General features: G+C 64.0%; 57 protein-coding genes (2 of these 57 running past the window's edge). 34 read left to right on the top strand and 23 right to left on the bottom strand.

Annotated features, from left to right (window positions below; all coding sequences use genetic code 11):
- The 7 genes from cydC to purT all read right to left on the bottom strand — a co-directional run.
- On the bottom strand, positions 1-1,611 hold the 5' portion of the coding sequence (gene cydC, locus WBR68_RS07315) for a thiol reductant ABC exporter subunit CydC (RefSeq protein WP_127186056.1). The gene continues 87 nt to the left of window position 1, outside the view; the window shows 1,611 of its 1,698 coding nt (coding positions 1-1,611); the start codon lies at positions 1,609-1,611; its stop codon lies off the left edge, out of view.
- A complete protein-coding gene (gene cydD / locus WBR68_RS07310) occupies positions 1,608-3,278 on the bottom strand; it encodes a thiol reductant ABC exporter subunit CydD (RefSeq protein WP_230693767.1) in 1,671 nt (556 codons plus the stop codon). Before cydD ends, cydC begins: the two co-directional genes overlap by 4 nt.
- A 77-nt stretch (positions 3,279-3,355) precedes the next feature.
- On the bottom strand, positions 3,356-3,481 hold the full coding sequence (gene cydX, locus WBR68_RS07305; protein WP_043546919.1) for a cytochrome bd-I oxidase subunit CydX: 126 nt from the start codon (positions 3,479-3,481) through the stop codon (positions 3,356-3,358).
- Between the two features lie 14 nt (positions 3,482-3,495).
- Positions 3,496-4,650, bottom strand: coding sequence for a cytochrome d ubiquinol oxidase subunit II (gene cydB, locus WBR68_RS07300; protein WP_050446234.1), 1,155 nt, complete (start codon positions 4,648-4,650; stop codon positions 3,496-3,498).
- A gap of 14 nt (positions 4,651-4,664) precedes the next feature.
- Positions 4,665-6,239, bottom strand: coding sequence for a cytochrome ubiquinol oxidase subunit I (locus WBR68_RS07295; protein WP_230693766.1), 1,575 nt, complete (start codon positions 6,237-6,239; stop codon positions 4,665-4,667).
- A 129-nt stretch (positions 6,240-6,368) separates the two neighbouring features.
- Positions 6,369-6,914 carry a GbsR/MarR family transcriptional regulator gene (locus WBR68_RS07290; RefSeq protein ID WP_050446232.1) on the bottom strand — a complete coding sequence of 182 codons (546 nt, stop codon included), beginning with the start codon at positions 6,912-6,914 and terminating at the stop codon, positions 6,369-6,371.
- A 197-nt stretch (positions 6,915-7,111) separates the two neighbouring features.
- Entirely contained in the window at positions 7,112-8,329 is a 1,218-nt protein-coding gene (gene purT, locus WBR68_RS07285) for a formate-dependent phosphoribosylglycinamide formyltransferase (RefSeq protein WP_050446231.1), read from the bottom strand.
- A 105-nt stretch (positions 8,330-8,434) separates the two neighbouring features.
- Here purT and WBR68_RS07280 point away from each other — a divergent pair, with 105 nt between their 5' ends.
- From WBR68_RS07280 to WBR68_RS07240, 9 genes are all read left to right on the top strand, one after another.
- Positions 8,435-9,424 (top strand): KpsF/GutQ family sugar-phosphate isomerase, encoded by a 990-nt coding sequence (locus WBR68_RS07280; RefSeq protein ID WP_050446230.1) that lies wholly within the window; start codon positions 8,435-8,437, stop codon positions 9,422-9,424.
- Entirely contained in the window at positions 9,421-10,029 is a 609-nt protein-coding gene (locus WBR68_RS07275; RefSeq protein WP_083447313.1) for a KdsC family phosphatase, read from the top strand. Before WBR68_RS07280 ends, WBR68_RS07275 begins: the two co-directional genes overlap by 4 nt.
- Positions 10,030-10,066: 37 nt before the next feature.
- Positions 10,067-10,699 carry an LPS export ABC transporter periplasmic protein LptC gene (lptC, locus tag WBR68_RS07270; RefSeq protein ID WP_050446228.1) on the top strand — a complete coding sequence of 211 codons (633 nt, stop codon included), beginning with the start codon at positions 10,067-10,069 and terminating at the stop codon, positions 10,697-10,699.
- Positions 10,696-11,316: a lipopolysaccharide transport periplasmic protein LptA gene (gene lptA, locus WBR68_RS07265; RefSeq protein WP_127186059.1), complete on the top strand. Its 621-nt coding sequence runs from the start codon at positions 10,696-10,698 to the stop codon at positions 11,314-11,316. The genes lptC and lptA overlap by 4 nt, the downstream gene beginning before the upstream one ends.
- Before the next feature lie 34 nt (positions 11,317-11,350).
- Positions 11,351-12,145 (top strand): LPS export ABC transporter ATP-binding protein, encoded by a 795-nt coding sequence (gene lptB / locus WBR68_RS07260; RefSeq protein ID WP_050446226.1) that lies wholly within the window; start codon positions 11,351-11,353, stop codon positions 12,143-12,145.
- Between the two features lie 224 nt (positions 12,146-12,369).
- Positions 12,370-12,708, top strand: a complete 339-nt coding sequence (gene hpf / locus WBR68_RS07255) for a ribosome hibernation-promoting factor, HPF/YfiA family (RefSeq protein ID WP_050446225.1) — start codon at positions 12,370-12,372, stop codon at positions 12,706-12,708.
- A 403-nt stretch (positions 12,709-13,111) separates the two neighbouring features.
- Positions 13,112-13,567 (top strand): PTS sugar transporter subunit IIA, encoded by a 456-nt coding sequence (locus tag WBR68_RS07250; RefSeq protein ID WP_050446224.1) that lies wholly within the window; start codon positions 13,112-13,114, stop codon positions 13,565-13,567.
- 19 nt (positions 13,568-13,586) lie between these two features.
- A complete protein-coding gene (hprK, locus tag WBR68_RS07245; RefSeq protein WP_006216298.1) occupies positions 13,587-14,513 on the top strand; it encodes an HPr(Ser) kinase/phosphatase in 927 nt (308 codons plus the stop codon).
- Positions 14,514-14,535: 22 nt separating this feature from the next.
- On the top strand, positions 14,536-15,975 hold the full coding sequence (locus tag WBR68_RS07240) for an aminotransferase-like domain-containing protein (protein ID WP_050446223.1): 1,440 nt from the start codon (positions 14,536-14,538) through the stop codon (positions 15,973-15,975).
- 6 nt (positions 15,976-15,981) lie between these two features.
- On the opposite strand, the gene WBR68_RS07235 is transcribed toward WBR68_RS07240, so the two are convergent.
- Both WBR68_RS07235 and WBR68_RS07230 read right to left on the bottom strand, forming a co-directional pair.
- On the bottom strand, positions 15,982-17,262 hold the full coding sequence (locus tag WBR68_RS07235) for a cytochrome c (protein WP_230693765.1): 1,281 nt from the start codon (positions 17,260-17,262) through the stop codon (positions 15,982-15,984).
- Positions 17,263-17,273: 11 nt separating this feature from the next.
- Entirely contained in the window at positions 17,274-18,023 is a 750-nt protein-coding gene (locus tag WBR68_RS07230; protein WP_230693764.1) for a c-type cytochrome, read from the bottom strand.
- Between the two features lie 183 nt (positions 18,024-18,206).
- Between WBR68_RS07230 and rapZ the strand changes: the two genes are divergently transcribed.
- A complete protein-coding gene (gene rapZ, locus WBR68_RS07225) occupies positions 18,207-19,079 on the top strand; it encodes an RNase adapter RapZ (RefSeq protein WP_050446258.1) in 873 nt (290 codons plus the stop codon).
- On the top strand, positions 19,076-20,038 hold the full coding sequence (locus tag WBR68_RS07220) for a septal ring lytic transglycosylase RlpA family protein (RefSeq protein WP_230693763.1): 963 nt from the start codon (positions 19,076-19,078) through the stop codon (positions 20,036-20,038). The genes rapZ and WBR68_RS07220 overlap by 4 nt, the downstream gene beginning before the upstream one ends.
- Positions 20,039-20,070: 32 nt before the next feature.
- Here WBR68_RS07220 and WBR68_RS07215 read toward each other — a convergent pair whose 3' ends face one another.
- Together WBR68_RS07215 and rsmI are read right to left on the bottom strand one after the other, a co-directional pair.
- Complete coding sequence (locus WBR68_RS07215; protein WP_127186063.1) at positions 20,071-20,655, bottom strand: methylated-DNA--[protein]-cysteine S-methyltransferase; 585 nt, start codon at positions 20,653-20,655, stop codon at positions 20,071-20,073.
- A gap of 3 nt (positions 20,656-20,658) precedes the next feature.
- Entirely contained in the window at positions 20,659-21,594 is a 936-nt protein-coding gene (rsmI, locus tag WBR68_RS07210; protein ID WP_127186064.1) for a 16S rRNA (cytidine(1402)-2'-O)-methyltransferase, read from the bottom strand.
- A gap of 66 nt (positions 21,595-21,660) precedes the next feature.
- On the opposite strand from rsmI, the gene WBR68_RS07205 reads away from it, so the two are divergent.
- From WBR68_RS07205 to WBR68_RS07190, 4 genes are all read left to right on the top strand, one after another.
- Positions 21,661-22,143: a YraN family protein gene (locus WBR68_RS07205; protein ID WP_050446218.1), complete on the top strand. Its 483-nt coding sequence runs from the start codon at positions 21,661-21,663 to the stop codon at positions 22,141-22,143.
- Positions 22,144-22,244: 101 nt separating this feature from the next.
- Positions 22,245-22,838: a phosphoheptose isomerase gene (locus WBR68_RS07200; RefSeq protein WP_013396736.1), complete on the top strand. Its 594-nt coding sequence runs from the start codon at positions 22,245-22,247 to the stop codon at positions 22,836-22,838.
- On the top strand, positions 22,835-23,575 hold the full coding sequence (locus WBR68_RS07195; RefSeq protein WP_050446217.1) for a BON domain-containing protein: 741 nt from the start codon (positions 22,835-22,837) through the stop codon (positions 23,573-23,575). Before WBR68_RS07200 ends, WBR68_RS07195 begins: the two co-directional genes overlap by 4 nt.
- Positions 23,572-24,066: a peroxiredoxin family protein gene (locus tag WBR68_RS07190; RefSeq protein WP_050446216.1), complete on the top strand. Its 495-nt coding sequence runs from the start codon at positions 23,572-23,574 to the stop codon at positions 24,064-24,066. The genes WBR68_RS07195 and WBR68_RS07190 overlap by 4 nt, the downstream gene beginning before the upstream one ends.
- 109 nt (positions 24,067-24,175) lie before the next feature.
- Here WBR68_RS07190 and WBR68_RS07185 read toward each other — a convergent pair whose 3' ends face one another.
- On the bottom strand, positions 24,176-24,964 hold the full coding sequence (locus WBR68_RS07185) for a MetQ/NlpA family ABC transporter substrate-binding protein (protein ID WP_050446215.1): 789 nt from the start codon (positions 24,962-24,964) through the stop codon (positions 24,176-24,178).
- Positions 24,965-25,228: 264 nt separating this feature from the next.
- Between WBR68_RS07185 and argB the strand changes: the two genes are divergently transcribed.
- From argB to WBR68_RS07160, 5 genes are all read left to right on the top strand, one after another.
- A complete protein-coding gene (gene argB / locus WBR68_RS07180) occupies positions 25,229-26,131 on the top strand; it encodes an acetylglutamate kinase (protein ID WP_006216311.1) in 903 nt (300 codons plus the stop codon).
- Positions 26,131-26,877: a pyrimidine 5'-nucleotidase gene (locus tag WBR68_RS07175; RefSeq protein ID WP_050446214.1), complete on the top strand. Its 747-nt coding sequence runs from the start codon at positions 26,131-26,133 to the stop codon at positions 26,875-26,877. The genes argB and WBR68_RS07175 overlap by 1 nt, the downstream gene beginning before the upstream one ends.
- A gap of 57 nt (positions 26,878-26,934) precedes the next feature.
- Positions 26,935-27,510 carry a nucleoid occlusion factor SlmA gene (gene slmA / locus WBR68_RS07170; protein WP_230693762.1) on the top strand — a complete coding sequence of 192 codons (576 nt, stop codon included), beginning with the start codon at positions 26,935-26,937 and terminating at the stop codon, positions 27,508-27,510.
- A 304-nt stretch (positions 27,511-27,814) separates the two neighbouring features.
- On the top strand, positions 27,815-29,308 hold the full coding sequence (locus WBR68_RS07165; RefSeq protein WP_050446213.1) for a DASS family sodium-coupled anion symporter: 1,494 nt from the start codon (positions 27,815-27,817) through the stop codon (positions 29,306-29,308).
- Positions 29,309-29,320: 12 nt separating this feature from the next.
- Positions 29,321-30,370, top strand: a complete 1,050-nt coding sequence (locus WBR68_RS07160) for an Ldh family oxidoreductase (RefSeq protein WP_050446212.1) — start codon at positions 29,321-29,323, stop codon at positions 30,368-30,370.
- 170 nt (positions 30,371-30,540) lie between these two features.
- Here WBR68_RS07160 and rodA read toward each other — a convergent pair whose 3' ends face one another.
- The 5 genes from rodA to WBR68_RS07135 form a co-directional block, all read right to left on the bottom strand.
- Positions 30,541-31,677 (bottom strand): rod shape-determining protein RodA, encoded by a 1,137-nt coding sequence (gene rodA, locus WBR68_RS07155; RefSeq protein WP_050446211.1) that lies wholly within the window; start codon positions 31,675-31,677, stop codon positions 30,541-30,543.
- Positions 31,674-33,602, bottom strand: coding sequence for a penicillin-binding protein 2 (gene mrdA / locus WBR68_RS07150; RefSeq protein ID WP_050446210.1), 1,929 nt, complete (start codon positions 33,600-33,602; stop codon positions 31,674-31,676). Before mrdA ends, rodA begins: the two co-directional genes overlap by 4 nt.
- A gap of 15 nt (positions 33,603-33,617) precedes the next feature.
- On the bottom strand, positions 33,618-34,178 hold the full coding sequence (gene mreD, locus WBR68_RS07145; RefSeq protein ID WP_050446209.1) for a rod shape-determining protein MreD: 561 nt from the start codon (positions 34,176-34,178) through the stop codon (positions 33,618-33,620).
- The gene (mreC, locus tag WBR68_RS07140; RefSeq protein ID WP_050446208.1) at positions 34,165-35,049 is read right to left on the bottom strand and encodes a rod shape-determining protein MreC; all 885 of its coding nucleotides are present in this window, start codon (positions 35,047-35,049) and stop codon (positions 34,165-34,167) included. The genes mreD and mreC overlap by 14 nt, the downstream gene beginning before the upstream one ends.
- An 84-nt stretch (positions 35,050-35,133) precedes the next feature.
- Positions 35,134-36,177, bottom strand: a complete 1,044-nt coding sequence (locus tag WBR68_RS07135; protein ID WP_006216320.1) for a rod shape-determining protein — start codon at positions 36,175-36,177, stop codon at positions 35,134-35,136.
- A 227-nt stretch (positions 36,178-36,404) separates the two neighbouring features.
- On the opposite strand from WBR68_RS07135, the gene gatC reads away from it, so the two are divergent.
- The 5 genes from gatC (at position 36,405) to WBR68_RS07110 (ending at position 40,620) form a co-directional block, all read left to right on the top strand.
- Positions 36,405-36,713 carry an Asp-tRNA(Asn)/Glu-tRNA(Gln) amidotransferase subunit GatC gene (gene gatC / locus WBR68_RS07130; RefSeq protein WP_050446207.1) on the top strand — a complete coding sequence of 103 codons (309 nt, stop codon included), beginning with the start codon at positions 36,405-36,407 and terminating at the stop codon, positions 36,711-36,713.
- A 3-nt stretch (positions 36,714-36,716) separates the two neighbouring features.
- Entirely contained in the window at positions 36,717-38,243 is a 1,527-nt protein-coding gene (gene gatA / locus WBR68_RS07125; RefSeq protein ID WP_230693761.1) for an Asp-tRNA(Asn)/Glu-tRNA(Gln) amidotransferase subunit GatA, read from the top strand.
- 113 nt (positions 38,244-38,356) lie between these two features.
- Positions 38,357-39,814, top strand: a complete 1,458-nt coding sequence (gene gatB, locus WBR68_RS07120; protein ID WP_050446205.1) for an Asp-tRNA(Asn)/Glu-tRNA(Gln) amidotransferase subunit GatB — start codon at positions 38,357-38,359, stop codon at positions 39,812-39,814.
- A 102-nt stretch (positions 39,815-39,916) separates the two neighbouring features.
- The gene (locus WBR68_RS07115; protein WP_050446204.1) at positions 39,917-40,165 is read left to right on the top strand and encodes a hypothetical protein; all 249 of its coding nucleotides are present in this window, start codon (positions 39,917-39,919) and stop codon (positions 40,163-40,165) included.
- Positions 40,162-40,620 carry a type II toxin-antitoxin system VapC family toxin gene (locus WBR68_RS07110; RefSeq protein ID WP_230693760.1) on the top strand — a complete coding sequence of 153 codons (459 nt, stop codon included), beginning with the start codon at positions 40,162-40,164 and terminating at the stop codon, positions 40,618-40,620. Before WBR68_RS07115 ends, WBR68_RS07110 begins: the two co-directional genes overlap by 4 nt.
- 62 nt (positions 40,621-40,682) lie before the next feature.
- Here WBR68_RS07110 and pyrE read toward each other — a convergent pair whose 3' ends face one another.
- The gene (pyrE, locus tag WBR68_RS07105) at positions 40,683-41,381 is read right to left on the bottom strand and encodes an orotate phosphoribosyltransferase (protein WP_050446202.1); all 699 of its coding nucleotides are present in this window, start codon (positions 41,379-41,381) and stop codon (positions 40,683-40,685) included.
- A 131-nt stretch (positions 41,382-41,512) separates the two neighbouring features.
- Here pyrE and WBR68_RS07100 point away from each other — a divergent pair, with 131 nt between their 5' ends.
- Complete coding sequence (locus tag WBR68_RS07100; protein WP_050446201.1) at positions 41,513-42,301, top strand: exodeoxyribonuclease III; 789 nt, start codon at positions 41,513-41,515, stop codon at positions 42,299-42,301.
- A 477-nt stretch (positions 42,302-42,778) separates the two neighbouring features.
- On the top strand, positions 42,779-44,125 hold the full coding sequence (gdhA, locus tag WBR68_RS07095) for an NADP-specific glutamate dehydrogenase (RefSeq protein ID WP_230693759.1): 1,347 nt from the start codon (positions 42,779-42,781) through the stop codon (positions 44,123-44,125).
- A 94-nt stretch (positions 44,126-44,219) separates the two neighbouring features.
- Here gdhA and WBR68_RS07090 read toward each other — a convergent pair whose 3' ends face one another.
- Positions 44,220-44,717: a copper chaperone PCu(A)C gene (locus WBR68_RS07090; protein WP_050446200.1), complete on the bottom strand. Its 498-nt coding sequence runs from the start codon at positions 44,715-44,717 to the stop codon at positions 44,220-44,222.
- A gap of 20 nt (positions 44,718-44,737) precedes the next feature.
- A complete protein-coding gene (locus tag WBR68_RS07085; protein ID WP_050446199.1) occupies positions 44,738-45,637 on the bottom strand; it encodes a LysR family transcriptional regulator ArgP in 900 nt (299 codons plus the stop codon).
- A gap of 168 nt (positions 45,638-45,805) precedes the next feature.
- Here WBR68_RS07085 and WBR68_RS07080 point away from each other — a divergent pair, with 168 nt between their 5' ends.
- Positions 45,806-46,432 carry a LysE/ArgO family amino acid transporter gene (locus tag WBR68_RS07080; RefSeq protein ID WP_127186074.1) on the top strand — a complete coding sequence of 209 codons (627 nt, stop codon included), beginning with the start codon at positions 45,806-45,808 and terminating at the stop codon, positions 46,430-46,432.
- 133 nt (positions 46,433-46,565) lie between these two features.
- On the opposite strand, the gene WBR68_RS07075 is transcribed toward WBR68_RS07080, so the two are convergent.
- The 3 genes from WBR68_RS07075 to WBR68_RS07065 form a co-directional block, all read right to left on the bottom strand.
- The gene (locus WBR68_RS07075; protein WP_006216338.1) at positions 46,566-46,991 is read right to left on the bottom strand and encodes an organic hydroperoxide resistance protein; all 426 of its coding nucleotides are present in this window, start codon (positions 46,989-46,991) and stop codon (positions 46,566-46,568) included.
- A 172-nt stretch (positions 46,992-47,163) separates the two neighbouring features.
- Positions 47,164-47,625, bottom strand: a complete 462-nt coding sequence (locus WBR68_RS07070) for a MarR family winged helix-turn-helix transcriptional regulator (RefSeq protein WP_050446197.1) — start codon at positions 47,623-47,625, stop codon at positions 47,164-47,166.
- A 68-nt stretch (positions 47,626-47,693) separates the two neighbouring features.
- Entirely contained in the window at positions 47,694-48,401 is a 708-nt protein-coding gene (locus WBR68_RS07065; RefSeq protein ID WP_050446196.1) for a Crp/Fnr family transcriptional regulator, read from the bottom strand.
- A gap of 168 nt (positions 48,402-48,569) precedes the next feature.
- Here WBR68_RS07065 and WBR68_RS07060 point away from each other — a divergent pair, with 168 nt between their 5' ends.
- From WBR68_RS07060 to WBR68_RS07035, 6 genes are all read left to right on the top strand, one after another.
- The gene (locus WBR68_RS07060; RefSeq protein ID WP_050446195.1) at positions 48,570-50,546 is read left to right on the top strand and encodes an AMP-dependent synthetase/ligase; all 1,977 of its coding nucleotides are present in this window, start codon (positions 48,570-48,572) and stop codon (positions 50,544-50,546) included.
- A gap of 5 nt (positions 50,547-50,551) precedes the next feature.
- On the top strand, positions 50,552-51,349 hold the full coding sequence (locus tag WBR68_RS07055; protein ID WP_050446194.1) for an ABC transporter ATP-binding protein: 798 nt from the start codon (positions 50,552-50,554) through the stop codon (positions 51,347-51,349).
- Between the two features lie 11 nt (positions 51,350-51,360).
- Positions 51,361-52,290, top strand: a complete 930-nt coding sequence (locus tag WBR68_RS07050; protein ID WP_050446193.1) for a branched-chain amino acid ABC transporter permease — start codon at positions 51,361-51,363, stop codon at positions 52,288-52,290.
- Between the two features lie 26 nt (positions 52,291-52,316).
- Positions 52,317-53,381, top strand: coding sequence for a branched-chain amino acid ABC transporter permease (locus WBR68_RS07045; RefSeq protein ID WP_050446192.1), 1,065 nt, complete (start codon positions 52,317-52,319; stop codon positions 53,379-53,381).
- Between the two features lie 244 nt (positions 53,382-53,625).
- A complete protein-coding gene (locus tag WBR68_RS07040) occupies positions 53,626-54,966 on the top strand; it encodes an ABC transporter substrate-binding protein (RefSeq protein ID WP_083447312.1) in 1,341 nt (446 codons plus the stop codon).
- Positions 54,967-55,026: 60 nt separating this feature from the next.
- Positions 55,027-55,354 carry the 5' end (the start) of an ABC transporter ATP-binding protein gene (locus WBR68_RS07035; RefSeq protein WP_127186076.1) on the top strand. 527 nt of this gene lie beyond the right edge of the window, so only the first 328 of its 855 coding nucleotides appear in the window; its start codon is at positions 55,027-55,029; the stop codon falls past the right edge of the window.

The following is a 55,354-nucleotide window of genomic DNA, read 5'->3' as shown; positions in this document are numbered from 1 at the left end:
CGCCGCGTGCGTGGCCAGCACCACGGTGCGTCCCTGCACCGCGCGCTCCAGGTCGCTCAAGAAGTCGGCCTCGGCAACGGCATCCAACCCGGCAGTCGGCTCGTCCAGCACGATAACGGCAGCTGGTGACAGCAATGCGCGCGCCAGGCACAGGCGGCGCGCCTGCCCCGCCGACAACTGCGACCCCGTTTCTCCTGCCCAGGTGTCCAGTCCTTCCGGCAACGCGCGCACGAAATCGCCCAGACGGGCGGCGTCCAACGCACGCCACAACGCCGCGTCGTCGGCTGTGGCGTCACCAATCAGCAAATTGGTGCGCAACGTGCCCAGAAACACGGGCGCATCCTGCGACAGCAAGGCAATACGCCGATGCCAGTCACCTTGCGTACAGGCGCGCGCATCGCAGCCGCCAAAGCGCACCTGCCCGGCGTGCGGGTCTTCCAAGCGCAGAATCAAGTGCAACAAGGTGGACTTGCCCGCCCCGCTGGCGCCCAGGATCGCCACGCGCTCGCCGAATTCCACCCGCAGGTCGATACCATCCAGCACCGTCGGGCTGGCCCCCGCCGACCGAGCGGGGTAGCGAAAGCTCACGCCGTCCAGCTCCAGCGCACCGCTGGCCGGCAAGGGGCGTGGCGCGGTCGGGTCGAGCATGTCGGGCTGCGCCTGCGTCACCTCGCGGATGCGTGCCGCCGCCGTCATGGCGGAACCCATGCGGGATGCGCCCCGCATGATCGGCCCCGCCACTTCAAAAATACCGATGACCGCCAGCAGCAGCCCCACCAGCACCGGCCCTTCGATGTCGCCCGCTTCGTGCGTGCCCAAACCGAACCACAGCAATGCCAGCACCGACACGCCCGCGGCCACCTGCAAGAACCACTGTCCCCTTGCGGCAACGCGCGCCTGGCTGCGGCGAGCCAGCGCGCTGGCCTCGCACAAACGTTCAAAATACTCGGCCGTCTGCGCTTGCGCGTGTAACGCCACCATGTCCGCGTGGCCGTCCACTGCATCCAGGGTTGCCGCGCGCAATCCCGCCGCGCTTTCCTGCGCAGCCGCGCCTGGCTTGCGCGCGGCGCGCAGCAGCCACAGGGGCACCAACACGCAGGCGGTCAGCAGTGCCAGCGCGAACGCCAGCGCGGCGGCAGGCACCCACATGCCCAACACCGCGGTCAGCACCGCACCGGCCAGCACCGCCGTTGCCAAAGGCGCCAGCACAAACAGGAACACCGTATCCAAGGCATCGACGTCGCCCGTCATGCGCGCGACCAGATCGCCGTTTCGATAGCGCGCCAGTTGGCGAGGCGTCAAACGGATCAAGGCGCCGAACACCGTGGCGCGCAAGTCCGCCAGCAGACGCAAGGTAGCGGAATGGCCCACCACGCGATCCGCGTAACGGGACACGATACGCAGGAAGGACAGCCCGCGCACCAGCGCGGACGGCGCAAACAGATTGAAGACACCGCCCGCGCCCGCCAGCGCGGCGCCGGTGAGGAACCAACCGGAAACACCCAGCAACCCAACACCCGCCGCCACCGTTGCCAGCGCGCAGAACAATGCGAGCAAAAGCCCGCTTTTACGGCGTGCATACAGAGGCAAGAGCAACAACAGGTTTTTCATACGTCTTCCACTTTTCCGTCCACCACCCGCCATACTCGACCCAGACGCGCCGCGACCGCGGCCGAATGCGTCGCCAGCAGCAAGGTGCGGCCCACGGAAAATGCGAGGATTTCATCCAGCAGCCGCGCCTGGGTCGCCTCGTCCAGATGCGCGGTGGGCTCGTCCAGCAGGATCAGGCCGGGGTCGCGCAGGAACAGGCGCGCCAGCGCTACGCGTTGCGCCTGCCCGCCCGACAAGCCCTGCCCCCGGCTACCCAGCAGCGTATCCAGGCCTTGCGGTAGCGCCGCCGCGAACTCCAGCACGCAGGCCCGTCGCGCGGCTTCCTGCACGTCGGCGTCGGATGCGTCAGCACAGCCCAACCTGATGTTGTCGGCGATGGAGCCCGCCAGCAGTTGCGGCGTCTGACCGATCAAGGCCACCCGGCTGCGCAACGCGGCTTCGTCCCAGTCCGTCAAGGGCTGGTCGTCGATACGGATATCGCCCTGGCTGGGGCGCAGGCGGGCAAGCGCTTCGATCAATGTGGACTTGCCGATACCGCTGGGGCCCATCAGCGCCACGTGCTCGCCGGGCGCCAACGTCAGCGCGGCATCGGACAACACGGCTTGCGCACGACCCGGGGCCAGCACGGTCAAGCCCGAGACCGCCAGACTCGCGCCCCCAGACGCTGCCACCATGCGGGCGGTATCCGGGTGCAAGGGAGTGGCGGCATCTTCTTGCGGCAAGCCATCGAACAACACGGCGATCTGCGTCACGGCGGCCAGCGCCGTGGCGCGGTCGTGATAGTGCGCCGCGAACTGGCGCAACGGCGCATAGACCTCCGGCGCCATCAACAGGCAGAACAGGCCCGCCTGCAAGGTCAGCGGCGACCAACGCACATCCAGGAAGCCAAGGTACGTCAGGCCGATGTAAACGGCCACTCCCGCCACGCCCAAGGCCGCAAAGAACTCCAGCACGGCTGACGACAGGAAGGCAATGCGCAGCACCGACATCGTGCGCTGACGCAACGCATCGCTGGCCGCCACAACAGACGCCGCTTCGGCGTCGGCACGGCCATAGAGCTTTAACGTGGACAAGCCACGCAGACGGTCCGCGAAGAAGCCAGACAGGCGAGCAAACGCACGTAGATGTCGGCGGCTGGCGCCTTGCGCGCCCCACCCGACCAGGGCCATGAAAAGGGGAATCAAGGGCGCCGTGATCAGCAGCACCAGCCCGGCGATGACATCCACCGGCAGCAGCAGTACCGAAAACGCCACCGGCAACATCGCGGCGGCCGCCATGGCGGGCAGGTACTTGGCAAAGAAGCCGTCCAGCGCTTCAACTTGATCCACCACCGCGCTGGCCAGTTCGCCAGACGCCTTGCCCCGGCTCCAGTACGGCCCCTTGGCGACCATGCGCGCGAACAACGACTGGCGCACATGGCGCTTGATGCGTTCGGCGGCGTCCGCACCCGCCCGCTCGCCCGCCCAGGTAATGGTGGCGCGCAGCAGCATCAAGGCGGCAATGCCCACAATGCTGGCCAGCAATTCCTGGCGCGGCACATCGCGCACGATTGCCGCATCCAGCACACTGGCCAATAACCACGCCTGAACCACCAGCAAGGCGCCGCTGACCAGCGGGGCGGCGCCCGCCAGCATCAAGGGAAGCCTGGCCGCCTTGGCAAGCGCCATCAACCACCGCGACTGCTCGCGCGGCGGTTTCTGCAAACTGGCCGAAGGATCGTGCTCTAGGCTGCTAGCGCCGCTGCTCACTCGTCGTCACGGCTGGCGCGCGGGTCATGGGTATGACCTTCGCGCAGCTCGAACCACATTGCATTCAGGATGGCGAAGGCACACGCCAAACCCAGACCGAGTATCCACGAGAAATACCACATGGATTGGACTCCTTTTAGTATGAGTTGGGCGTGTCGCCCACGGATTCATGGGTGACCTTGCCGCGCATCACGCGATACACCCAGGCGGTGTACAGCGTGACGATCGGCAGGAAGACGGCCACGGCGATCACCATGATCCACAGCGTCAGATGGCTGGACGATCCGTCCCAGATGGTCAGGCCGGCCTGCGGCTTGGTCGACGACGGCATGACGAACGGGAACAGCGCAAAGCCCACCGTCAGAATCACCCCCGTGATCGACAGCGCCGACGACAGAAAGGCCAGCATATTCGCGCGCACGGTCAAGAGCAGCACCACCAACAGCGCGCCGCCCACGCCCAGCGCGGGCGCGATCCACATCAAGGGCCAGGTGGTGTAGTTGGCCATCCAGGCGCCGGTCTGCACCGCCACGGTCTTGAGCATGGGGTCGGACGGCCCACCCGCGTTGACCGCGCTGGTAATGGTGTGCCCGCCAATGCCGCCGGCAACCCAGAAACCGCCGGCAACGAACAGCGCGGCAGTCAGCAAACCCGCCAGCCGGCCCCAGTTGCGCGCGCGGGACGACACGGGGTCGTCCGTGCGCCAGGCCAGCAGCACCGCGCCGTGCATGGCCAGCATCACCACGCTGAGCACGCCGGCCAGCAAAGCGAACGGTGCGAAGAGCTGATAGAAATGCCCTTCATAGATGGGCCGCAGCGTCACCGGGTCGAACGTGAACGGCACGCCCAGGATGATGTTGCCCATGGCGACGCCAAACACCAGCGAAGCCACCACGCCCGAAAAACACAACACGGCGTCCCAGCGGTTGCGCCAGCGCGTGCCTTCCATCTTGCTGCGGTACTTGAAGCCCACGGGACGCAGGATCAGCGCAATCAGCACCAGCATCATCGCCAGGTAGAAGCCGGAGAATGACGCGGCGTACAGCAAGGGCCAGGCGGCGAAGATGGCGCCGCCCGCCGTGATCAGCCAGACCTGGTTGCCTTCCCATACCGGGCCGACAACGTTGATGACGATGCGGCGTTCGGCGTCGGTCTTGGCCACGACGGGCAGCAAGGCGGCCACCCCCAGGTCAAAGCCGTCCATCACGGCGAAACCGATGAGCAAGGCGCCCAGCAGCACCCACCAGATCACCCGCAAGGTGCCATAGTCGAAAGGAATAAGGGTATCCATCTGCTTCTCTCCCCTTAGGCGCGCACGGCGGCGCGCACAGGATCGGCGGCGGCGTTGCCCGCCACCGGCCCATCGGATTTCGGACCCGCCTTGATGGCGTGCAACATGACCTTCACGCCGATGATCAGCAGAATGGTGTAGAGCACCAGGAAGATGGCCAGGCTGATTGCCAGGTCGGTGATGGTCAGGCCGGATGCCGCGTAATACGTCGGCAGCACCCCTTCGATCACCCAGGGTTGGCGGCCGTACTCGGCCACGAACCAGCCGCTTTCAATGGCGACCCAGGGCAGCGGCAGGCTCCACAGCGCCACCTTCAACAGGCCCGGACGGCTGTCCAGACGCCCGCGCGAGGCCAGCCAGAAGGCCACGCCGAAGAACAGGATCAGGTACATGCCCACCGCCACCATGATGCGGAACGCCCAGAATAGCGGCGCCACATTTGGCACGGTGTCGATCGCGGCCTGCTTGATGTCGGCCTCGGTGACCTTGCTCATGTCGTCCTGGTAGCGCTTGACCAGCAGCGCATAGCCCAGGTCAGGCCAGGTCTTGTCGAAGACCATGCGCGCGTCCACATCCTTGGGATTGGCGCGGATCTTCTGCAAGGCGTCATATGCCACCATGCCGTCACGGATACGGTTTTCGGCGCGCAGGATCAGGTCGTTGATACCCAAGAGCGGCGTGGTGAGCGACCGGGTGCCGATGATGCCCATGACGTACGGGATCTCGATGGCGAAGTCGTTCTTGCGCTCGGCCTGGTTGGGAATGGCGAACAGGTTGAAGGACGCGGGCGCGGGCTCGGTCTCCCACATGGACTCCATGGCCGCGATCTTCATCTTCTGATGCTCGGTGGTGAGGTAACCGCTTTCGTCACCCAGCACCACCACCGACAAGGCGCCGGCCAGACCGAAGCTGGCAGCCACCGCCATCGAGCGCTTGGCCAGGTCGGTATGGCGGCCCTTCAGCAGATACCAGGCGCTGATCGACATCACGAACATGGCGCCCGCGACGTAGCCGGCGCTGACCGTGTGCACGAACTTCGCCTGCGCCACCGGGTTAAAGATCACCGAAGCGAAGTCGGTCATCTCCATGCGCATGGTGTCGGGATTGAAGATGGCGCCCACCGGGTTCTGCATCCAGCCGTTGGCGATCAGGATCCACAAAGCCGAGAAGTTGGTGCCGAACGCCACCAGCCAGGTCACCACCAGGTGACTGACCTTCGACATGCGATTCCAGCCGAAGAAGAACAGGCCGACGAAGGTGGCTTCCAGGAAGAAGGCCATCAGCCCTTCCAGCGCAAGCGGCGCGCCGAAAATATCGCCAACGTAGTGACTGTAGTAGGACCAGTTCATGCCGAACTGGAATTCCATCACCACGCCGGTGGCCACACCCAGCGCGAAGTTGATGCCGAACAGCGTGCCCCAGAACATGGTCATCCGTTTCCAGATGGGGCGGCCGGTCATGACGTACACGCTTTCCATGATGGCCAGCATGAACGACAGGCCAAGCGTGAGAGGGACGAACAAGAAATGGTAAAGCGCGGTCGCGGCAAACTGGAATCGCGACAGGTTGACGACGTCGAGATCAATCATTGGGGCGCTCCCAAGCAGTCGAGACACCGCGGCAACCGGCATGGTTCCCAGGCCGACTCTGGCGCCATCTTAAGGGCGATGGATACAACTTCATAGCGGTTTCCTGAAAAATTCGGGGCGCATGGCAACTCAGTCCTTGCCCCGCAGTTTGCCGGCGAAGCCCAGCACCTTTTGCACTTGCGAACCCAGTCGCATGAGCTTTTGCAAGGTCTCCGGGGGCAGGCGTTGAACCTCATCGAACCATCCGGAAGACAGTTCAATAAGCTCCAGCATTTCGGTCATGCGTTGTTGCGCGTAAGCGTCATTGGGCCCTGAAGGCGATTCCAGCAGGGTGTCGCGCAGCAAGGTCAGGGTGGGATCGATTTCGCGTCGGCGCTTTTCTTCCATCAGGATGCGGAAGATTTCCCAGACGTCTTTGGGCGTCTCGAAGTAGTCGCGGCGGTCGCCCACTTGATGGACCAGTTTGACCAGGCGCCAAGACTGCAACTCTTTCAGCCCCAGGCTGACGTTAGAGCGCGAAAATCCCAGCGTCTCGGCGATTTCGTCCGCATTCAGCGGTTCTGGATGCAAAAACAACAGGGCGTAGATCTGGCCCACCGTGCGGTTCACGCCCCAACGGCTGCCCATTTCGCCGAAGTGCAGGATGAAACGCTCGTTTTGCGGGGTAAGGAACATGAAGTGATCGACGCCAGAGAAACTATATGGCGGCGTCACTGACAAATAACGTTACACCGCTTCCAGAAATTTCTGAAATTATCGAACAAACTGTTCATCAGCGCAAATAGTGTCGCAAACAGCAAACAGCCACCGGACCCGAAGGCACGGTGGCTGTAAACAGGGACAAAAGCCCCTGCGGGATTCAATTGGGCAGGTCAGCCCGCCTTGACGGCGACGGCGGCGGAAACGCGCTTGGCCTTGGCGCGGGCGGCGGCCACGTCTTCGGCCACGGCCAGGCCCACGCCCATGCGGCGCTTGACGAAGGATTCCGGCTTGCCGAACAGGCGGATGTCGGTGCCAGGTTCGGCCAGCGCTTCGGCCACGTTATGAAACGACACGGCGGCGGCGTCCACGCCGCCATAGATGACGCTGCTGGCGCCCGGCTGGCGCAGGCTGGTGTCGACCGGCAGGCCAAGCAAGGCCCGCGCGTGCAGTTCGAATTCGTTCTGGGCCTGGGTGATCATGGTGACCATGCCGGTGTCGTGCGGACGCGGGCTGACTTCCGAGAACCACACCTGGTCGCCTGCCACGAACAGTTCCACGCCAAAGATGCCCAGGCCGCCCAGGTCGGACGTGACGGCCAGGGCGATTTCCCGGGCGCGCGCCAACGCGGCGGGCGACATGGGGTGAGGCTGCCAGCTTTCCACGTAGTCGCCATCAACCTGCTTGTGGCCGATGGGTTCGCAATAACGGGTTTCAACCGTGCCGTCCGCACCCCGGGCGCGCACCGTCAGCAGCGTGATTTCGTAGTCGAAACGGATGAAGCCTTCAACGATGGCGCGGCCGCCGCCTACCCGCCCGCCTTCCTGGGCGTAGCGCCACGATTGCGCCACGTCATCGGCGCTTTTGATCACGGACTGGCCCTTGCCGGACGACGACATCACCGGCTTGATGACGCAGGGATAGCCGATGCCGCCGTCAATGGCGGCGCGCAATTCTTCTTCCGTGTCCACAAAATGATAGGGGGACGTGGGCAGTCCCAGCGTCTCGGCCGCCAGGCGCCGGATGCCCTCGCGGTTCATGGTCAATTGGGCGGCCCGGGCGGTCGGCGTCACGCGGGCCACGCCCGCCGCTTCCAGTTCCACCAGCAAACTGGTGGCAATGGCTTCGATTTCAGGGACAATAACGTGCGGTCGTTCCTGCTCGATGATCTTCTTCAGGGCGTCCGCGTCGGTCATGGAGACCACATGCGCGCGGTGCGCCACCTGATGGCCCGGCGCGTCGGCATAACGATCCACCGCAATGACTTCCACGCCCAGTCTCTGCAGGGCAATGATGACCTCTTTGCCCAATTCGCCGGAGCCGAGCAACATGACTCGGGTGGCCAGGGGAGACAGGGGCGTGCCAAGAACGGGGCTGGAGATGCTGGACATGGAGTGGGCCGGGATAGAAGAATTTGAAAGCCATTGAAAAGAGCCGCCAGGATGCCATACGCCCCTGCCCGGGGCAAACCCGCCCACTGATATTAAAATCCCTGAATGACTGATCATCCCATCACATCGTCCGATGCCGCGCTGGCATCTGCACGCAGAACGTTGCAAGTCGAAAGTCAGGGTCTGCTGGACTTGGCCGCACGCCTGGACGACTCATTCACCCAGGCCGTCGCCTTGCTGTTGGCCTGCCAGGGCCGCGTCGTGGTCACGGGCATTGGCAAGACCGGGCACATTGCACGCAAGATTGCCGCCACGTTCGCCTCGACCGGCACGCCCGCTTTCTTTGTGCACGCCGCGGAAGCCGTGCACGGCGATCTGGGCATGATCACGCAAGATGATGTGGTGATTGCTGTGTCGTACTCGGGTGCGGGCCAGGAACTGCTGACCATCCTGCCCGTGGCTCGGCGCATGGGCGCCAAACTGGTGGCAATTACGGGCAACCCGCAATCCGAACTCGCCCTGCTGGCCGATGTGCACCTGGACGCCAGCGTGGCGCAGGAAGCCTGCCCGCTGAACCTGGCGCCCACGGCCAGCACCACGGCCGCATTGGCCCTGGGCGATGCACTGGCGGTCGCCTGCCTGGAAGCCCGCGGATTCGGCCCCCAGGATTTCGCGCGATCCCATCCCGGCGGCGCGCTGGGCCGCCGCTTGCTGACCCACGTGCGCGACGTCATGCGCCAGGGCAATGCCCTGCCTATCGTGCTGGCCGGCACCCCCGTATCGCAGGCGCTGGAAGTCATGTCCGACAAGGGCATGGGCATGACGGTCGTGACCGACGCGCAGCGCCGGCCGCTGGGCATCTTCACTGATGGCGACCTGCGCCGCCTGATCGCCCGGCACGGCGATATCCGAAGCTTGACCGTGGAGGCCGGCATGACCCGGTCGCCGCGCAGCATTTCCCCCGATGCGCTGGCCGCCGAGGCCGCTCAGCACATGGACGAGCTGCGGCTCAGCCAGATGCTGGTGCTGGACGCCGACGGCGCGCTGCTGGGCGCCTTGCATATGCATGATCTGATGGCCGCTAAAGTGGTATGACTATGACTCTTCCTGCTTCCGTGACTCACCCGGCCGAAGCGCTGGTCCTGGCCCGCATTCCCGCCACCGTGCGCGATCGCGCCGCCGCCGTGCGCCTGATGGTGTTCGACGTGGACGGCGTGCTGACCGACGGCAGCCTCTACTACGGCGAAGGTGGCGAATTGCAAAAGCGCTTCCACGCCCTGGACGGCCACGGCTTGCGCCTCTTGATGGAAGGCGGCTTGACGGTGGCGCTGATGACGGGCCGGTCCGGCCCCATCGTGGCGCGGCGGGCTGCCGAACTGGGCATCTCGGAAGTGGTGCAGGGCGTACGCGATAAAGGTTCGGCGCTGGCCGAACTTGCGCAGCGCGCCGGTGTCCAACTGAATCAAACCGGCTATATGGGCGATGACATCATCGACCTGCCGGCCATGCAGCGCGCCGGCTTTTCGGCCAGCGTGCCTAACGCACCCGGCTATGTCAGCCAGGCGGCGCATTGGATTTCCACGCAGCCCGGCGGCAGCGGCGCGGTGCGCGAATGCTGCGACCTGCTCTTGGCTTCCCAAGGGCGCCTGGGCGCGTTCCTGGCCGCGCCGGGCCTGTTAGGCCCCGGCGCCATCCAATGACGGCCCCGAACCCCGACACGCCCTGGCGGCGACACTGATGAAAGAACGTTTTCCTTCCCTGATCGCGTTGTTCCTGCTGCTGGTGCTGGTCACCAGTTCATGGTGGGCCGCCGATTACGCGCAGCGGGCCATCCAGGTGGACCCGCCCCGCCGCGTCACCCACGAGATGGATGCGTGGTCACGCGATTTCGTCATGCTGCGCACCGACCCCACCGGCCGCCCGATCAACCGGCTGGAGGGCGAATACGCGGAACACTTCCCCGACGACGATTCGTATCACATCACCGCGCCGCGCGCGGTGGGCCAGCGTGAAGACAATCCTGTCACGGTAGGCGTATCGAAAACGGCCGTCATGGAACAAGGCGGCAAGCGCATCGTCATGAATGGCGACGCCCACGTGCACCGCCAGCCCGACGCCAACAATGACGTGCTGGACGTGCGCAGCCAGCAGTTGATCATCCTGCCCGACGAAGACGTCGTCTACACCGACCTGCCCGCTGAAGTCCTCAAGGGCCGTTCGCGGATGAATGGCAAGGGCATGCACTACAACAACAAAACGCGCCAATTGCAGGTATCCGCGTCGACGGATGTTGAAATTGCCGGTTCCGAAGGCAGGCAACAGCGCCGCACCGAGATTCCCGCCAACAACACTGACCAAAAGAAACCATGACCGACTTTCGGACTCTCCTTGCCCCGACGACCCGCCTGCTGGGCGCCGTCCTGCTGTCGGCCTCGGTGCTTGCACCCGCCTACGCGGCGGAACCCGAGGCCAAGCCGGCCGAAGAGCCCAGCACACTGATCCTGTCGGACACGCTGCATTACGACGACGTGAAGAAGCAAAGCGTGTTCACCGGCAACGTCAACATGACGCGCGGCCTGATGACGCTGACCTCCGACACGCTGGAAATGCACGAAGATGCCCAAGGCGGCCAATACGGCACGGCCACCGCCAACAAGGGCAAGGTCGTGACCATCCGCCAGGAGCGCCCCGAAACCTTTGAGCTTATCGAAGGCAAGGGCTTGCGCGCCGAATACGATGGCACGAAAAGCACGTTTGACCTGATCGGACAGGCGGTCGTGGTCCGTTACGTCTGTGGCAAACCGTTCGACACGATTCGCGGCGAACGGATACGCTACAACGAAAAAACGGGCACCTACGAAGCCCAGGGCGGCCCCAACTCCGCCGCGGCGGGCGGCCGCGTGCGTTCGGTTGCCGAACCGCGCGCCAAGTCCGATGCCGCCGTGGCCGAATGCCGCAAGCAGCAAGCCGCCAAGAAAGGACGCTAAAAGCGTCCCCCACGCAACACCACTCGCAGCCACGATGAACCAACCTTCTGTGCCGACCCCCGTCACCTCCGCCCCCTCCGGGGTCAAGCAGGGCAGCCTGCGCGCAACCGGTTTGCGCAAGACCTATAACGGCCGGACCGTGGTGCAGGACGTGTCCCTGTCCGTGGTCAGTGGCGAAGTCGTGGGACTGCTTGGCCCCAACGGCGCCGGCAAGACCACCAGCTTCTACATGATTGTGGGCCTGGTGCCCGCGGACGCGGGGCGCATCGAAATCGACGGCGCCGTCATCACCGCAATGCCGATCCACAAGCGCGCGCGCATGGGCCTGTCGTATCTGCCCCAGGACGCTTCCGTGTTCCGCCGCCTGACGGTCGAACAGAACATCCGCGCCGTGCTTGAGCTGCAAGTGGGGGCCGATGGCCGTCCGCTTTCCACGCCCAAGATCAATGAGCAGATGGAGGCCCTGCTGGAAGAGCTGCAGATCGGCCATATCCGCAGCAATGCCGCGATTTCGCTGTCGGGTGGCGAACGCCGCCGCGTGGAAATCGCGCGCGCCCTGGCCACCAGCCCGCGCTTCATCCTGCTGGACGAACCCTTCGCCGGCGTGGACCCCATCGCCGTCATTGAAATCCAGCGCATCGTGCGCTTCTTGAAGGGCCGTGGCATCGGCGTGCTGATCACCGACCACAACGTGCGCGAAACGCTGGGCATCTGCGACCGCGCCTACATCATCAGCGAAGGCAAGGTGCTGACCGACGGCCACCCCGACGAAATCGTGGGCGATCCGGCCGTGCGCCGCGTGTATCTGGGCGAGCACTTCCGCATGTAAACCGGCACCTGGGGAAGACCCCTAGTTCCCTCTGGGGACAAGGGCAAATACGCCCTAGGGGCTCCGCCATAAAAATGCCATGTTCTTGCGGTAGGTCAGCTTGTTTTATCGGCCCGAGTCTATACACTAGTACTAAACGTAGCCACCCAATCAAGGAGAACGCCTAACGACCTCACCGCGCATTTCGCGCAACCATTTTTTCTCTTTTAGAAGGAGAGCACACTATGAACCTGAGCATCTGCGGTCGTCACCTCGACGTCACCCCGGCAATCCGGGAATATGTCATGAACAAACTGGCGCGAGTGCTGCGGCATTTCGATCACGTCATCGATACCCAGGTCATGCTCTCGGTAGAGCCCCTGCGGCATAGAGCCGAAATCACCATGCGTCTAAGCGGTAAGGACATTCATTGTGAAGCAACCGATGAAAATCTCTATGCAGCCATAGACCTTCTTGCTGACAAAGTCGACCGTCAGGTCATCAAGCACAAGGACAAGGTACGAAGTCACTCAGCGGAGTCCGTGAAGCGGCAAGCGGCGAACCTTTCGCCACCCCAGCAGTAACGCGCTTCATGATCACTCGCTCTGAGCGATACGCTAAACAGCGATTGTAAAAATCCTGCCTAAGTCCCGGTGTCCCGCTAGACGCAAGTCCAGCCGGGGCATCGGCAAAGCTCCCCGCAGTTCCCCTCCGCAGTTCTCCCCCTCCGCATTTCCCCTCCGCCCTAGCCCCATAGATTTGTCCCCGAAATTCCGGCATTCATTGGCCCCAGGTCCGTGCGTCGCGCCTTTTTGCGTGTTTGCGACCAAAACCCGTGCCCCCCGGGTTGGCCCGGATGCCGGAAAGCCCACAATGCGCCGTGATCAGACTATGCTGTCGCTCTTGCCGCAACGCCTGACGCCCATCCCATGGGCGCGGCGCCGGGCCAATTTATTGCACTGCGTCATATAACCATATAATGATCCGATGAATCATTTGTCGCGCATCCTACCCGCCGGCAACGTCGTGCTCGATATGCTCGCAACGAGCAAGAAACGGGCGTTCGAACAAGCTGGCCTTCTTTTTGAAAACAACCATGGCTTGGCACGCGCGCTCGTGTTCGACAGCCTGTTTGCCCGGGAACGTCTTGGCTCCACTGCCCTTGGGCAGGGCGTGGCCGTTCCGCATGGCCGCGTGAAAGGATTGGAACAGGCGCTGGCGGCATTCATCCGCCTGGCCCAGCCAATTTCGTTCGACGCGCCCGACGGGCAGCCAGTGTCGATGCTGCTGTGCCTGCTGGTGCCGGAAACAGCCACTCAGCAGCATCTGGATATCCTGGCCGAACTTGCGCAGTTGATGTCGAACAAGGCATTGCGCGAGGCGCTGGCCACTGAGCCTGATGCCGCCATCGTCCACAAAATGCTCACGACCGGCAAACTCTGACCCTCGCGGACACGCAGCCATGCTAACGGTGCAGGAACTCGTCGACGACAACGCCGACAAAATCCCTTTTAACTGGATATCCGGCCAAGGCGCCGCCGACCGCGCCATTCCCGATGACGGCATGGCGGCCGCCGACCTGGTCGGTCACTTGAACCTGATCCACCCGTCGCGCATCCAGGTATTCGGGCAGGAAGAGCTGGCGTACTACACCCGCTTCGACTTGCGCCGCCGCATGCACCACATGGACGAGCTGCTGATCGGCGGCGTGCCCGCCATTCTGCTGGCCGATGGCCTGACGCCCCCGCAAGATCTCGTGGACCAATGCGACCAGCACCAGGTGCCGCTGCTGTCCACGCCGGTAGCCGCCGCGCAGCTGATTGACCTGCTGCGCATCTACCTGGGCAAGAAGCTGGCGCCCACCACCACCGTGCATGGCGTGTTCCTGGACGTGCTGGGCCTGGGCGTGCTGATTACCGGCGAATCGGGGCTGGGCAAAAGCGAGCTGGCGCTGGAACTGATTTCACGCGGGCATGGCCTGGTGGCCGACGACGCCGTGGAGTTCTCACGCACGGCGCCCAACATGATCGAAGGCCACTGCCCCCAACTGCTGCAGAACCTGCTGGAAGTTCGCGGGCTGGGCCTGCTTGATATCCGCACCATCTTCGGCGAGACCTCGGTACGCCGGAAGATGCGCCTGAAGCTGATCGTGCACCTGGTGCGCGCCACCGCGCAAGACAAGTTCGAACGCCTGCCGCTGCAAGACATCACACAAGACATGCTGGGCCTGCCCGTGCGCAAGGTGATGCTGCAAGTGGCAGCCGGCCGCAATCTGGCCGTGCTGGTGGAAGCCGCCGTGCGCAACACCATACTGAAGCTGCGCGGCATCGATACGCTGGGCGAGTTCATGGAACGCCAGGCCATGGCTATTCTCCAAAGCAGCAAGTGAACGCACGTCGCCTTGCGGCATCGTGAGCCTGTACGAAACCCTGGCCGACGAGATCGCCAAATCGATCCGCGACGGCGTTCTGCGTGTTGGCGACAAACTGCCTTCCGTGCGCCACGCCTGCACGACGCGAGGCGTCAGCCCCTCGACGGTATTCCAGGCCTATTACCTGCTTGAAGCGCGCGGCCTGATCCGCGCCCAACCACGCTCGGGCTACTACGTCCACGCCCCGGTCGAATCACTGCCGCCGGAACCCGGCGCGTCCAGCCCTGGCGGCGAATCCACCGAGCTCGCCATCAGCGAGCGCATCTTCGATATCCTGGACTCCGTGCGCAACCGCGACGTGACGCCGCTGGGATCCGCCTTTCCTTCTCCACTGCTGTTCCCGCTGCCGCGCCTGGCCCACGCCATGGCCGCGCACCTGAAACGCCAGGATCCGCTGGACACGGTTGAAGACCTGAGCCCGGGCAGCCCGGGGCTGCGCCGCCAGATCGCCCTGCGTTACCTGATCGGCGGCATGAACGTGCCCGCCAGCGACATTGTCGTCACCAACGGCGCGCTGGAAGCCTTGAACCTTTGCCTGCAGGCGGTCACCGAGCCCGGCGACGTCGTGCTGGTTGAAGCACCCACGTTCTACGGCGCCTTGCAGGCGCTGGAGCGCCTGGGTCTCAAGGCATTGGAAGTGCCCACCCATCCGCGCACCGGCGTGGACCTGGACGCCATGGCGTCTGCCATCAAGCGGCACTCACCGAAGGCTTGCTGGCTGATGACGCAATTCCAGAACCCGCTGGGCAGCCTGATGCCGGAAGACAAGAAGCGGCAACTTGTGGAGTTATTGCGCCGCCACGACATCCCGCTGATAGAAGACGACGTGTACGGCGAACTGTATTACGGCGCTGTGCGGCCCGTGCCGGCCAAGGCCTACGACAAAGATGGGCTGGTGCTGCATTGCTCATCTTTTTCCAAATGCCTGGCGCCTGGCTACCGTATCGGCTGGGCGTCAGCTGGCCGATACGCGCGGCGCGTGCAGCGCTTGAAATTGTCATCCACGCTATCGGCTTCGGGCCCGGCGCAAGGCGCCATCGCCGCATACCTGGAACAAGGCGGCTACGACCGCCACCTGCGCCGGCTGCGTCAAACCCTGCACGCGCAACAAGCCCGCATGGCTGATGCGATTGCCCATGCATTTCCCGCGGGCACGCGCGTGACTCGCCCGCAAGGCGGCTTCTTTTTGTGGGTGGAACTACCCGCGGAGGTGGACGCGCTGGCGTTGCATCGCGACGCCCTGGCGCGCGGCGTCAGCGTGGCGCCGGGGCCGATTTTTTCGGCCAGCAGCCAATTCGCAAGCGCCGTGCGCCTGAACTACGGCCATCCCTGGGATTCCTCGCATGAAGACGCGATCCGCGTGCTGGGTGACCTGGCGCATCAGCATCAGGCCCGCGCGCGGTCGACCGCGCCGCGCTAGCCATGTTTAGTTCAGCGTGGACGACGCCCGCGCCCGCTTGACCTCAAGCGCGGTGACGCCGCCCGCTTCGTTGCCCCAGCTATTGCGGATGTAGGACACCAGCATGGCAATGTCGCTGTCGTTCAGCATCTGGCCAAACGGCGGCATGCCATGCGGTCGGGGGTTGGCGGCCGTAGCGGGTGCGTAGCCGCCATCCAGCACCATGCGTATGGCGTTGACCGGTGACGGCGCCGTCACCGTCGGATTGCCCGCCAACGCCGGCCACGCCGTGCCACTGCCCTGGCCTTGCGGCTGATGGCACTGCGCGCAATGCTGGCCATAGATCTTGCTGCCCAGTTCCATGGCCGCAGGCGCGGCCGCCGCCGTGGACCGTGGCGTGGAGGGAGGTGTCGCCGGCAAGGACTTGATGTACACGCCAATCGCCAGCGCGTCGTCGTCCGTCAGGTGCTGCGTACTGCCCAGCACCACTTCAGCCATCGGGCCGCTGGCGGTGGAATGCGCCGAGATGCCGGTCTTGAGCAAAGCGGCGATGTCTGCCGCCGTCCAGCGGCCCATGCCGGTCTGCATATCGTTGGTGAGCGGCGGCGCATACCAATCCAGCACGGGAATGATGCCGCCGATGAACGCATCGGACGACCGCGTGGCCCCCAGGCTGTTGCGGGGCGTATGGCAGGCGGCGCAGTGCCCCACGCCTTCAACCAGATAGCGGCCTCGGTTCCATTGCACCGATTGCCCCGCGTCGGACTCTTGGACGCCCGGCTTGAAATACAGCGCGCGCCAGGCGGCCAGCAAGGCGCGCTGGTCGTAGGGGAACGCCATGTCGGGCGCGCGGTTGGGCTGGTTGACCGGCGGCACGCTGCGCAGGTAGGCGTACAGGGCGTCGGCATCGGCCCGCGTGATACGGGTGTACTCGGTGTAGGGGAAGGCCGGATACAGCAGCGTGCCGTCCTTGGACTTGCCGTTGTGCAGCGCTTGCCAGAAGTCGTCAGCGGTCCAGGCGCCAATGCCCGTTTTTTCATCAGGCGTGATGTTCGGACCGTACACCGTGCCAAATGGCGTCGGGATGGGCGTGCCGCCCGCCAGCACTTTGCCGCCTCGGCTGGTGTGGCAGGCCATGCAGTTGCCGGCCTGCGCCAGATAGCGGCCACGCTCAACCAGCGTGCCGGTGTCCGCTGTGGCGGCAGGCCCCGTACTGGTGTCGTCACGCGTACCCAGCCAATACAGGACAGCCACCGTGGCGATCAGCGCCAACAGCACAAAAGACAGGATTTTCTGCAGCAGTTTCATGGTGGCCCCGATCAGCGTTGCGCCTGGCTGCCGCATTCCGCGGGCAAGCGCAGCGATCCCGCGCTTTCAGGCGCATAGGGCTCGGTAATAGGCTGGGACGAGAGCCATGCCGCCAGGGCGCCGATATCGGCAGGCGTGAGCTTGTCGGCGATATCGGCCATGCAGTCGGGCGCGGCGGCACGGCGCAGCCCTGTCTTCCAACTGCCGATCTGTGAACCGATGTAGTCGCGCGGCAAGCCCAGCAGGCCAGGAATGGCGGGCATCAAGCCGCTGAGCGCGGCGCCGTGACAGGACGCACAGGCGGGAAGGCCGCGCGCCGCATCGCCCTGCAAGGCCAGCGCGCGGCCAGCTTCCAGCGTGGCGCGCGAGACGTCCGCGCGCGCGGGCGACGGATAAGGCACGTGCTGTTGGGAGAAATACGCGGCCATCTCACGCAGGTAATCGTCGGGCAGGCCGGCCAGCAGATGCGACATGGGCCGGTACTGGCGGCGACCGTCACGGAAATTCAGCAACTGGTGGTACAGGTATTCCTGTGGCTTGCCGGCCAGGCGGGGGTAGTACCCGTCAGCGCCAGCCCGGCCCTGCGCACCATGGCAGGCAGTACAGGCCGCGACGCGAGCCGCCATGGTGTCGGGCCGCAGCGCCGTCGGCTGTGCCTGCGCGACGCTTGTTGCAAAGACAATAACGCCTGCCGCCAATACGGAGAAAATCGCCCCAAACCGCGGCAGTGAAACACTACGAAAGGAAATGAGCGCTAACATCTAGGTCGAATTCCTATCCCCGAAAGCATGACGTCGGGGCTGGTCAGTGAATCGATCAAGTATCCGGTCCGTAAGCTTACGCGACGGGGCAAGAAAGGGTACAGGCGCAGATTCTCAATTTACGGCCATATCAGATGCCATCCCGCCTGCATCGTCCTGGAAAAGCGTGCCACAATCATGTCCATGTTGAAAGTCGTCCTTGTCACCGGTATCTCTGGCTCGGGAAAATCCGTTGCCTTGCGCATGCTTGAGGATGCCAGCTACACCTGCGTCGACAACTTGCCGGTGCGCTTCCTGGCCGAATTCATCGCCAACGCGCGCGACGAAGGCCTGGAGCGCGTGGCCGTGGCCATCGACGTGCGATCGCCCGGCGAACTGGCCGAACTGCCTGATGTGGTTACCGCCTTGCGCGCCATGGGCACCAGCCTGCGCGTGGTCTTCCTGGACGCCAACACCTCAACACTGGTTCAGCGCTACTCCGAATCGCGCCGCCGCCACCCGCTGACCGATCGCCTGCAACGCGGCGGCACGCCGCCGTCGCTGGCCGACTGCATTGCATTGGAACGTGAACTGCTGGCGCCGCTGCGCGAGCAGGAACATGTGATCGACACCTCTGACCTGACGCCAGGCCAATTGCGCGCCTGGATCCGCGACCTGATCCAGGCCGACCGCGCGCCGCTGGTGCTGACCTTCGAATCCTTTGCCTACAAGCGCGGCGTGCCCGGCGACGCCGATCTGGTGTTTGACGTGCGCTGCCTGCCCAACCCCCACTACGACCGCAACCTGCGGCCGCTGACCGGGCGTGATGAGCCGGTTGCCACCTGGCTGGCCGGTTACGAGCAAGTGGGGCAGATGGTGGACGACATCGCCGGCTTCCTGAACCGCTGGTTGCCGCAGTACACGCAAGACACCCGCAACTACCTGACCGTAGCCATCGGGTGCACGGGCGGCCAGCATCGCTCGGTGTATGTGGTGGAGCAATTGGCGCTGCGCTTCGCCCACCACGATCCCTTGCTGGTGCGCCACCGAAACCAACTGCCCACCGAACCCGCATGATCCTGCCTCGCCCGCTACACCTGATCCTGATGCTGCTGCTGGCCATTGCCGTGGCGGGCTGCTCTTCCACCGGTGGCGGCAAAAAGGGCGGCGGGTACTACAAGGATGATGGCCCGGACGCCAACCCGCCGTCGAACCTGGACCAGGTGCCCGACGCGGTGCCCCGCATCGAACCCTACGCCAGCGGCGCCAACCGGCCTTACGTGGTCTTCGGCAAGCGCTACGTGCCGGACACCAGCGGGCAACCGTACAAGCAGCGCGGCATCGCCTCCTGGTATGGCAAGAAGTTCCACGGCAATTCCACGTCCATTGGCGAGTCTTACGACATGTACGCCATGACGGCGGCCCACACCACGTTGCCGCTTCCCAGCTATGCACGCGTCACCAGCCTGGTCAACGGCAAGACCATCATCGTGCGCGTGAACGACCGCGGGCCTTTCCACAGCGACCGCATCATGGATTTGTCTTACGTGGCCGCGTACAAGCTGGGCATCATCGGACCCGGCAGCGGCCAGGTCGTGGTGGAGAGCATTCCGCAGGAAGAGATCCGTCGCCTGGCCTCGCAAGGAACGCCAACGGCGCCCGCGCCGGAACCCGATTCCGCCACTGGCTCGCTGCCCGTCCAGGCGCCGTTGAGCGCCGCGCCAGTAGCGTTGACGGCTGAACCCTTGCCAGGCCCCGCCGCGGGTTCGGCGCCGGTACGCCAGACGCCGGCAACCGGCCTTGGCAATGTCTATCTGCAAGTGGGTGCATTCAGCCAGGCGGGCAACGCGCAATCACTGGTTGCCCGCATCAATCCGCAACTGAACGCGGTGGGCGCGCCGCCTGCCCAGGTTGAGCAATCGAACAACCTGTACCGGGTCAGGATCGGTCCGTACCCCGACCGCCAGAGCGCGTTGAACGCAGTGCCGGTCGTGTCGGACCGCATCGGCATCCTGCCCAGCATCGCCACGCAGTAAACGCGGGCGCTTTCGGGCTTACCGACGCTGCTTTACCAGGGCAGCTCGGCTTGCCCGTCGCAGACGCGGCGCGCGCGCGGGTTGCGGCTGACATAGCGGTTGCCCTCGTGGGCCAACAGCGCCTGCTTGCGCGGGAGCCCGCCGCCAAACCCCGTCAGCGAGGTATCGGCGCCAATCACGCGGTGGCACGGAATGATGATGATGATGGGGTTGCGGCCGACCGCGCCGCCGACCGCCTGCGCGCCCTTGGGCCGCCCCACGTTGCGGGCCAGATCGCCATAGCTGGCAAGCTTGCCAAAATCCAGTGCGCACAGTGACTGCCAGACCTTGTGCTGGAACGCGGTGCCGACGGGATCCAGGGCCACGTCGAAAGCGCGGCGCTTGCCCGCGAACCATTCGTCCAGTTCGCGACGCGCCTGCTCCAGGATGGGATCGGCGTCCGTGTGCGTCCAGCCTTCAGGCGACGGCAGCGATTCTTGGTCGGTGAACCAGGCGCCACGCAAGCCTTTCGGGCTGGCGACCAGGCGCAACTCACCTAACGGGGTGGGCATATCGCGGTATGTCAGGGATTCCAGCGGATCGGCGGGCTTTTTTGACACGATTGTGGGGTACGCCATGGCTTACTCCGCCGATTTCTTGCGCGACAGCGCCCGGTTGTACAACACGTCACGCGGCTGGCCCGTGACCTTGGCGGCGACGCGCGCGGCGTCGCGCACCGACAGCGACTCCAACAGTGCGTCCAACAACACATCGGTACGCGGGTCGGCGTCCGCGTCGATTTCCTGCGCGACGGCGGCATGCGCGATCAGCACGAATTCACCCTGCTCGCGGTGCGAGTCGGCAGCCAGCCAGGCCGCCGCTTCGCCCAGCGTGAGCGTCGCGATTTCTTCAAAGCGCTTGGTGAGCTCGCGCGCCACGGTCAGTTGCCGGTCGGGGCCGCAGACTTCCAGCAGATCCGCAATGGTGGCGGCCAGCCGGTGGGGGGATTCGAACATCACCACAGGGGCGGGCAAGGCGCACCACGAACGCAGCCAGCGCTGGCGGGCCACGGCCTTGGATGGCGGGAAGCCGGCAAAGGCATAGGCGGGATTTTCGTCGGTGGTCACGCCGCTGCCCATCAGCGCCGCAATGACAGCGCTAGGCCCCGGCACGGGCACCACCGCGAAGCCGGCGTCGCGCACAGCGCGCACCACGCGCGCGCCGGGGTCGCTGACGGCGGGCGCACCCGCATCCGACACCAGCGCCACGCGCTGGCCTTGGGCCAGGCGTTCACAGATGGCCTGGGCGGCGGTGGCTTCATTGTGGCGATGCGCGGCCATGAGCGGCGTGCTGACGCCCCAGGCATCCAGCAAGGTGCGGCTGGCGCGCGTGTCTTCGGCGGCGATCACGTCGGCGCGTTGCAGGGCATGCCAGGCCCGCAGCCCCAGGTCGCCCAGGTTGCCGATTGGCGTGGCCACGACGTACAGCGTGGACGCGGGCCAATGCTGCCCCGCCACGCGGTCGGCCACGCGGCTCCAGGCATCGCCGGCGGGCGAGGGTGAGACATTTTGATTCATTGCAGCCTACTGACACGAAAAACCATGTCAGTGTAGCCGCCAATCCCTGCCATCTTCGGAGCCTGCATGACGGACGACACCTTGCGCCTGGCCTGCGAACTGGCGCTGCTTGCCCGCCGCCGCGCGGACAAGCGGCGACGACGCATCCGGCGGCCGGCCGCGCCTGGCGACACGCCGGTGCGCCGCTCACCCATGCAGCGCCGGGGTGATCACCACGAAGACGCCGCGCTGCGCTTGCTGGTGGCTCACGGGCTGGTGCTGCTGGCGCGCAACCTGCAAACGCGCGCGGGCGAGATCGATCTGGTCATGCGCGATGGCAACACGCTGGTCTTCGTTGAAGTCCGTGCCCGCGCGCACAGCCACTATGGCGGCGCGGCGGCAAGCATCGGCCGCGACAAACAGGCGCGGCTGGCACGCGCCGCCGCGCACTGGTTGCCGGAACTGGCTCGGCGGCATTGGCAGGGGGTGGCGCCCCCGGCCCGCTTTGATGCCGTGGTCTTCGACGCTGGCGAGCCGCAATGGCTGCGTGCCGCCTTTGTGCTGCCGTAGCCGGCGGCGCTTGCAGGGTCCGGACACGTCCGTAACCCGCTGCCGCACAGTCGTTACGCATGGACAGAACGGCGCGACGGCCCCGTGAGATAATCGCGCCCATGGATATGACCTCTCGTATGACGTCGCACTTTCGCGACGCCATGGCTGCGTGCGAACAAAGTATGAACGTCCTGGCGGAACCGCTGGCAGTGGCGGTCGACGTGCTGTTCGGCGCCCTGGCGAACAACGGCAAGATTCTGGCTTGCGGCAACGGTGGCTCGGCCGCCGATGCGCAGCATTTCATCGCCGAACTGGTGGGCCGCTTCGAACGCGAACGCCTGCCGCTGGCGGGCATCGCGCTCAATACCGACACCTCGATTCTCACCGCCGTCGGTAACGACTACGGCTTTGACGAAATCTATGAACGCCAGGTCAATGCCTTCGGCCAGGCGGGCGACGTGCTGGTGGCCATTTCAACCAGCGGTAATTCGCCCAACGTGGTGCGCGCCATGGAAGCCGCCAGCGCCCGCGAAATGCACGTACTGGCCCTCACGGGCAAGGGCGGCGGCGTCATGGGGGAACTCATCACGCCCATGGACGTCCATCTATGTGTTCCCAGCGACCGCACCATGCGGATCCAGGAAGTCCATATTCTGCTGCTGCACGCGCTGTGCGATGGCATCGACGCTCTTCTGCTTGGAGACACCGAATGATTTCTGACGTCAGAACCGCAGTTCGCCCCCTGATGCTCGCCGCGGCGCTGTCCACCGCCGCCCTGTCGCTGTCGGCCTGCGCGCCACTGATCGTGGGCGGCGCTGCCGCCACCACGGCGGTCGTCATCACCGACCGCCGCACCTCCGGCATCCAGCTTGAAGACCAGAACATCGCCTTCAAGGCGCAAAGCCAGATCTCGCAAAAGCTGGGCGACACGGCCCGCGTCAATGCCATGGCGTATGGCGGCCACCTGCTGCTGACGGGCGACGTGCCCACCGAGCAAGCCAAAGCCGAAGCGACCACCATTGCCCAAGGCATCGAAAACGTCAAACAGGTCATCAACCAGTTGAACGTCGGCCCCATCGCCTCGTTCGGCACACGTTCGAACGACACATGGCTGACGTCCAAGGTCAAGACCGCGCTGATCAATACCAAGTACGTGCCGTCCGGCACCATCGCGCTGACGACCGACCACAGCGTGGTCTATCTGATGGGCAAGGTGACCCAGGCCGAAGGCGACTATGCCGCCAACGCCGCGGCGGATGTCGGCGGCGTGGTCAAGGTGGTTAAACTCTTCGAGACCATCAGCCGCGAAGAAGCGATCCGGCTGTCCAACAGCAGCACCCGGGAAAACTCCACGGAAACCAAGGCGCCCATCGAAAGCGGCGCGGGTGCTGCGCCCACCGACGGCGGGGCCGGCACCGGCAACGGCGTAGAAGCGATGCCCATCAAATGAAAAAAGCCATCGTAGCCCTGGCCGTCCTGGTGGCGGTTGGCATTGGCGCCTGGTTCGTCTGGCGCCCTGCCCAAACCGCGCCTGACGTCACTTTCACCACGCTGGAAGGCAAAACCTTTTCAATGCAGGACTTGCGGGGCAAGGTGGTGCTGGTCAAGTTCTGGGCGACCAGCTGCGTCACTTGCGTGAAGCAGATGCCGGAAACCATCGCGGCCTACAAGGAATACGCCGCGAAGGGCTACGAGGCCGTGGCGGTCGCCATGGACTATGACCCGCCCAATTACGTGCTGAACTTCGCCGAGCAGCGCAAGCTGCCTTTCCCGGTGGCGTTGGACACCAAGGGCGAGATCGCGCGCGCGTTCGGCGACATCCGGCTCACCCCCACCGCCTTCCTGATCGACAAGCAGGGGCACATCATCAAGCGCTATCTGGGTGAATACGACGTGGCCGAATTCCACGCCACGGTGGAAAAGGCGCTGGCGGCAGGCTGATTGCGCTGAGTCTTGCTCCCCGCCTCCCAAAACAAAACCGCCCGATGGGCGGTTTTGTTTTTGCCCGGCTGAATCGGCGGGCCTACCCGATCAAACGGGCCTGCAACACTCAGAACGCCGGAATGACCGCGCCCTTGTACTTTTCCTGGATGAATTTCTTCACCTCGGGCGAGTGCAGCGCGTCAACCAGCTTCTTGATGCCGGCTGCATCCTTGTTGTCCGACCGGGTAACCAGAATGTTGGCGTAGGGCGAATCAGCACCCTCGATGAACAGCGCGTCCTTCGTGGGGACCAGGCCGGCTTCCAGCGCGTAGTTGGTGTTGATCAAGGCCAAGTCCACGTCGTCCAGCGCGCGCGGCAGCATCGCGGCTTCCAGTTCGCGGAATTTCAGCTTCTTGGGGTTGTCGACCACATCGGCCGCGGTGGCCAGAATGTTGGCCGGGTCCTTCAGCTTGATCACACCCTGCTTTTGCAGCAGCACCAGCGCGCGGCCGCCGTTGGACGGGTCGTTCGGGATGGCGACCGTGGCGCCGTCCTTGAGCTCGGCCAGGCTCTTGATCTTCTTGGAATAGCCGCCAAAGGGTTCAACGTGGACCAGCGCCACCGGCACCAACGTGGCCTTGCGGTCTTTGTTGAAGGAATCCAGGTACGGCTTGTGCTGGAAGAAGTTGGCGTCCAGCTGCTTGTCCACCAGTTGCAGGTTGGGCTGCACGTAATCGCTGAACACCGTGATGTCGAGCTCGACGCCCTGTTTGGCCAACTGCGGTTTCACCACTTCCAGGATTTCGGCGTGGGGAACCTGGGTCGCGCCCACCACCACTTTTTCTGCATGGGCGGCATGGGCCGCCACCAGGAAGGCCGATGCCACCAGGGCAGACCGGACGAAGTTCAAACGCATGTGTTGCCTCTTTTATAGGATGAAAATAGGGGACTGAGTCTCAGCGAGCCGGATTCACCCCCTTGTGCGGGGCTCCGCTGCCTGGAAAACGCACCCAATTTACCTGAATGCCGCTTATTTGTCGGGCATATGGACATGGGTTTTAGGCATATGAAACGCGGGGGTACTACAATCCGTCGTATGCTTGCGCTACCGCGTTCCGAACGCGATGTTGTGCAGGCATTTTTTCTAACCTTTTCATATCTATTTGCCGACTTAGCTGCCATGACCGACACCCCCGACCCTGCTGCCGTTTCGTCCCCCGCTGTCAAAGCCGCTGTGCTGTCTGAAGCACTGCCGTATATCCGACGATTCCACGGCAAGACCATCGTGGTCAAGTACGGCGGCAACGCCATGACGGAAGAGCGCTTGCAGCGCAGCTTCGCGCACGACGTCGTGCTGCTCAAGCTGGTGGGTCTGAACCCGGTGGTGGTGCACGGCGGCGGTCCGCAGATCGACGACGCGCTGCGCCGCATCGGCAAGCAAGGCACCTTCATCCAGGGCATGCGCGTGACCGATGCCGAAACCATGGAAGTGGTTGAATGGGTGCTGGGCGGCCAGGTCCAGCAAGACATCGTCATGATGATCAACGAGGTCGGCGGCAAGGCCGTGGGCCTGACCGGCAAGGACGGCGGCTTGATCCAGGCTCAGAAAAAACTGATGGCCAACAAGGACAACCCCGCCGAACCCATCGACATCGGCTTCGTGGGCGACATCACGCTGGTTGAACCCGCGGTGGTCAAGGCCCTGCAAGACGACCAGTTCATTCCCGTGATTTCGCCCATTGGCTATGGCGAAGACGGCACCGCCTACAACATCAACGCCGACGTCGTCGCCGGCAAGATGGCCGAAGTGCTGGGCGCCGAAAAGCTGTTGATGCTGACGAACACCCCGGGCGTGCTGGACAAGGCGGGCAAGTTGCTGCGCAGCCTGTCGGCCCAGACCATCGACGAACTCTTCGCCGACGGCACCATCTCGGGTGGCATGCTGCCCAAGATCTCGTCGGCGCTGGATGCCGCCAAGAACGGCGTGAATTCCGTGCACATCGTCGACGGCCGCGTGCCGCACTGCCTGCTGCTGGAAATTCTGACCGACCAGGGCGTGGGCACGATGATCAGCTCGCATTGATGCGAGCACAGCGTCTTTTGTTGCGACCGGCGGTGCGCCTGCGCCGCTCGCGCCGCGTGGCCACGGGCGTTTCCGAACGCCTGTGGCTGTTCGACCTGGACAACACGCTGCACGACACCTCGCATGCCATCTTTCCGAAGATAGACCTGGGCATGACCATGGCGGTGGCCGAGGCGCTGAATGTAGACGTCGACACCGCCAACGATCTGCGCAGGCAGTATTGGCACCGCTACGGCGCCACGATGATCGGCATGGTGCGCCATCACGGCGTCAACCCGCACGACTTCCTGCATCGCAGCCACGACTTCGACGTCAATCCGCTGGTGCGCAGCGAAAAGGCGCTGGCCTACAAGCTGCGCCGCCTGCCCGGCCGCAAGGTGCTGCTGACCAACGCACCGCTGCGCTATGCGCGTTCCGTGCTGGAACGCCTGGGCATCCTGAACCAGTTCGATAGCCTGTGGGCCATCGAACACATGCAACTGCACGGTGAATTCCGGCCCAAGCCCTCGCCCGCGCTGCTGCGTTACGTGCTGGCCCGCGAAGGCGTGCCCGCCCACCGCGCCGTGCTGGTCGAAGACACCCTGGCCAACCTGCGCGGCGCGCGCAGCGTGGGCGTGCGCACGGTGCACGTGTATCACCCCGGCACACCCTTTTCACGCGGCCAATCGCATCGTCCGCCCTATGTCGACTTGCGGGTAAACTCCGTCAGTGATTTGTTGTTACGTCGGCGTCCCCTGCGGGGATAGCGGCGCGCTCCTCCCCTTCCCTTCACCGTCCAAGCCTGCGCGAGAGCAGTCCCTTCCATGGCGAGCAAACCCGGCGAGCGCAAGACCCAGATTCTGCAGACCCTGGCCGAGATGCTGGAGCAACCGCACGCATCCCGCATCACCACGGCTGCGCTGGCCGCGCGCCTGCAAGTTTCGGAAGCCGCGCTGTACCGGCACTTCGCCAGCAAGGCGCAGATGTTCGAAGGGCTGATCGAATTCATCGAAACCAGCATCTTCACGCTGGTCAATCAGATTGCCACCGTGGAACCCTACGGCGTGCCGCAAGCGCACAAGACCGTGGCAATGCTGCTGACGTTTTCCGAGCGCAACAAAGGCATAACGCGGGTGCTGACCGGCGACGCCCTGGTCACGGAAGACAACCGGCTGCAAGAGCGCATCAACCACATCAATGACCGTATCGAAACGTCGTTGAAGCAGTCGCTGCGCATTGCCATCACCGACGGCGGCTTGCCGGCGGACGCCAACGTGGCTGCCCATGCCAGCCTGCTGACGCATCTGGTGTTGGGCCGCTGGCTGCGCTATGCGCAAAGCGGCTGGCGCGTGGCGCCGACGCTGCACCTGGATGAGCAACTGCGCCTGGCCCTGGGTTGAGCGACGCCCCCCATTAGCGGCATAACACGAACGAATTCAAGTAGAAATCAGGTGCCAACGCCGCAGGGCGCTGGCACAATTCGTGTGCATTCATGCAACAGTCCTTGCTTGCGACCCACAAGGGCGGTCGAGCATAATGCCCCGGATGGGTTTGCTCAAGCCCAGATTTCCATCAGCTTGATCCACATCAATGCGGGTTTTCCTCAATGCCGTCACGATCGTCCTGTAGCGTCGACACATCGAATTGAATAAACCCGTGCTCGCGGGAAGTGTGTCGACGGTTTGACCTCAACCGGAGATGGATATGACCGCGCCAGTCGCTGTCCCTGCCTCGCAAGCCCCCAAGAAAGTAAAAATACCCATCGGACTCATCGCCGGCGTCTTGGTGATGATCGGGGTGCTGATGATGCCCCTGCCCGCCGACCTGCCGGTTGCGGGCCACCGCATGCTGGCTATCCTGGCGTTCGCCGTGGTGGTCTGGATTACCGAAGCCGTGTCTTACGAAGCCAGCGCGATCATGATCACGACGCTGATGGCTTTCCTGCTGGGCACGGCTCCGACAATCAAAGACCCGAACGTGCTGTACGGCACGTCCGCCGCCATCAGCATGGCGCTGACAGGCTTCGCCAACTCGGCGCTGGCGTTGGTCACCGGCGCCTTGTTCATTGCCGCCGCCATGACCTTCACCGGGCTGGACCGGCGCATTGCGCTGGTCACGCTGTCGCGGGTGGGCACCAGCACGCGTCGCATCCTGATTGGATGTATAGCCGTGACGATCGTACTGAGCCTGGTCGTGCCCAGCGCCACCGCGCGCAGCGCAGCGGTCGTGCCGATCATGATGGGCGTCATCGCCGCCTTCGGCGTGGACAAGCGGTCGAACATCGCGGCCGGCATCATGATCATCGTGGCGCAAGCCACCAGCATCTGGAACGTGGGCATCCAGACCGCCGCCGCGCAAAACCTGCTGACCGTCGGCTTCATGGAAAAGATGCTGGGCGAGCGCGTGGCGTGGTCGGACTGGCTGATCGCCGGCGCGCCGTGGTCGCTGATCATGTCGGCCGTGCTGATCGTGGTGGTGCTGAAGCTGCTGCCGCCGGAAAGCGACAGCATCGCCGGGGGCAAGGAAGCGGTCGAAAAGTCGTTGCTTGAACTGGGCCCGATGACCAGCGCGCAAAAGCGCCTGATGGGCGTATCGCTCATGCTGCTGCTGTTCTGGGCAACCGAAGGCAAGCTGCACAAGTTCGACACCACATCCACCACCTACTTCGGCCTGGTCCTGCTGCTGCTGCCGCGCTTTGGCGTGATGACGTGGAAAGACGTGCAGTCGCGCATTCCATGGGGCACCGTGATTGTGTTTGGCGTGGGCATCAGCCTGGGTACCGCCCTGCTGACCACCCAAGCCGGCCAATGGCTGGGCAACCAGGTCGTTGCGCACACCGGGCTGGACCATCTTGGGCCTCTGGCCATCTTCGCCGTGCTGGCCGCTTTCCTGATCATCATCCACCTGGGGTTTGCCAGCGCCACCGCGCTGACCTCGGCGATGCTGCCCATCCTGATCTCGGTGCTGGCCACGCTGCCCGGCGATTTCAGCCGCCTGGGCATGACGATGCTGCTGGGCTTCGTCGTCAGCTACGGCTTCATCCTGCCGATCAATGCCCCGCAGAACATGGTGTGCCTGGGCACGGAAACCTTCAACGCCAAGCAGTTCGCGAAAGTCGGCATCATCGTCACTATCGTGGGCTACCTGCTGATGCTGCTGATGGGCATGACCTACTGGCGCTGGCTCGGCTGGCTGTAAGGAGAACGCGTCATGAAACTCTCTTTAGCCCAAGCCAATGAATACGGCCGCCGCGTGCTGATGGCGCAAGGCGTGCCGGAAGACATCGCGCGCGACGTGGCCGAACACCTGGTCGAGTCCGACCGGGTGGGCTACACCAGCCACGGCCTGTCCATCCTGACGAACTACCGCCGCGTGCTGTCGCAGGGGCTGGCGCAGGCGGACGGCCGCCCCGAGCTGGTCAATGACCGCGGCGCCATGCTGGCCTATGACGGCCATCACGGCCTGGGCCAGTATGTGGGCAAGGTGGTCATTGAAAAGGCCATCGAGCGCACGCAGGAACACGGGCAGTGCATCGTGACCCTGCGCCACAGCCATCACCTGGGCCGCATGGGCCACTTTGGCGAAATGGTGGCGGCCAAGGGCCTGATCCTGCTGGCCTTCACCAACGTGATCAATCGCGCCCCCACCGTGGCGCCGTTTGGCGGCGCGCAGGCCTGCCTGACCACCAACCCGCTGTGCTTTGCCGGCCCGCTGCCCGGTGGACGCGCGCCCTTCATCGTGGACATGGCGACGAGTTCCATCGCGGTGAACAAAGCGCGGGTGCTGGCGGCCAAGGGCGAACAGGCGCCGCCCGGGTCGCTGATCGACGCCGACGGCAACCCCACGACGGACCCCGGCGCGCTGTTCGCCGACCCGCCGGGCGCCCTGCTGCCCTTTGGCGGACACAAGGGCTATGCGTTGGGCCTGGTGGCCGAACTGCTGGCGGGGGTGTTGTCAGGCGGAGGCACGATCCAGCCCGATCACCCGCGCAACGGCGTGGCAACGAACAATATGTTCGCGCTGCTGCTGGATCCGCAGGTGGACTTCAACACGGATTGGCGGTCGATGGAGGTGGGTGCGTTCATCGATTATTTGCACGCCTGCAAGCCGCAACCGGGTGTCGAGGCCGTGCAGTACCCGGGGGAATATGAAGCCCGGAACCGGGCAGTGAATGCGGATTCGGTGGAGTTCGACAGCCGGATCTGGGACGGGTTGACGAAGTTGGCGGTGGAGCTGGGGGTGCCTGAGGCGTTGCCTTGAGGGAGAGGCGCGCGTAGGGGACGATGGGGTTCGTGCTTGGCGGAGATGAAGGGTTTCGTGCTTGCGGAGATGATGGGTTTCGCGCGACGGAGGATGGCGTTTTTTGGGTAGGGGGTGGCGCGCTGCACCCATCCTACGCCATCCTGCTCCATCCTGCGCGGCGCGCGGTGTCAGGTTTTGGTGGAGCGGTGTCGGCTGATGCTCATCATGATGCCGAACGCGATGCCCATCGTGAATAGCGCGGTCCCGCCGTAGCTCATGAACGGTAAGGGTACGCCTACAACCGGCAGGATGCCCGTCACCATCCCGACGTTCACGAACACGTAGATGAATAGCATCATCGTCAGCGCGCCGGCCAGCAGCCGGCCGAACTGCGATGAGGCGCGAGAGGCGATCGTCAGGCCGCGCGCCATCATCAGGCCGTACAGCACCAGGATCGCAATACCGCCGTACAGGCCGAATTCCTCGGCGTAGACCGCGAAGATGAAGTCGGTGGTGCGTTCGGGAATAAAGTCCAGATGGGTTTGCGTGCCCTTCATGTAGCCCTTGCCGTACACGCCCCCCGACCCCACCGCAATCATCGATTGGATCGTGTGGAAGCCCTTGCCGAGCGGATCGGAACTGGGGTTCAGCAGCGTGCAAACGCGGTGCTTCTGGTAATCGTGCAGCACGACCCAGTTCACGTCCGGTTCGCACAACTGGTCTTCGTAGTACACCAGCGTGCCGATGGCGATGATGCCGGCCAGCATGACGGGCACCAAGAGCTTGAAGGACAGGCCCGCGAAATAAATCACGAAAAAGCCGGCGCCGAACACCAGCAGCGCCGTGCCCAGGTCAGGCTGCAACACAATCAGTCCAAAGGGCGCGGCCAGCATGGCGGCGGCAGCCAGGAAGTCGCGGATGCGCACGGCGCCTTCGTGGCGCTGGAAATACCAGGCCAGCATCATCGGCACGGCAATCTTCATCATCTCGGACGGCTGGATCCGCGTGACACCCAGGTCCAGCCAGCGCGTTGCGCCCTTGCTGGTTTCGCCAAAGAACTCCACGCCCAGCAGCAACACCACGCCCACCACGTAAAACGGCAAGGCCAGCTTCATCAACCACTTGGGGGGAATCAGCGCCATGGTCCACATGGCGAAGAACGCGATGATGAAGTTGCGCGATTGTTCGGCGAATCGCCAGTCGGTACCGCCCACCGCCGAATGCATGACGGTCAGGCCCAGCGCCGCGAACATCATCAGGATGGCCAGCAGCGGCCAGTCGAACGCCGTGAAAATGCGTAGCAGGATCAGGCCCAGGCGTTTCATTGTTGGCGCACCACGTCGTCGGTGATGGTTTCGACGGAAGCCAGGGGGTCGCCGCGGTCGGGCCGCACGATCTGGTCCTGGCGGTCTTTGGCCAGCCAGTAGTCGAAGACCTTGCGCGCGACCGGCGCGGCCACGCTGGCGCCCCAGCCTGCGTTCTCGACAATCAGCGACACGGCAATGCGAGGGTGCTCCAGCGGGGCGAAGCCCATGAACAGCGCGTGGTCGCGCAGGCGTTCGTCAATGGCGCTGGCGCGGTAATGGCCGCCGCGCAGGCTGAACACCTGGGCGGTGCCGGTTTTACCGGCCGCCTGGTAGGGCGCGTTGGCGAACGCGCGGCGCGCCGTACCGGATCGCACCACGTCAGCCATGGCGTTCTTGATCACGTCCACGTTGGCCTGTTTGAGCGGAATGCGGTAGTCGGGCACGGACACCGTCGGCTTGGCGACGCCGGTGCGGGAATCACGCACCGCGTGCACCAGGTGCGGCCGCCGGTACAGCCCATTGTTGGCCAGGGTCGAGGTGCCCTGCGCCAGTTGCAGCAGGGTGAATGAGTTGTAGCCCTGGCCCACGGCCACTGAAATGGTTTCACCCGCGTACCAGCGCTGGCGATCCTTGTCTTTGTAGGCCGCGCGCTTCCAGTCGGTGGACGGCAACACGCCGCGCTTTTCGCCTTCCAGGTCGATGCCGGTGATCTGGCCAAAACCGAACTGCTTGGAGAAGTCATGCAGGGCATTGACGCCGATTTCGGGGCCAAGCGAATAAAAGTAGGTGTCGGACGACACCACGATGGCCTTGTGCATGTCGGTCATGCCGTAGGCCGCGCCGCCCGCGTTGCGAAACTTCTGTCCGCCGAATTCGTAGTAACCGGGGTCCGAGATGCGATCCGTGGCGCTGCGCTTGCCCAGCTCCAGCGCGGCCAGACCAACGAAGGGCTTGTAAGTGGAGCCAATGGGGTAGGTGCCGTAAAGCGGGCGGTTGATCAGCGGATGGTCTGGCGATTCGTTCAGCATGCGCCAGTTGTCGACATCGATGCCATCCACGAACAGATTGGGGTCGAATGACGGTTGCGACACAAAGGCCAGCACTTCGCCCGTGTCCGGGTCAATGGCGACGAGCGCGCCGCGCTGTCCCGCAAAGGCTTCTTCGGCCACCTTCTGCAGGCCCATGTCGATCGACAACATGATGTCCGACCCTGGCACCGGGTCAATCCGCCGCAGGGTACGCATGGGACGGCCGCCCGCGGTGACTTCGACCTCTTCCAGGCCGGTGCGGCCATGCAATTGCTCTTCCCAGGTCTTTTCGATGCCTTTTTTGCCGATGACGTCGGTACCGCGATAGTTGCCCAACTGGCCGGTGCGCTCGAGCTCTTCGTTGTCGCCCTCGGCGATGCGGCCGATATAACCCACCACGTGCGCGGCAGACACGCCTTGCGGGTATTCACGCACCCAGCGTGCCCGCAATTCCACGCCCGGAAACTGGAAAGCGTGCGCGGCGAACCAGGCGGCCTCGGTGTCGTTCAGATTGTTGCGCAAGAGCAGGCTGGCGTAGCGGCTGGATTCCGCCGCGCGCCGCTTGAAGCGCCGTTGATCCGCCGGGCTGATGTAGACGACTTCGGTCAGGCGCTCGAACAGCTCGTTCATGTTGCCGGCGTGGGCAGGCACCACTTCCAGCGTGTAGGTACGGTAGTTGCGCGCCAGGACTTCGCCATTGCGGTCCAGGATCTCGCCGCGCCGCGGCGGAATCGGCACCACCGCGATGCGGTTGCGGTCGGCGCGCTCGGACAGGCCTTCGTAACGGTCAACCTGCAAATACCAGAACCGGCCCACCAACACGCCGAAGCACACCAAGGCGAACACGCCGCCCACCCAGGCGCGCATGCGGAATCGCTGCTTTTGCTGCTGGCCGGTTTTCTTGAATTCAAACATCACGCATCGCCGCCATCAGGCGGAGGAGGATTCGGCGTCATCGGCGCCGCGCTGCGGCAGGTGCAAGACCCAGCCCGCCAACGGCCACAAGGCGGCCGTGATGGCCACGCTGATGCACCAGTCCCAGCCCGGCCACTTGCCCGCCAGCCAGGCATGGATGATCTGCGTCAGGAAACGGGCGACGAAGAACACAGGCAGCATGTGCATCGCCTGGCTCCAGAGGTCAAACCGTTGCAGTCGGCGGTGCAGCACCACGGCGCCATAGGCAACAAGCGTGTAGGACAAGGCGTGCTCGCCGAGCAAGCCGGCGTCGTGCACATCCATCAGCAAGCCGAAAAAGAACGCGGTGAAGAGACCAACGCGGCGCGGTTCATGCACGCACCAGAAGGCGATGATCAGCACCAGCACGTCGGGCGCGCCCTGCCACAGCCGCCACGGCAGCAAGGACACCAGCCACACCAGCAACAATGTTCCCCAGACGAACACACCATGCGCCGGCCCGGAAAGCCGGTCGGGATGCACGTTGCTGGGCGTTCCCAGGCGGCGCCTGGGCGGCGATTGGTTAGTCCGATCCACCGGAATCGACCTCCTGACGGTTGGACTCGGCGCGGGCCACATCCACCTGCAAAACCAGAAAGTGGCGATAGCGTTCGGGATGGGCCAACGGTTCACATACGGCGCGGGCGAACCCCGACGCGGTGTCGCGTTCGACCGAAGTCACTTTGGCCACGGGCAGGCCGGCGGGAAACAGGCCGCCCACGCCGCTGGTGACGATAGTATCGCCTTCCTTGATGTCGGCATTGGCGGCAAGGTAACGAACTTCCATCTTGCCCGGCGAATTTCCGCCGAACGCGATCAGGCGCAGGCCGTTGCGCAGCAATTGCACGGGAATGGACACCTGCTCGTCGGTAACCAGGGCGGCTTCGGCCGTCATCGGCGTCACGCGCACGATCTGGCCGACCACGCCGCCTTCGTCGATGACCGGCATGCCCGGCGCCAGCCCGGCCTTGCTGCCCTTGTTGAACACCAGCCGTTGCGTGAAGGCGTTGGTGGGTTCGTACATGACCTCGACCACCACGGCCGATTGCGCCACGGTATCGGTCACGCCAAGCAAGCGGCGTAATTGCGCGTTTTCGGCGGCCAGTTGCGCAGCGTGCGACGCCACCTGGGCCAGCTCGATGCGCTGGCGCTGCAAGGCTTCGTTTTCACTGCGGATGAGGTTGGCCGCGTTGACCCATTCGTTGACCTGCTGGACCAGATCGCGCGGCGCCATGACGGCGCGCTGAAAGGGATACAGCGCCACGGCAATCGTCCGGCGCGCGGGTTCCAGCATGCGCCATTGGGAATCCATGACGATCAAGGCCAACGCAAGGACGACCAGAACGACCAGCCGCACCTCGGCAGGTGGGCCGCGCCTGAATAGGGGGGGGGTCCCTTGTCGTTGCATGAATCTCAGCCCGGACGCCCGCGTCCGTAGCCCCCGCAGCGGCCGGAGCCGAAAAAAAGCGGGGCTCCGGGCTGGCGGGCGGTATTAGTCGTTGATGAAGATGGCGCCCAGTTTCTCAAGGTGTTCCAGCGCCTCGCCGCAGCCCCGCACAACGCAGGTCAGGGGGTCGTCGGCCACCACGACGGGCAAACCGGTTTCTTCCTGGAGCAGGCGATCAAGATCGCGCAGCAGCGCGCCGCCACCGGTCAGGGCAATGCCCTTGTCGGTGATGTCGGCACCGAGTTCGGGCGGGGTTTGCTCAAGCGCGATCTTCACGGCGGACACGATCTGGTTCAGCGGATCGGTCAGCGATTCCAGGATCTCGTTGGACGAGACCGTGAAGCTGCGCGGCACGCCTTCAGCCAGATTGCGGCCCTTGACTTCGATCTCGCGGACTTCGGAACCCGGGAATGCGGAACCGATTTCCTTCTTGATCAATTCAGCCGTGGGTTCACCGATCAGCATGCCGTAGTTGCGACGGATGTAGTTGACGATGGCCTCGTCGAACTTGTCGCCGCCGACGCGCACGGAACCCTTGTAGACCATGCCGCCCAGCGAGATGACCGCCACTTCCGTGGTGCCGCCGCCGATGTCGACAACCATGGAACCGCTGGCGTCGGACACGGCCAGGCCGGCGCCGATGGCCGCGGCCATGGGTTCTTCGATCAGGAAGACGTGGGACGCGCCCGCGCCCAAGGCCGATTCGCGGATGGCGCGGCGTTCAACCTGGGTGGAACCGCAAGGCACGCAGACGATGATCCGCGGGCTGGGCGCCAGCATGTTGCGGGGGTGCACCATGCGAATGAACTGCTTGAGCATCTGTTCGGTGACCGTGAAGTCGGCGATAACGCCGTCCTTCATGGGCCGGATGGCCTCGATGTTGCCGGGAACTCGGCCGAGCATCTGCTTGGCTTCGTGGCCGACGGCCTGGATGATCTTTTTGCCGTGAGGCCCGCCTTCATGACGGATTGCGACCACGGAGGGCTCATCGAGCACAATGCCCTTGCCGCGGACGTAAATCAGCGTATTGGCGGTACCGAGGTCAATCGCCATATCGCTGGAAAAATAACTGCGCAGGAATCCGAACATGGGAGCTCAGCTAAATTCTGGGGGGAATTGGGTTCATGCCGGGGGGCGTATGGCCCGAAAAAGGTCGGGTCCGCCTGTCATCACGGCGATTAAACCGTGAATCATAACTTATAATTTCACCGGAAATAGCGCATAAATGCAGGCTATTCAAGCTTTGTAACGGGTTTGGCGCATGCATACTGACCAGTCCCGCCCTTCGGCCTTCGCTTATCGATTTTGCAATCCCTATGGCGCTTAATGACACAGATGTGGCCCGCATTGCCCGGCTGGCCAGGATCGAATTGACTCCCGACCAGCGCACGCTTGCGCAGGCGGAGCTTAACGGCATTCTCCACTTGATAGAACGGCTTCAGTCCGTCGACACCCAGGGCGTCGAACCGCTGGCCCACCCGCTGTCCGCCCATGAGGACATTGTGCTGCGCCTGCGTGAAGACGCCGTGACGGAGACCAGCTCGGAAGCGCGCCGCGAAGCGCTGCTGGCCAATGCCCCCGACGCCCAGGAAGGCTTGTTCCTGGTCCCCAAAGTCCTCGACTAAGCCATGACAAAACCTGCCTTGCATACCCAATTCGAGGGGATCGCCGCCTTGCGCGCGGCCCTCGCCCAACGCCAGGTCAGCGCCGTTGAACTGGCGCAAAGCGCCTTGGCGGCCGCCGATGCGGCCAGCGGCCTGAATTGCTTTTTACATATTGACGCTGAATTGACGCTGGCCCAGGCCCGCGCCGCCGACGCCGCCCTGGCCGACGGTTCGGCCGGCCCCTTGGCCGGCGTGCCCATCGCCCACAAAGACGCTTTCGTGACTCGCGGCTGGCGTACCACCGCGGGCAGCAAGATGCTGGACGGCTACGTCAGCCCATTCGACGCCACCGTCGTCGAGCGCCTGGGTTCGGCCGGCGCCGTGTCGATCGGCAAGCTCAACTGCGACGAATTCGCCATGGGCTCCGGCAACGAAAATTCCGCCTACGGCGTCGTGAAGAACCCCTGGGATCACGCCGCCGTTCCGGGCGGGTCGTCGGGTGGCTCCGCCGCCGCGGTCGCCGCTCGTCTGGTGGCGGCCACCACCGGCACCGACACCGGCGGCTCAGTGCGCCAGCCCGCTGCTCTGTGCGGCGTCAGCGGCATCAAGCCCACTTACGGCACCGTGTCGCGCTATGGCATGGTGGCTTTCGGGTCCAGCCTGGACCAGGCCGGCCCCTTGGCGCAAAGCAGCCGCGACCTGCTTGAACTGCTGGACGTCATCAGCGGCTTTGACCCGCGCGACGCCACCAGCCTTGAAAAGTGCGATGGCGCCGTGAACGAACCCGGCCGCGTCCGTCGCGACTTCGACGCCGCGCAAGGAAAGTTCGACGCCGCCGGCAGCCAGCCCCTGAAGGGCCTGCGCATCGGCGTGCCGGAAGAATATTTCGGCGCCGGCCTGGCAGCCGATGTAGCCGCCGCGGTGGAAGCCGCGCTGGCACAGTTCGAAGCGCTGGGCGCCGTGCGAGTGCCCGTGTCGCTGCCGCGCACGGAACTGGCCATCCCGGCTTATTACGTCATCGCGCCGGCGGAGGCGTCCAGCAACCTGGCCCGCTACGACGGCGTGCGCTACGGCCACCGCACTGAACAGTACGGCGACCTGAACGAGATGATCAGCCGCTCGCGCGCCGAAGGCTTCGGCGACGAGGTCAAGCGCCGCATCCTGATCGGCACCTATGTGCTGTCCCACGGTTACTACGACGCCTATTATTTACAGGCACAACGCCTGCGCCGCCTGATCGCGCAAGATTTCCAGCGCGCCTATGCCGGCCAATGCGACGTCATCATGGGCCCGGTCACGCCGTCGGTCGCCAAGAACATCGGCGACAACCGCGACGACCCCACCGCCGACTGGCTGGCCGACGTCTACACGCTGGGCGTGAGCCTGGCCGGCCTGCCTGCCATGTCGATCCCCTGCGGCTTTGGCGGCGACAACAGCAAGCGTCCTGTCGGCCTGCAAATCATCGGCAACTACTTCGATGAAGGCAGGCTGCTGGCCATCGCCGACCGCTACCAACAAGTAACGGACTGGCACAAGCGGTCCCCGCTGTGATGATGCCCCGACGCTCTCTTCGCTTGCTGGCCCCAAAGGGGGCCGCCAGCGCTTGGGGCGGCCCGGCGCCGCTGGCACCACAGCCGCGGCACTACTGATTGGAACTACAGATAATGAACTGGGAAATCGTCATCGGCCTGGAAACGCACACCCAGCTTTCCACCGACTCCAAGATTTTTTCGGGCAGCAGCACGCAATTCGGCGCGGCGCCCAACACGCACGCCAACGAGGTGGACCTGGCCTTGCCGGGCAGCCTGCCGGTCATGAACCGGGGCGCGGCTGAACGCGCCATCCGCTTCGGGCTGGCCGTGGGCGCCACCATCGCGCCGCGTTCGGTCTTTGCGCGCAAGAACTACTTCTACCCCGACCTGCCCAAGGGCTACCAGATCAGCCAGTACGAACTGCCCGTCGTCGTGGGTGGATCGTTGTCGTTCTTCGTCGGCGAAGAAGAAAAGACCGTCAACCTGACGCGCGCCCACCTGGAAGAAGACGCCGGCAAGTCGCTGCACGACGACTTCACGCTGGCCAACGGCTCGCCCGCCAGCGGCATCGACCTGAACCGCGCCGGCACCCCGCTGCTGGAAATCGTGACCGAGCCCGAAATGCGCTCCGCCGCCGAAGCCGTGGCCTACGCTCGCGCGCTGCACAGCCTGGTCGTGTGGCTGGGCATTTGCGACGGCAACATGCAGGAAGGTTCGTTCCGCTGCGACGCCAACGTGTCCGTGCGTCCGGTCGGCCAGAAGGAATTCGGCACCCGCACCGAAATCAAGAACGTCAACTCGTTCCGCTTCCTGGAACGCGCCATCGTCTACGAAGCACGCCGCCAGATCGAACTGATCGAAGACGGCGGCACGGTCGTGCAGGAAACCCGCCTGTACGACGCCGACCGCGACGAAACCCGCAGCATGCGCAGCAAGGAAGACGCGCACGATTACCGCTACTTCCCCGACCCCGACCTGCCCACGCTGGTGATCTCCAGCGCCTGGGTCGATGAAGTGCGCGCCGCCATGCCCGAACTGCCGGCCGCGCAACGCGCCCGCTTCGAATCGGAATACGGCCTGCCCGCCTACGACGCCGCCCAACTCACGGTCAGCCGCGATCTGGCCGCCTACTTCCAGGCGGTGGCGAATGCACTGCCGGCGGGCCAGGCCAAGCTGGCCGCGAACTGGGTCATGGGCGAAGTGGCTGCCGCCCTGAACAAGGACGAAAAGAGCATCGCCGATTCGCCCGTGCAGGCCCCCGCGCTGGCGGCCCTGATCGGCCGCATCATCGACGGCACGATCTCCAACAAGATCGCGCGCGAAGTCTTCGGCGCGATGTGGGCCGGTGAAAACGGCGGCGACGCCGACGCCATCATCGACGCACGCGGCCTGAAGCAGATCAGCGACACGGGCGCCATCGGCGCCATGATCGACGAGGTGCTGGCCGCCAACCCGGCCATCGTGGAAGAGTACCGGGCCGGCAAGCAAAAGGCGTTCAATTCGCTGGTGGGCCAGATCATGAAGGCCGCACGCGGCAAGGCCAACCCGCAGCAAGTGAACGACCTGCTCAAGGAAAAGCTGGGCGGCTGATAGCCACGACAGGGATCAGTCCGACAAAGGGCCGCGGCACATTGCCGCGGCCTTTTCTTTTGCCAAGAATGGGGATGGCCAATTCTTGATCGGAGATCCCCAATGTCTGACTACATCGAAGTGCCGCAGGAAGCGGTTGCGGATTGCCTGGAAGCGCTGATTGTGGCGGCGCAAAATGGCGCGCGCATCGTGATCATGAAAGGCGGCAAGGCGCGGGCTTATATTCGGCCCGCGAACTCCGCAATGACCAAGGACGCCTATGACGCGCTCCTTGCTCTCAAACGCTTTCCTCGCGTGCCTGGCGTGCCAGACGAACAGTTGCTCGCCTGGATAAAGGAGGATCAACGATGATCACGGTGCTGGATGCCTCCGTCGCCTTGGCTTGGCTTGCCGACCGCACCGACGTCACCGAAGCCATGCTGGCACGCCATTTGTTCGAAGAAGTCGATCATTTCGATCTGCTGGTTCCTCAACACTGGCGAGTAGAAGTCGCCAACGGCATGCTACGGCTGCAACGCGCGCAACTCGTGTCGCCCGCTAAAGTCACCTTGTTCGCCAATCAGATTGAGGCCCTTGCCATAGAAAGCGACAAGGCGCACATCCCCCATCGCTGGGCCCACATCAGGCTGATTGCGTTGACGCACGCGTTGACGGCGTACGATGCGGCGTATGTTGAGTTGGCTATGCGCTCTGGCGGCTGCCTGGCCACGTTTGACCGCAAGTTGGCTGATGCCGCCAGAGCATGCGGTATTCCGATATTCGGGCAAACGCATGGCATCGCGGAACCCGTGGCCGCCTATGGCTAGCGAGGTAGCGCGCCGCACCACCTCTCCCGCGACGGGTCGTTCGCGAACTTACGTTCAGGGCCTTACTTCACCCCGTACTTCGTCCGATACGCCTGCACCGCATCGCGGTTTTCCGCGAAAGACGCGTCGTCTTCCAGCAAGCCCATGATGTCTGACAGCGATGCAATCGCCACCACCGGAATGCCGTAGGTCTTGGCCACGTCCTGCACCGCCGAATGCGGGGACAGCGCGTCGTCCGGGCCGGCGCGTTCCATACGGTCCAGGGCGATCAGCACGGCGGCCGGTTCGGCGCCCGCGTTGCGGATGATTTCCACTGATTCACGCACCGACGTACCCGCCGTGATCACGTCGTCGATGATGACGACCTTGCCCTTGAGCGGCGCGCCGACCAGGGTGCCGCCTTCGCCGTGGTCCTTGGCTTCCTTGCGGTTGTAGGCGAACGGCACGTCGTTGCGGCCGTCCATCGCCGGGTGGCCCGCCAGCGCTACCGCCGTTGCGGTGGCCAACGGAATGCCCTTGTACGCCGGGCCGAACAGCATGTCGAACTGCACGCCGGAATCCAGCAGCGCCTGGGCATAGAACTGCGCCAGCTTGCCGACCGCGCGGCCGCTGTTGAACAGGCCGGCATTGAAGAAGTAAGGGCTGATCCGACCTGATTTGACCTTGAAGCTGCCAAAGCGCAGCACGCCTTCATCAAGGGCGAAGCGGACGAATTCTTGCGGCGTGGCGGAAGTCGGGGTGGCGGGGGTGGCGGCGGGCATGCGAGTGGGTCCGGTGGATGGCAAACCCCCGCATTTTATCCGTTGTCGGGGCTATTCCCTGCCCCCAACGCCGAGTCGGTTAAATTCCTGGCATTGTTCCGGCCCCAGGGCCGCTCTACAGGAGTTTCGCTTTGCTGCGCATCACGTCGATCAATCTCAACGGCATCCGCTCCGCCTTCCGCAAGGGCCTGCAACCTTGGATGGAAAAACATGCGGCGGACATACTTTGCCTTCAGGAAATCAAGATTGCCGAGCCGGACCTGACGGACGACCTGCGTCATCCGCCTGGCTATACCGGCCACTTCCACCACGCGGTGAAAAAGGGCTACAGCGGCGTGGGCATCTACCTGCGTAACGCCGCCGAGCGCGTGAACATCGGCCTGGGTTGCGAAGAATTCGACCCCGAAGGCCGCATCATCCGCGCCGACTGGAAGAACCTGTCGGTGGTCAGCGCCTACCTGCCCTCGGGCTCCAGCGGCGACGAGCGCCAGCAGGCCAAGTACCGCTTCCTGGATCGCTTCGGGCCGTGGATCGACGCTCTGATGCACGAGCACAAAACCACCGGCCGCGAATTCGTCATCTGCGGCGACTGGAACATCGCGCACAAGGAAATCGACCTGAAGAACTGGAAGGGCAACATGAAGAATTCGGGCTTCCTGCCCGAAGAACGCGCCTGGCTGACCGACGTGTTCGACAAGCGCGGCTTTGTGGACGTGTTCCGTACCATCGATGATCGCCCTGATCAGTACACCTGGTGGAGCAACCGTGGCCAGGCCTGGGCCAAGAACGTAGGGTGGCGGATCGATTACCAGATCGCCACACCCGGCATTGCCGCCCGCGCGCGCAACGTGGCCATCTACAAGGACGAGCGCTTTTCCGACCATGCGCCGTTGACGATCGATTACGACACCACGCTTTGATAGGTAAAGGCGGGCGCGCGCGGCGCGTCCACTGATGCCGACCGGCACCACGGGCGTCAAATCACGGTCCGATCAATAAAATAATAAGGGACGCATAGCGTACCCGTGAGGCGCTTGCCGACCCTTGCCTTGGCGTCAAACCCCTTTGTTTGCGCGGTCCAACGGCAATTTCAGCCCTACACTTTTATTTCCATAAACCGGGGACGCATTAAAATCCCCAGCGAAATCAACGACTGCCCTGAAATTTCGGCCATTTTTCCGTATCAAGACCGCATCCTTTTCTAAATACGTCCCCGTTTTATTAAAAGAAAAACCGCTTTCTTTTCAACGCACTAAGACGTTCAGGCACCTTTGCGCAGGGCAACAAATTTCCCCTACACTTGCGCACCATGACGGTGCTGTTCATGCACCAGAATAATTAATCCGCGCCCCACAATGGCGCAGAACGCACCCATTCGTAGCACCCCCGAGGAAATCATGTTGAAAGTGCAGAGTCTGGACGACTTCCTGCGTGGCGTCGCCGCGCGCGACCCGCAGCAGCCCGAATTCATGCAAGCCGTCCAGGAGGTCATGCATAGCCTGTGGCCTTTCATCGAAAAGCACCCTCACTATGCCGACCACGCCCTGCTTGAGCGCCTGGTTGAGCCGGAACGGGTCATCCAATTCCGTGTGTGCTGGACCGATGACCGGGGCCAGGCCCAGGTGAACCGCGCGTTTCGCATTCAGCACAGTTCGGCCATCGGCCCGTTCAAGGGCGGCATGCGCTTTCACCCCTCGGTGAACCTGTCCATCCTCAAGTTCCTGGCGTTTGAACAGACGCTGAAGAACTCGCTGACGACGTTGCCCATGGGCGGCGGCAAGGGCGGGTCCGACTTCGACCCCAAGGGCAAGTCCGATGCCGAAGTCATGCGCTTCTGCCAGGCGTTGATGATTGAGCTGTATCGCCACCTGGGCCCCGACACCGACGTGCCGGCCGGCGACATCGGCGTGGGCGCGCGCGAGGTCGGCTTCATGGCCGGCATGATGAAAAAGCTGTCGAACTCGACGGCCAGCGTCTTCACCGGCAAGGGTCTGACCTTTGGCGGCAGCCTGATTCGCCCCGAAGCCACGGGCTACGGCACCGTGTACTTTGCCGAAGAAATGCTCAAGCGCGTGGGCAAGTCGTTTGACGGCCTGCGCGTGTCCGTGTCGGGGTCAGGCAACGTGGCGCAGTACGCCATCGAAAAAGCCATGTCGCTGGGCGCCAAGGTCGTTACCGTGTCCGACTCCAACGGCACCGTGGTGGATGACGCCGGCTTCACGCACGAAAAGCTGGTGGCGCTGATGCACATCAAGAATGACCTGCGCGGCCGCCTGGATACCTATGCCCAGCAATTTGGCCTGAAGTACGAAGCAGGCAAGCGCCCGTGGCATGTGCCCGTGGACGTGGCACTGCCCTGCGCCACCCAGAACGAACTGGAACTGGCCGACGCCCAAACGCTGATCAAGAATGGCGTGCTGTGCGTGGCCGAAGGCGCCAACATGCCGGCCACGCTGGATGCCGCCAAGGCCTTCATCGCGGCGCGCGTGCTGTACGCGCCGGGCAAGGCCAGCAATGCGGGCGGCGTGGCGGTGTCGGGCCTGGAAATGGCGCAGAACTCCGCGCGCCTGTCCTGGACCCGCGACGAAGTGGACGCGCGCCTGCACGCCATCATGCGCGACATCCACGAAAATTGCGTGCGCCACGGTCACAGCGAACGCGAATACGTCAACTACCTGGACGGCGCCAACATCGCCGGTTTCGTGAAGGTTGCCGACGCGATGCGCCAGCAGGGCCTGTACTGATCCCGGCCCCGGTCGCCACATAAAGCATGGCGGCCCATGAAGAATGGCGGCTCAGCGGGCCGCCATTCTTGTTATTCCATCACCAATCGCGCGCTCAGTGCTTCATGGCGCCGTGATCGTGGTTCATGCTCATGCCGGGGTTGTGCGACGCTGGCTTGACCTTGAATTGCACGGCGACTTCGCCAGCCTTTTCAAACTTCAGCGTGGCAGGCACGGTGGCGCCGTCCTTGAACGGCGCGCGCAGCTTGATGAACATGACGTGATAGCCGCCCGGGCTGAGCTTGACCTCGGCATCGGCCGGCACCACGATGCCGCCTTCCACCTGGCGCATCTTGGACACGCCGTTCTCCGTCAGCACGGTGTGCAGCTCGACCCGTTCCGCGGCATCGGACGACACCGACAACAGGCGGTCCTCGGTCTTGGCATCGTTATCGATGTCCATATACCCCGCCCCATTGGATTGGCCCGGCGCCGACGCACGCACCCAGACATCGTCGATTTCGATCTGGCCAACCTTATAGTCCTTCGCCCACGCCGATCCGGCCGTGCACAGGCCCAGGGCGGCGATGAATGCGAATTTGCGGATATTCATGGGGGTGTCCTCCTAGTGGGTTAACGCCGCCGGACCAAGCTGCGGGCGGCCGACAGAACCGAATCGGTCAAGGCTTCCATCGCCTCGGAGTTTACCCGCCAATGCTGCCAGTACAGCGGCACGTCCTCCCAGGCGCGGCCGCGAAGCAGCATCAGATGACCTGCATCAAGATGCTCTTGCACCAACGGCAGCGGGTTCATGGTCCAACCCAGACCGCCCAGCGTGGCCTGCACGAAGGCGCGTGTGGACGGCACCCACCAGACCGGCGGCTGCCAGGGCGCGGGGTCCGAGATCTTGTGCGCAAAGCGTGCCTGCAAGGCATCCTTGCGGTTGAACACCAGGACCGGCGCCTGCGCCAGCGTCTGCGCGTTGACGCCTTGCGCGAAATAGCGCTTGTGGAAATCGGGCGTGCAGGTGGCCACGTAGCGCATGCTGCCCAGCGAATGGATCCGGCAGCCCTGGACCGGATCGGCCAACGTGGTCACCGCGCCCAGCACAGCGCCGTTGCGCAACAGCGCGGCGGTGTGGTCCTGGTCTTCGGACTGCATGTCCAAGGTAGCGCGCGTGCGGGTTGAAAACAGCAGCGCGGCTTCAACAAACCAGGTTTCCAGGCTGTCGTGGTTGACCGCGATGGGAATACTGGCGTGCGGCACGTCGTCGTCGGACACTCCCAAGCGGTTCAGCGCGTCGTGCTCCAGCAGCGCCGTCTGCTCGGCCAGTTGCACCAGAACCTGGCCGTCGGCCGTGGCGGCGGCCGGTACCGTGCGCTGGACCAGCAGGCGGCCCATGCGATCTTCCAACGCCTTGATCCGCTGCGACACCGCCGACGGCGTCACGCTTAGCGACAGCGCGGCCCGCTCAAAGCTGCCTTCGCGCACCACCGCGGCCAGCGCTCGCAGATTGCCGTGGTCAATTTTCATACATTAGCCCTGCTTAATATAGTGAAGGAAAATTAGCTTTATTTCATTCACATGGCAAGGGAAAATACGCTATTGCCGAACTGCGCGACGCCCTCGCACGACACGCACGACACTCGGCACCCACATCAAAGCGCCGCCACAGGCGTTGCAGTCACAGGTATTTGCATCATGTTCGCCACATCCCCCCTCTTCCTCACAGCCTGGGCCAGCGGAACGGCCACCGGGCTGGGCCTGTTCGCGGTTGTGGGCGCGCAAAGCGCCTTTATCCTGCGCCAGGGCTTGATGCGTGCGCACCTGCTCAGCGTGGTCGCCATCTGCGCGCTGATCGACGCCGTGTTCATTTTTGCCAGCGTATCGGGCTTGCAAGCCTTGACCACCTGGTTTCCGTGGCTGACCACCGCCGTGCTGTGGTTTGGCGTCGCGTTCCTGTCTTGGTACGGGCTTCAGTCGGCCCGCCGCGCGCTGTCGGCAACGGGCGGCCTGGCCGCTGCGCGGGACGTCGCCCCATCGCGCCGCGCCGCCATGCTTGGCGCGCTCGGCTTTTCACTGCTGAACCCGCATTTCTGGCTGGACATGGTGGTGGTGGGTTCGCTGGCCCACGGCTTCGACGACGCCCGCATGGCGTTTGCCGCCGGCGCCTTCACCGCCAGCCTGTTGTGGTTGGCGGTACTGGGCATCGGTTCGCGCTTGTTTGCCCCGTTTTTTTCCAGCGCCTTGGCCTGGCGCGTGCTGGATGGCGTGATTGCCGTGGTCATGGTCGGGCTGGCCATCGGCCTGGCGGTCAAGGGCGTATAAGAAAAGGCGCTGACCAAGGAAAAGCGCCACCCCATCGTATGAAGGAGGGGTGGCGCTTTCGCCATCAAGTGACCGGATCAACCTGAACGAATCAACGTGACCCGATCACACTGACCGGCCGAACATCAACAACTCAGACAATCGTCAACGTCACATCAATGTTGCCGCGCGTGGCGTTCGAGTACGGGCAGACGATGTGCGCGGCGGCGACCAGCTTTTCGGCCTGTTCGCGGTCCATGCCCGGCAACGAGATCTTCAGTTCGACTTCAATACCGAAGCCGGTCGGGATGGCGCCGATGCCCACGATGCCGTTCACTGACACGTCGGCCGGAATGGCGATCTTGTCGCGGCCACCCACGAACTTCATCGCGCCCAGGAAGCAGGCGGAATAGCCGACGGCGAACAGTTGTTCGGGGTTGGTGCCGGCGGCGCCCGCGCCGCCCAGCTCGCGCGGCGTGGTCAGCTTGACATCCAGGTTGCCGTCATCGCTGACGCCACGGCCTTCACGGCCGCCGGTTGCGGTGGCATTGGCGCGATACAGAACTTTTTCGATAGACATGGTGCGTTTCCTTTGTAGGATAAAAGTTGAACTGCCTGGCCTGGCGGGCCCTCCCGCTTCGGCGTTTACTGATGACCTGCAAACCTGCAAATCCGTTTTGCCATTTAAATAGCGCACAACTATATCGTGCACTACTTATTAGATCGGATGATGACACGCATCACCCCACACTTCAAATACTTTCGACCAGCTTGACCCGCAATGCGTGCAGCGCTTTCATCATGCCCTGCGCCTCGTCCAGCGTGCATTGCGCGGCGGCCGCCACTGAATGCGGCACGGTTTCGGCGCGCTCTCGCAGCGCTCTGCCCTGCTCCGTCAGCCCCACGATCACCTGCCGTTCGTCGTCCACGGCGCGCTTGCGCGTCACCAGGCCCGCCGCTTCCAGACGCTTCAACAGCGGCGTCAGCGTGGCCGAGTCCAGAAACAGGCGGTCGCCGATATCCGTCACCGTGATGTCATCGCCTTCCCACAGCACCAGCATCACCAGGTACTGCGGATACGTCAGGTCCAGCCCACGCAGCAGCTTGCGGTACACCTTGTTCATCGCCAGTGACGTCGAGTACAAGGCGAAGCACAACTGGCTGTCCAGCAGCAGCGGGTTGAATGCGCTTTTGGCTTTAGATCGGGATTTCATTGCGCAATATTAAATAGCGCGCTATTTAACGTCAAGCGGTTTTTTAAAAGATGTGGTGCACCGTGCGTTCAGGCCGCCTGCTCGCCGTCGACGGTGCTGCGGTCCGACCCGTATTGTTTCAAACCATCCAGGTCCAGCACGCGCACGGCGCCGTATTCCACATTCAGCAGGCCCGCCTCTTCCAGCTTGCGCAGCGCCTGATTGGCGCGCTGGCGCGACACCCGCGCCAGATAGCCGACTTCTTCCTGCGTAATGGTCAGGCGCATCCCCATGCCGGGATACAGCAAAGGGTTGAACAGTTCGGCCAGACAGCGGGCTACCCGCGCGTCAGGGTCCAGCAATCGGTCGTACTCCGCCTTGCCGATGAACTGCGCCACGCGCTCGTTCAATTGATGCAGCAAATAGCGGTTGAAGGGAATGCTGGTGTCCAGCAGCCAGTCAAAAGTGGGTGCTGGCAGCCGCGCCACGACGGAATCGCGCAGCGCAACGATGTCGTACTTGCGGACTTCGCGTTTAAGCAATGAACCCTCGCCGATCCAGCCGCCAGCGGGTACGCCGGTCAACGACGCCACCTTGCCTTCCGCATTGCCGACCGACACTTTGACCAAACCGGCCAATACGCCAATCCAAGCCTGTGCGAGTTCACCTTTGCGCTCTATGATCGATCCGGCAACGACTTGCTGCACGGAGAGGTCCCGCTCGACGCGCGATTGCTGCTCGGCGTTGAGCACGCGAAACCACGCCGCGGCAAGTTGAAGGGAGTCGGATAGCTGCATCGGGAATACCCTAAAAGTTCCTTGAATGTCGCGATGGTGACAGTTGGTAGCAACCCAACCTTATACCTTAAGTCCTGCCGTAAATCTAAAACCAACTGGTCAAGCCCCTTCTCGCCAATGCCGCTTCCGCGGCGCCTGGCACGGTGTGCCCAAACCGGAGGAGACAACGTGGCACATTCATCGCCCGCATCCGCACAGGTGCCGGCCGCGCTGGACACCTTTCCAGCGCTGCTGTTCGCGCATGCCAATGTTCGTGGGTCGCGGCCCGCGATACGAGAGAAAGATCTGGGGATCTGGCAAACCCTGACGTGGTCTGAAGTGGCGGCGCATGTGCGCCATGTCGCGAACGGATTCGCGTCGCTGGGCATTCGGCCCGGCATGCACGTGGCCGTTATCGGCGAGAACCGCCCCCGCCTGTATATGGCCATGATGGCCGCGCAGTCGCTGGGCGCGATTCCAGTGCCGCTCTACCAGGACGCCGTCGCGCAGGAAATGGTCTATGTGCTGCAAGACGCCGAGATCAGCGTGGCCGTCGTGGAAGACCAGGAACAGGTCGACAAGATGCTGGAAGTGCGCGAGCAATGTCCGGCCCTGAAGCATGTGGTGTTCGACGACCCGCGCGGGCTGCGTCATTATTCGGACCCGATGCTGCAGTCGTATGAGCAATTGGAAACGCTGGGCCAGCAATACGCCGCGCAGCATCCCGACTACCTGGACCAGGCCATCGCCGCCGTGCAACCGCACGACCCGGCCGCCATGTTCTATACCTCGGGCACCACCGGCAAGCCCAAGGGCGTGGTGCTCACGCACCATGCGCTGATCGACCGCGCGCGCGCCGTGTCCGACATGGAAAAGCTGACCGACCAGGAAGACGTGCTGGCCTACCTGCCGCCCGCGTGGATCGGCCAGAACATGTTTTCGTACACGCAGTTGCTGGTCACGGGCTTTACCGTCAACCACCCCGAATCGCCCGACACCGTGGCGATCGACATGCGCGACATCGGCCCCACCTATTACTTCGCGCCGCCGCGCGTGCTGGAAGGCTTGCTGACGCATGTGATGATCCGCATGGAAGACGCGGGCTACATCAAGCGCAAGCTGTTTGGCGCCTGCATGGATCTGGCGCGCCGTGTCGGCACCAAGATCCTGGACGGCGAATCCGTCAACGCCTGGGACCGCCTGCGCTACGCCATTGGCAACGCGCTGATCTATGGCCCCTTGCGCAATGCGCTGGGCATGAGCCGCGTGCGCGTGGCCTACACGGCGGGCGAGGCCATTGGCCCTGATCTCTTCGTGTTCTATCGGTCCATCGGCATCAACCTGAAGCAGTTGTACGGCTCGACGGAAACGTCGGTGTTCGTGTGCGTGCAGCCTGACGGCCAGGTGCGCGACGACACGGTCGGCCCGCCCGTGGCCGGCGTTGAAATCCGCGTGGCGGACAACGGCGAGATCCTGGTCAAAAGCCCTGGCTTGTTCAAGGAGTACTACCGCAACCCGGACGCCACGGCCGAGGCGCGCAGCGCCGACGGCTGGTTCCACACGGGCGATGCGGGATACCTGGATACCGACGGGCAGTTGAAGATCATCGACCGCGCGAAAGACGTGGGCAAGCTGGCCAATGGCAGCCTGTTTGCGCCGAAGTACATCGAGAACAAGCTCAAGTTCTTCCAGCACATCAAGGAAGCCGTGGCCTTTGGCGCCAACCGCGACGACGTTTGCGCGTTCATCAACATCGACCTGGAAGCCGTGGGCAACTGGGCCGAACGCCGGGGCCTGCCGTATGCGGGCTACACCGACCTGGCCGCCAAGGAAGAGGTCTACCAGTTGATCGCGGAATGCGTGGAACAGGTCAATGCGGATCTGGCCACCGACCCGAAGCTGTGCGCGTCCCAGGTCAGCCGCTTCTTGATCCTGCATAAGGAGCTGGACCCGGACGACGATGAACTGACCCGCACGCGCAAGGTGCGCCGCGCGTTCATTGCGCAGAAGTACGGTGTGCTGATTGACGCGCTGTTCGGCGGCAAGCAGTCGCAGTTCATCGAAACCGAAGTGAAGTTCGAAGACGGACGCACCGGCAAGATCTCGGCCGACCTGAAGATCCGACCCGTCAAGACGTTCCCCGCCATCACAGCCCGAGCCGCGTAGAGATCATGAGCAACAACGACCGCGACCAGCGTATCGGCGACGTCATGCTGGACATGCAGAACATCTCCCTGTCTTTCGGCGGCGTGAAGGCGCTGACTGACATTTCCTTCAACGTGCGCGAGCATGAGATTCGCGCCATCATCGGCCCCAACGGCGCCGGCAAAAGCTCGATGCTGAACGTCATCAACGGCGTGTACACGCCGCAGCAAGGCAGCATCGAATTTCGCGGCGAGCATTTCTCGAAGATGAATCCGCGCCGCGCCGCCGAAATGGGCATCGCGCGCACCTTCCAGAACCTGGCGTTGTTCAAGGGCATGAGCGTGCTGGACAACATCATGACCGGGCGCAACCTGCGCATGAAGTGCGGGCTGCTGTCGCAGGCATTCCGCCTGGGGCCGGCCGAACGCGAAGAAACCCAGCACCGCGAATTCGTCGAGAACATCGTCGACTTCCTGGAAATCCAGGCCTATCGCAAAACGCCGGTGGGCCGTCTGCCCTACGGCCTGCAAAAGCGCGTGGACCTGGGCCGCGCGCTGGCGATGGAGCCGCGCCTGCTGCTGCTGGACGAACCCATGGCCGGCATGAACATCGAGGAAAAGCAGGACATGAGCCGCTTCATCCTGGATGTGAATGACGAATTCGGCACCACCATCGTGCTGATCGAGCACGACATGGGCGTGGTCATGGATATTTCCGACCGCGTGGTGGTGCTGGACTACGGCAAGAAGATCGGCGATGGCCGCCCGGACGAAGTCCGCGCGAATGAAGACGTCATCCGCGCCTATCTCGGCGTGTCGCACTAAGGCGGACAGACATGGGATTTTTTCTAGAGACCTTATTCGGCGGCTTGATGAGCGGCATGATGTATGCGCTGATCGGCCTGGGCTTCGTGCTGATCTTCAAGGCGTCGGGCGTCTTCAACTTCGCGCAGGGCGCGATGGTGCTGGTGGCGGCCTTGTCCATGGCGCGCTTTTCGGAATGGATACCGCGCTGGCTCGGCTTTGACAACATGATCCTGGCCAACGTGCTGGCCTTCATCGTCAGCGCCATGGTGATGTTTCTGCTGGCGGTGGCCATTGAACGCTACGTGCTGCGCCACCTGGTCAACCAGGAGGCCACCACGCTGTTGATGGCCACCCTGGGCATCAGCTACTTCCTGGACGGCCTGGGCCAGATCACGTTTGGCAGCTCGGTGTATTCCATCAACGTGGGCATGCCCAAGGACCCGCTGTTGATCCTGGACACGGTCTTTGAAGGTGGGTTGTTGATCAACCTGGAAGATCTGACCGCAGCCGTCATCGCGGCCTTGCTGGTCGCGACGCTGGCGCTGTTCTTCCAATACACGTCCACCGGCCGCGCGCTGCGCGCGGTGGCCGACGACCACCAGGCCGCGCAATCCATCGGCATTCCGCTGAACCGCATCTGGGTCATCGTGTGGTGCGTGGCGGGCTTGGTGGCGCTGGTGGCCGGCATTATCTGGGGGTCGAAGTTCGGCGTGCAGTTCACGCTGTCCACCGCGGCGCTGCGCGCGTTGCCGGTGGTGATCCTGGGCGGCCTGACCTCGGTGCCGGGCGCCATTCTGGGCGGTCTGATCATCGGCGTGGGGGAAAAGCTGTCCGAGGTCTATCTGGGGTCGCTCGTGGGCGGCGGTATCGAAATCTGGTTCGCCTATGTGCTGGCGCTGGTGTTCCTGCTGTTCCGTCCGCAAGGGCTGTTCGGCGAGAAGATCATCGACCGCGTGTAAACCACCAGGCCCTCTAGGATAAAAACATGTTCTATCGCGAAAACGGCCAGTTCAAAACCAGCTACCGGGCGGATCAGCAGATTTTCCCGATCCGCCAGGACCGCATCTTCATCTGGCTGCTGCTGGCAGTGGCGTTCATCGTCGTGCCGGCGCTGTCCTCCGACTACCTGCTGCGCGCCATCCTGATTCCGTTCCTGATCCTGTCGCTTGCAGCGGTGGGCTTGAACATCCTGGTGGGCTATTGCGGCCAGATCTCGCTGGGCACGGGCGCCTTCATGGCAGTGGGCGCGTATGCGGCCTGGAACTTCGGGGTGCGCTTTCCGGGTATGCCGCTGCTGTTCCAGATTCTTCTGGGCGGGTGCTTCGCCACCATCGTGGGCGTGATCTTCGGCATTCCCAGCCTGCGCATCCGCGGCCTGTATCTGGCGGTGGCCACGCTGGCGGCGCAGTTCTTCGTGGACTGGGCCTTCCTGCGCATTCCCTTCTTCACCAATTATTCGTCCTCGGGCAGCGTCTCGGTGCCGCCTCTCACCGCCTTTGGCCTGCCGGTGCAGTCCGCCATGGAAAAGTACTTGTTCGTGCTGATCCTGGTAGTGGTCTTCAGCCTGCTGGCCAAGAACCTGGTGCGCGGCGCGATCGGCCGCCAATGGATGGCCATCCGCGACATGGACGTGGCGGCCTCGGTGATCGGCATCCGCCCCATGTACGCCAAGCTGACGGCGTTTGCGGTCAGTTCGTTCATCGTGGGCGTGGCGGGCGCGCTGTGGGGCTACATCCACCTGGGCTCATGGGAACCGCTGGCGTTCGACCTGACCCGTTCGTTCCAGCTGCTGTTCATGGTCATCATCGGCGGCTTGGGTTCGATCATCGGCAGCTTCTTCGGCGCGGCCTTCATCGTGCTGGTGCCGGTGGCGCTGTCGAACATTCCGCACGCATTGGGCATTCCGCTATCGGTGGACACCGCCGCGCACATCGAGCACATGGTGTTCGGCGCGCTGATCGTGTTCTTCCTGATTGCGGAACCGCATGGGCTGGCGCGTCTGTGGAGCATCGGCAAGGAAAAGCTGCGCATCTGGCCGTTCCCGCACTGAAGGAGGCTCACCCCCGAAGCGCCGTTGGCGCTTCCCCCTCAAGGGGGCCCCGCTGGGGACCGGCAAAGCCGGATCCGCCGCGGGCCCCCTCAGAGGCACTGAAGCAACACGCGATAAGAGCTTATTGATCAACGGCTGTCAGGGCGGCATAAGCGCCACGGCAACCATCCTGAATACCCGGCTCAAGACCGGGCCAATCCCGGTGTCCCAGGGTTTACTGACCCAAGCACCACGCAGGAGGTAAATGGAGATGAAGCGTCTTAACCTGAAGTTGGCGGCGGCATTGGTTGCCGCAGCCGGCGCCGTCGGCGCCGTGGCCACGCCGGCAATGGCGGCCGAAGAGCAGTTCGTTCCGTTGCTGGTGTATCGCACCGGGTCGTTCGCACCGCTGGGCATTCCGTGGGCCGATGGCAAGCTGGACTACCTGAAGCTCGTCAACGAGCGCGATGGCGGCGTCAACGGCGTCAAGATCACGTACGAAGAATGTGAAACGTCCTACGCCACCGACCGCGGCGTGGAATGCTATGAACGCCTGAAGGGCAAGGGCACCGGGGCTTCCGGCTTCGACACCCAGTCCACCGGCATCACCTTCGCGGTCAGCGACAAGGCCATCCAGGACAAGGTGCCCGTCGAAACGATGGGCTACGGCCTGTCGCAATCGGTGGACGGCAGCGTGTTCCAGTGGAACTTCCCGCTGCTGGGCACGTACTGGACCGCCGCTGACGTGATGATCCAGGACATCGCCAAGAAAGAAGGCGGCATGGACAAGCTCAAGGGCAAGAAGATTGCCCTGGTCTACCACGACTCGCCGTACGGCAAGGAACCGATCCCGCTGCTGCAAAAGCGCGCCGCCAAGGAAGGCTTTGAGCTGGTGCTGTATCCGGTCACCGCCCCCGGCGTCGAGCAGAAATCCACCTGGCTGCAAATCCGCCAGGCACGCCCGAACTACGTGCTGCTGTGGAGCGCCGGCATCATGACGCCGACCGCCATCCGCGAAGCACAGGCCAGCGGCTATCCGCGCGACAAGATGTACGCCATCTGGTGGGCCGGCTCCGAAGGCGACGTGAAAGACCTGGGCGACGTCGCCAAGGGCTACAACGCCATCACCGTGCACAACAGCGGCGCCGATACCGACAAGGTCTACGACGACCTGAAGAAGTACGTCTACGACAAGGGCGAAGGCGCGGACAAGACGGCCAAGAACACCCTGAACACCATCGCCCACACGCGCGGCATGATGATTTCCATGTTGCAAGTCGAGGCGATCCGCGCGGCGCAAGAGAAGTACGGCAAGGGCAAGGCCATGACGCCCGAGCAGGTGCGCTGGGGCTTCGAAAACCTGAACCTGACGCAAGAGAAGCTGGACAAGCTGGGCTTTGGCCAGATCATGCGTCCCGTCAAGACCTCGTGCAGCAACCACATGGGTGATGACTGGGCCCGCATCGTGCAGTGGGACGGCGCCAAGTTCAAGGTGGTGTCCGACTGGTATCAGTCCGACAAGTCCATCCTGGATCCGATGGTCAAGGAAGCCGCGGCCAAGTACGCCAAGGAAAAGAACATCACGCCCCGCACTTGCGAGAACTGATGTGAACCGGCGGCCGGCGCCCTGGCGGGCGTCGGCCGCCACCACGCCGCAGGAATCGTCATGACCGCTGCAACACACGCTGAAAACACCGCCGTCACTCCCAACGCCGTCCCTAACGTGCTGCTGGACGTGAACGGCATCGAGGTGATCTACAACCACGTGATCCTGGTGCTCAAGGGCGTGTCCCTGCAAGTGCCGGAGGGCAAGATCGTGGCCTTGCTGGGCGCCAACGGCGCAGGCAAGACCACGACGCTGCGCGCCGTTTCGAACCTGCTCAAGGGCGAACGCGGCGACGTCACCAAGGGCCATATCCAATACCGAGGCCAGCGCATCGAACGGCTGTCGCCCTCGGAACTGGTCAAGCGCGGCGTTGTGCAGGTGATGGAAG

This window comes from Achromobacter sp. JD-1, from assembly GCF_038594925.1.
Taxonomy (GTDB): Bacteria; Pseudomonadota; Gammaproteobacteria; order Burkholderiales; family Burkholderiaceae_B; genus Achromobacter; species Achromobacter spanius_C.
Note: the sequence above shows the minus strand (reverse complement) of the source record. Positions and strands in the feature narration are given on the sequence as shown.

Excerpts from the sequence above, each read along its gene's own strand:
- WBR68_RS07175 (WP_050446214.1), top strand. The coding sequence starts at position 26,131 with ATGCGAGCACAGCGTCTTTTGTTGCGACCGGCGGTGCGCCTGCGCCGC.
- lptB (WP_050446226.1), top strand. The coding sequence starts at position 11,351 with ATGAACCAACCTTCTGTGCCGACCCCCGTCACCTCCGCCCCCTCCGGG.
- WBR68_RS07045 (WP_050446192.1), top strand. The coding sequence starts at position 52,317 with ATGTTCTATCGCGAAAACGGCCAGTTCAAAACCAGCTACCGGGCGGAT.
- WBR68_RS07050 (WP_050446193.1), top strand. The coding sequence starts at position 51,361 with ATGGGATTTTTTCTAGAGACCTTATTCGGCGGCTTGATGAGCGGCATG.
- mrdA (WP_050446210.1), bottom strand. The coding sequence starts at position 33,602 with ATGTTTGAATTCAAGAAAACCGGCCAGCAGCAAAAGCAGCGATTCCGC.
- slmA (WP_230693762.1), top strand. The coding sequence starts at position 26,935 with ATGGCGAGCAAACCCGGCGAGCGCAAGACCCAGATTCTGCAGACCCTG.
- WBR68_RS07290 (WP_050446232.1), bottom strand. The coding sequence starts at position 6,914 with ATGTTCCTTACCCCGCAAAACGAGCGTTTCATCCTGCACTTCGGCGAA.
- cydB (WP_050446234.1), bottom strand. The coding sequence starts at position 4,650 with ATGGATACCCTTATTCCTTTCGACTATGGCACCTTGCGGGTGATCTGG.
- hprK (WP_006216298.1), top strand. The coding sequence starts at position 13,587 with ATGCTAACGGTGCAGGAACTCGTCGACGACAACGCCGACAAAATCCCT.
- WBR68_RS07165 (WP_050446213.1), top strand. The coding sequence starts at position 27,815 with ATGACCGCGCCAGTCGCTGTCCCTGCCTCGCAAGCCCCCAAGAAAGTA.
- WBR68_RS07220 (WP_230693763.1), top strand. The coding sequence starts at position 19,076 with ATGATCCTGCCTCGCCCGCTACACCTGATCCTGATGCTGCTGCTGGCC.
- WBR68_RS07065 (WP_050446196.1), bottom strand. The coding sequence starts at position 48,401 with ATGCAGCTATCCGACTCCCTTCAACTTGCCGCGGCGTGGTTTCGCGTG.
- WBR68_RS07040 (WP_083447312.1), top strand. The coding sequence starts at position 53,626 with ATGGAGATGAAGCGTCTTAACCTGAAGTTGGCGGCGGCATTGGTTGCC.
- argB (WP_006216311.1), top strand. The coding sequence starts at position 25,229 with ATGACCGACACCCCCGACCCTGCTGCCGTTTCGTCCCCCGCTGTCAAA.
- gatA (WP_230693761.1), top strand. The coding sequence starts at position 36,717 with ATGACAAAACCTGCCTTGCATACCCAATTCGAGGGGATCGCCGCCTTG.
- rapZ (WP_050446258.1), top strand. The coding sequence starts at position 18,207 with ATGTTGAAAGTCGTCCTTGTCACCGGTATCTCTGGCTCGGGAAAATCC.
- gdhA (WP_230693759.1), top strand. The coding sequence starts at position 42,779 with ATGTTGAAAGTGCAGAGTCTGGACGACTTCCTGCGTGGCGTCGCCGCG.
- WBR68_RS07090 (WP_050446200.1), bottom strand. The coding sequence starts at position 44,717 with ATGAATATCCGCAAATTCGCATTCATCGCCGCCCTGGGCCTGTGCACG.
- WBR68_RS07160 (WP_050446212.1), top strand. The coding sequence starts at position 29,321 with ATGAAACTCTCTTTAGCCCAAGCCAATGAATACGGCCGCCGCGTGCTG.
- WBR68_RS07115 (WP_050446204.1), top strand. The coding sequence starts at position 39,917 with ATGTCTGACTACATCGAAGTGCCGCAGGAAGCGGTTGCGGATTGCCTG.
- WBR68_RS07280 (WP_050446230.1), top strand. The coding sequence starts at position 8,435 with ATGACTGATCATCCCATCACATCGTCCGATGCCGCGCTGGCATCTGCA.
- rsmI (WP_127186064.1), bottom strand. The coding sequence starts at position 21,594 with ATGAATCAAAATGTCTCACCCTCGCCCGCCGGCGATGCCTGGAGCCGC.
- WBR68_RS07080 (WP_127186074.1), top strand. The coding sequence starts at position 45,806 with ATGTTCGCCACATCCCCCCTCTTCCTCACAGCCTGGGCCAGCGGAACG.
- WBR68_RS07295 (WP_230693766.1), bottom strand. The coding sequence starts at position 6,239 with ATGATTGATCTCGACGTCGTCAACCTGTCGCGATTCCAGTTTGCCGCG.
- WBR68_RS07075 (WP_006216338.1), bottom strand. The coding sequence starts at position 46,991 with ATGTCTATCGAAAAAGTTCTGTATCGCGCCAATGCCACCGCAACCGGC.
- rodA (WP_050446211.1), bottom strand. The coding sequence starts at position 31,677 with ATGAAACGCCTGGGCCTGATCCTGCTACGCATTTTCACGGCGTTCGAC.
- cydD (WP_230693767.1), bottom strand. The coding sequence starts at position 3,278 with ATGGCGCTTGCCAAGGCGGCCAGGCTTCCCTTGATGCTGGCGGGCGCC.
- cydX (WP_043546919.1), bottom strand. The coding sequence starts at position 3,481 with ATGTGGTATTTCTCGTGGATACTCGGTCTGGGTTTGGCGTGTGCCTTC.
- WBR68_RS07110 (WP_230693760.1), top strand. The coding sequence starts at position 40,162 with ATGATCACGGTGCTGGATGCCTCCGTCGCCTTGGCTTGGCTTGCCGAC.
- WBR68_RS07205 (WP_050446218.1), top strand. The coding sequence starts at position 21,661 with ATGACGGACGACACCTTGCGCCTGGCCTGCGAACTGGCGCTGCTTGCC.
- WBR68_RS07215 (WP_127186063.1), bottom strand. The coding sequence starts at position 20,655 with ATGGCGTACCCCACAATCGTGTCAAAAAAGCCCGCCGATCCGCTGGAA.
- WBR68_RS07250 (WP_050446224.1), top strand. The coding sequence starts at position 13,112 with ATGAATCATTTGTCGCGCATCCTACCCGCCGGCAACGTCGTGCTCGAT.
- purT (WP_050446231.1), bottom strand. The coding sequence starts at position 8,329 with ATGTCCAGCATCTCCAGCCCCGTTCTTGGCACGCCCCTGTCTCCCCTG.
- WBR68_RS07200 (WP_013396736.1), top strand. The coding sequence starts at position 22,245 with ATGGATATGACCTCTCGTATGACGTCGCACTTTCGCGACGCCATGGCT.
- lptC (WP_050446228.1), top strand. The coding sequence starts at position 10,067 with ATGAAAGAACGTTTTCCTTCCCTGATCGCGTTGTTCCTGCTGCTGGTG.
- hpf (WP_050446225.1), top strand. The coding sequence starts at position 12,370 with ATGAACCTGAGCATCTGCGGTCGTCACCTCGACGTCACCCCGGCAATC.
- lptA (WP_127186059.1), top strand. The coding sequence starts at position 10,696 with ATGACCGACTTTCGGACTCTCCTTGCCCCGACGACCCGCCTGCTGGGC.
- WBR68_RS07055 (WP_050446194.1), top strand. The coding sequence starts at position 50,552 with ATGAGCAACAACGACCGCGACCAGCGTATCGGCGACGTCATGCTGGAC.
- mreC (WP_050446208.1), bottom strand. The coding sequence starts at position 35,049 with ATGCAACGACAAGGGACCCCCCCCCTATTCAGGCGCGGCCCACCTGCC.
- WBR68_RS07230 (WP_230693764.1), bottom strand. The coding sequence starts at position 18,023 with ATGTTAGCGCTCATTTCCTTTCGTAGTGTTTCACTGCCGCGGTTTGGG.
- WBR68_RS07195 (WP_050446217.1), top strand. The coding sequence starts at position 22,835 with ATGATTTCTGACGTCAGAACCGCAGTTCGCCCCCTGATGCTCGCCGCG.
- WBR68_RS07190 (WP_050446216.1), top strand. The coding sequence starts at position 23,572 with ATGAAAAAAGCCATCGTAGCCCTGGCCGTCCTGGTGGCGGTTGGCATT.
- WBR68_RS07085 (WP_050446199.1), bottom strand. The coding sequence starts at position 45,637 with ATGAAAATTGACCACGGCAATCTGCGAGCGCTGGCCGCGGTGGTGCGC.
- WBR68_RS07070 (WP_050446197.1), bottom strand. The coding sequence starts at position 47,625 with ATGAAATCCCGATCTAAAGCCAAAAGCGCATTCAACCCGCTGCTGCTG.
- gatB (WP_050446205.1), top strand. The coding sequence starts at position 38,357 with ATGAACTGGGAAATCGTCATCGGCCTGGAAACGCACACCCAGCTTTCC.
- WBR68_RS07135 (WP_006216320.1), bottom strand. The coding sequence starts at position 36,177 with ATGTTCGGATTCCTGCGCAGTTATTTTTCCAGCGATATGGCGATTGAC.
- WBR68_RS07275 (WP_083447313.1), top strand. The coding sequence starts at position 9,421 with ATGACTATGACTCTTCCTGCTTCCGTGACTCACCCGGCCGAAGCGCTG.
- pyrE (WP_050446202.1), bottom strand. The coding sequence starts at position 41,381 with ATGCCCGCCGCCACCCCCGCCACCCCGACTTCCGCCACGCCGCAAGAA.
- gatC (WP_050446207.1), top strand. The coding sequence starts at position 36,405 with ATGGCGCTTAATGACACAGATGTGGCCCGCATTGCCCGGCTGGCCAGG.
- WBR68_RS07185 (WP_050446215.1), bottom strand. The coding sequence starts at position 24,964 with ATGCGTTTGAACTTCGTCCGGTCTGCCCTGGTGGCATCGGCCTTCCTG.
- WBR68_RS07235 (WP_230693765.1), bottom strand. The coding sequence starts at position 17,262 with ATGAAACTGCTGCAGAAAATCCTGTCTTTTGTGCTGTTGGCGCTGATC.